Here is a 57,671-nt window from a genome sequence, read left to right as displayed (position 1 = left end):
CGACGGCGAACGTGGCGAAGGAGGCGACGGTGCCGGCGGCGGTGCCGAGGGCGGGGAAGAAGACCTTCGGGAAGACCAGTGCTGCCGCGGTGCCGTAGATGAAGAAGTCGTAGAACTCGATGGTGGTGCCGGTGCAACTGGCAATGGCGACGCGGCGCATCGGGGTGGTCGGTGGGCTCGTTACCGGGTCGACGGTTCGGGACATCTGAGATCTCCTGCTCGGTGGGCCCATCCGCCCGCTGGCGGAGGAGCTGAGGTACGACGAGCAGTGTGAGCGCCGTTACATCGGGTCCTACACCCCCCAAAGTGGGTTGCCCTCCCGGGCAGCTACTTTCGTGGGTACACGACGGACGTGCAGGGGCCGCGCTTCGTGCCTGTGGCGCGCCGGCGTCAGCGGAGGAGTCCGCGCTCGCGGGCGGCGAGGATTGCTTGGACGCGGTTGGTCGCGTGCAGTTTGCGCATGGCGCTCTTGAGGTAGGACTTGACGGTGTTGGGCAGCAGACCGAGGGCCTCGGCGACCTCACGGTTGCTCAGCCCGCGTGCGACGTGTTCGAGCACGTCGACCTCGCGGGGCCGCAGCAGCGTGGGGGGTTCCTGCGATCTGGCAGACCCCAGCACGGGCGCAAACCGGTTCCCCACGGCCTCCACTTTGGCGCGTAGGGTCTCGTCCTCGATCTGGTCGGCCAGGTTCGTCAGTTCCTGAGCGATGTCGTACAGGTCGGCGCGACTGAGCGTCGCCCGGTCGGCCTCGGCGGTGGTGCGCATGAGGCTCAGCCGTCGCCGCACTTCGTCCTCGACCGCGATGTCGCGTTCGAGCCGCCGGACCAGCGGGGTGAAGCTGTCGAACCAGCGGTCGCCCAGGCGCACATGGGTGCGGGCCGCCAGGTAGATCAGGATCCGGGGCGTGCGGTCGACGATGATCGGAAGCGCGGCCAGGGTCTCGATCGCTTCCGGTCGCACGGCGTGGTCGTAGACGTGGGTGATGCCTTGCGACGAGATGTAGTCGGCCACCGACACCGGGCGGGCGAGCATCAGCGCCTTGCCGCCGAGTCCCTCACCGTTGCGGACGACCAGGTTCACCGCCGAGCGGGTGCGGACCCCGGTCAGGTCGGTGATCTCCATCGCCGCTGCCCCGTGATGCACCGGCCCACCGAACACCATGTCCATTCCGGCGTGCTTTCGGAGAGTCTCCAGCGAGCGCGCGAGGATGCGCCGTTCGATCGGCGTATCGGTTTCGAATGACATGGTCACGTCGGCCTCCAACTAAACATCTGATCCCGAGGCTAGTGAGTGCCGTCACACCGTGGCAACGTCGTACCCACGAAGGTGGGTACGACATCCCCGACCTACCTTCGGGGGTCCCGCTCCGTTCGTTTCACGGGTCACATACCTCCCAGAACGGAGGAACACACATGGACATCAGGCTGAGTCATACCGTCGGTCCGACCGAGCGGCCGCTGCTCGAGATGACGATCGGCGACAACTTCGACCGGACCGCCTCGAGATTTCCCGAGCGCGAGGCTTTGGTCGACGTTCCCACGGGCCGGCGGTGGACGTACGCCGGTCTCCGCGCCGACGTCGATGCGCTGGCTTCTGCCCTGCTCGAGGAGGGGATCGTCCCCGGGGACAGGGTTGCGATCTGGGCCCCGAACTGCCCTGAATGGGTGCTGGTGCAGTTCGCGGCGGCGAAGGTGGGTGCCATCCTGGTGAACCTCAATCCCGCATACCGCTCCCACGAACTCGAATACGTCCTCACCCAGGCGGGGATCCGGCTGATGTTCGCGGTCCAGTCGTTCAAGACCTCCGACTACGAGGCGATGGTCGCAGAGGTTTCGCCCCGGTGCCCGGGGCTCGATCGGGTGGTAATTTTCGGCAGCGACGAGTGGGCGTCACTGTTGATCCGCGGAGATCAGGCCTCGTCCGAACGGCTCACCGAGGTGCAGGCCGTCCTGTCACCGGACGATCCGATCAACATCCAGTACACGTCGGGAACCACCGGGTCGCCGAAGGGTGTCACCCTCTCGCACCGCAACATCCTCAACAACGGGTTCTTCGTCGGCGAGCTGCTCGGCTACACCGAACTCGACCGGATCTGCGTGCCGGTGCCGTTCTACCACTGCTTCGGCATGGTCATGGGCAACCTCGGGGCCAGCACGCACGGCGCGTGTGTCGTCATTCCGTCACCGTCGTTCGATCCCGTCGCCACGCTGACGGCGTGTGCGCAGGAGCAATGCACCTCGGTATACGGAGTGCCGACGATGTTCATCAGCATGCTCGACGTCCCCGACTTCAGCTCATACGACCTCTCGTCGATACGCACCGGAGCCATGGCAGGCTCACCGTGCCCGGTGGAGATCATGAAGCAGGTCACGGCGTGGGCACCGGAAGTGGCGATCGCGTATGGAATGACCGAGACATCCCCGGCCTCCACCCAGACCTGGGTGGACGACTCCCTGGACCGGCGGGTGTCCACCGTCGGCCGCGCCCACCCGCACGTAGAGGTCAAGGTCGTCGATCCTGAGACCGGCGAGGCCGTGCCACGAGGACGGTCCGGTGAATTGTGTGTCCGCGGTTACTCGGTGATGCTCGGCTACTGGAACGAACCCGACAAGACCGCCAAGGCCATCGACACCGACGGCTGGATCCACAGCGGCGACCTCGCGGTCATGGACGAGGACGGGTTCGTCGCCATCACCGGACGGATCAAGGACATGGTGATCCGCGGCGGGGAGAACATCTACCCGCGGGAGATCGAGGAGTTCCTCTACACCCATCCCGACATCCTCGACGCCCAGGTGATCGGAGTTCCCGACGACAAGTTCGGGGAAGAGCTGATGGTCTGGCTGCGGCTACGCGAGGGCGCCGAGAAGATCGACGCCGACAACCTCCGGGAGTTCTGCACGGGCCGACTCACGCACTACAAGATCCCGCGCTACGTGCACTGCGTCGACGAGTTCCCCATGACCGTCAGTGGGAAGGTCCGCAAGGTCGAACTGCGCGAACAAGCTCTCCAGATCCTCGGGTTGTAGACCCGAACACGCCCATACTCGAACAACATTCACGACAAGCCAAACGGAGGACATGATGAGCTGGACAATCGAACGACGCGGTCGCGTCGCCGTCGTCACGATGAACACCAACCCGGTCAACGCGCAGAACCGCGCCTTCTTCGCCGACCTGCACGACGCCTTCGATCGACTCGAACGCGACCACCCACAGTCGCCGGTGGTGCTGACCGGCACCGGCACCCGATTCTCCGCCGGCCTGGACCTGGCCGAGCACTTCCGGCTCTTCGCCGGCGACGAGGCAGCAGTCGCATCCTGGTTCCAGGACTATCGGGCAACCAATATCCGGTTGTTCACCTACCCGAGACCGACGGTGGCCGCGGTGAACGGGCACGCCTTCGCCGGAGGTCTCATCACCGCCGCCGTGTGCGATCGCACGGTCGCCGCCGCCGGCGAGGCCCGGTTCGGAATCAACGAGGTCAACATCGGGATCCCGATGCCGGCGGTATATCTGCGGATGCTGGCGTACGCCTGGGGGCAGCCGGTGGCATCGCGGACCTGCCTGCAGGGGGAGATCTTCTCCGTGCACGAGGCACACGAAATGGGGATTCTGCACGAGGTGGTGCCAGCCGAGGAACTACTTGACCGGGCCGTCGCCCTCGCCGAGTTGACCCCCGAGGACTGCATCGACAACTACGCCTATACCAAGCAAGCCTTGCAGGCCCCGACCCTGCGTGACATCGCGGACTTGTCCGACCCACTGGACCGGAAGGAACTGGCCGCCGGCATGACGAGCGAGCCGTCCCGGCGTGCCCACCGCCGGTACTGGGAACAGCTCAAGGGCCGCCCCGCCGACTGGTGACCGGAGTGGACACCAATGGCGCAGAACGGTTGCCCGACTGGGTGATCTGGCAGCAGCGGCCTTTCCCTGATGCCAACCTACTGCTGATCGACGGGCGGGAAGCGGCGCTCGTCGACAGCGGCTTCGTCGGACACGCGCAGCAGACAGCCGACTGGGTGCGGGCACACAGCGACAACCTCACCCGAGTCGTGAACACGCACTGGCACGCCGACCATGTCGGAGGCAATGCGCTGCTCCAGGCGAGGGGCGCCGGCATTGCGGCCAGCGCCCCGGACGCCGACGCCGTCGCGCGTCGCGACCCGGGCTGCTGTCTCGCGGAGTACCTCGACCAGCCGGTCGCTCCCTACACCGTCGACGAGCCGGTCGACGACGGGCACGTGCTCCGGCTCGGTGACGCCGACTGGGAGGTGGTCCGCACCCCCGGCCACACCCCGGGCCACTTGGCGTTGTGGCAGCCTGAGGAACGGCTACTGGTTGTGGGAGATGCGTTGTCGGACTACGACGTCGGCTGGGTCAACAGTGCCCTCGACGGCCCCGACGCGGCACACGCGGCCCTGCAGTCGCTCCACCGGCTGACCGACCTGCAGCCGCGGGTGCTGCTGCCCGGGCACGGACCGATTCCCGCCGACCCCGGCGCGGCGTTGGCCAGTGCACGGCGCCGGGCGCGACGCCTCGTCGACGACCCGGACGGCGCAGTATGGTACGGAATTCGGCGAATCTTCGCCTTCGCATTGATGATTCGTGACGGAATCTCCGCCGACGAGGTCGAGCCCTACCTGCATGCCCGTGCTTGGCTCGTCGACGCAGCCCGGCTGCTGCGCCTCACCCCCGAGGCGCTTGCCGCCGAACTGGTCGAGACGATGGTGCGCGGTGGTGCCGTGGTTGTTCGGAACACGCGACTGCATGCGGCGGCCGAGCACACCCCGGTCACGCCGGAAACGCTGCCGGTGTCCTTCCCCCGGGAATGGCAGTCCCCGGCACCCACAGGTCCAGCGCGGCCGTGAAGAACGAGCCCTATCCGACCACCCGCTCGACCAGCAGCACGGCCCCGATTCCGATCATCGCAGCCCCGGACACCCAGGTCACCACCCGCGCTGCGGCGGGGCGGGTGCGCAGCACCACCCGCGCACCTGCCCCCACCCCGGTGTAGATCACGGCGCAGCTGGCCGTGTGTACCAAACCGAGCAGCACAATCTGCAGCGCGAGCGGCCACCGCGCGCCCGCGTCGGTGAACTGCGGCAGCAGAGCCAGGAACAGCAGGAACACCTTCGGGTTCAGCCCGCTGATCCCCAGGCCCTTGACGGCCTGCCGTACCCACGATTCGGGTGCCTGCTCGGGACCGGCCTGCGGCGGCGCCGAAGGTTTTGCGAGCGTCGTGATCCCCAGCCACACCAAGTACGCCGCCCCGACCCCGGTCAACGCGGTCAGCACCAAGGGCGAGCGGGAAACCAGCGCGGCGACGCCGGCCGCCACCACCGCGGTCATCACCAGGTGCCCCGACAACAGACCGCCGATCGCCGGCACCACGGTGCGATGCCGCAACCCCGCCGCGATCGCGTACGCCCAATCCGCGCCAGGCGTCAGCACGAACAGAAAAGAAACCGCCCAGAACGCGGCAACGGTACCGATCGCCATAATCTCCCTAGTCCTTCACTCTCGCGGAACACCAGAACGCCCAGCGGTTCCGATAAGAAAGACTAGAAATAATGGAGGAGAAAGTGTTGCCAAAGATTCCCTGAACACCCCACATTTGGGGAAGAATCTTCCGGATGGACAGCGTTGACAGGAAAATCCTTGCTGAACTCCAGCAAGATGGTCGACTCACCCTCACCGAACTCGCCGACCGGGTCCGCCTCAGCATCTCGCCCTGCCACCGGAGGCTGCGCGCACTGGAGAGCTCCGGCGCGATCACTGGTTACCGCGCGCAGCTCGACGCCCACGCGCTGGGACTCACATTCGAGGCGCTCGTCTTCGTCACCATGCGCGCTGCCGACCGCGACACCATCGAGGCATTCGAACAGGCCGTAGCTGCCATTCCCCATGTCCTGCAGGCTCAACGGCTGTTCGGCGACCCCGACTACCTTCTGCGGGTCATCACCCGCGACCTCCCAGGCTTCCAGGCGCTCTACGACGAAAGCCTCGCCACCCTCCCCGGCGTCCAGCGCCTCAGCTCCACCCTCGTCATGAAGAGCGTGGCCGACAACCGGCCCCTGCCCCTGTGAGGGCCGGGAGAGTTCAGTGGGGCGCGGGGGCTGGACTGCTCACGGCCGGCAGGCGAAATCTGACGCTCGGCACGACCTCCTCGAGCGTAAGTGGTGTAGCGCTACACCGTCCCCGCCGACGCGCCTCGCGAGAACCCGCGCGGCGGTGTTCGGCGAACGCGGAATCGGCCGACCGATAAGCATTGTCATGCGCCGGCGAAAGATAAATCGTCTGCCGAATCGGCCACTGATCGTGCCATCCTCGAAGCAACTCAAGTCTAAGGAAAGTAGGACGCGTCGTGAAGGTTGCAATTATCGGGTGTGGGGAAGTTGGGCGTGCGTATGCCCTGGCCGGTGCGGCCGCCGGCTACGAACTCGTGCTCGTGGACCCTCGTCCGTCGGCTGCGACTACCGCAGTCGCCGATCAGACTCGGGCGGCGCTCCATCTCTCGCCGGACGAGGCCGTCGGCGACGTGGACCGGGTATGGATCTGTGTGTCCGGAGACCTGGTGAAGACGATTACTACATCTCTGATCGGAAATCTGCCCCGTCACGCCGTGGTAGTCGATTTGACGACTGCGTCGCCGGACGACAAGCGCGAGTGCTCGGCGACCCTTGCAGCGCACGGCATCGAGTATGTCGATGCCGTGATCATGGGGTCGGTGACGCTGACCGGATCGCGCACCGCGTTGCTGGCTGCGGGCCAGAAGGCCGGAGAAGTACTCGCCGAGTTCGCAGAGTTCGGGGCGCCGGTGCAGACGATGGCCGGCGGCCGGGCGGGTGACGCCGCCGCAATCAAGCTTCTGCGTACGATCCTGACCAAGGGTCTCGAATCACTTGTCGTCGAGTGTTTCATGGCCGCCGAGCAGCAGGGCCTCCGCAGCAATCTCTACGACGTATTGACCGATGTCGACACCATTGGGTTCGTTCCCTTCTTGGAGATGCTGATCACCAGCCATGTTCAGCACGCCGAGCGTCGGATGCACGAGGTGGAGCGGGCCCGCGCCCAACTTGCGGAGATGGGTTGCCCGTCGGTGGTTCTGGCCGGCACCGAGGCGCGCTTCGCTCTGACCTCAGCGGCATTGAAGGACAAGGGCCCTGGACAGCTCGCCGCAGGTGATGTGGCTTCGACCATCGCATGGCTGTTGAACTCGGCTCGGGCATCCGAGACTGTCTGACACGCTCAACCAGTCCGTTAAGCGGACTTCTCTGCGGGCGGTACCCGAGACGCATAGTGCGACAGAGTATGTCGTGGGAAACTTCGTGCGTGAGAGTAACCGTCATTGGTGTCGGCCGGATCGGCGAGGCACTCGTAGCAGGACTGTGTCGAGCGGGGACGTCCGCTGAATCGATCACCGTCATCGGTCGCACTATGGAACGGACATTCGAGGTCGCGCATCGGCACGGGGTACGAGTTGCCGATATGCGAAATCTTCCCAAGGAGTGTGACGTTCTGGTGGTGGCGGTGAAGCCGCAGCAGATCGAGGACGTGTTGCCCGACCTCGGAGTGGCGCTGCACGGATCGACTCGCCGTCCGGTCGTGCTGTCGGTGGTGGCAGGGGTGGCCACCAAGAGAATCGAGCAATTTCTTCCCTCTGTGGTGCCGGTGGTACGCGCGATGCCGAATACCCCGATGACGGTGGGCGCGGCGGTCACTGCGATCGCGCGTGGCGGCGCGGCAACCGAGCGCGATCTGCGGCTGGTCGAGTCCGTGTTGGAGTCTGTCGGTGAGGTACTGCGTGTCCCCGAGGATCAACTCGACGCCGTCACTGCAGTTTCCGGTTCTGGCCCTGCGTACGTGTTCCTCGTGGCGGAGATGATGATCGACGCGGCGATGAAGCTGGGACTGGACCGGGCAACGGCGGACAGGTTGGTGACCGGAACCTTGGCCGGCTCGTCGGCGATGCTCGGTGACGCCGACCCGGTCCAACTGCGGGCGGCTGTGACATCGCCGGCGGGGACAACGGCAGCGGCGTTGGAGGTCTTCGAACAATCCGACATTCGGCAAACGTTCCGAGGAGCATTGACCGCGGCACGTGACCGATCGCTGGAACTGTCCGGCATCGTGCGCCCACCCCTGGCTCCGGCGTCCGCTGACCAGCACTGAGCGGGGTGCCGCCTGCCCGGGGCGGCACCGCCGCTACGAGCGCGTGCGGACCTCGGGATCCGGCACGCTGCGGGCCGAGTCGCCGTGGGGGATCACTTCGGGCTCCTCCCCGCCGACCGGACGTTTCACCCTCCGCGGCGGCATCGCAACCACCCGAATCGCGAGGGTGACCACGACGACACCGACGACCTGGGTGGGGGAGAGGCGCTCGCCGAGGACCACGACGCCCAAGACGACGGCGAGAACCGGTTGGAGCATCAGGAGGCTGGCTCCCACCCCAGGGGTGAGGCGCGGCAGAGACACGCCGACAAGGATCCAGCCGGCGACCTGCCCGACGATCGCGAGTGCGGCGAGCCAGCCCACTGCGGCCCACCCGGGGGACAGGTCGACCGGATCCCAGATGAGGGCGAGCACCGTGCCGGTCGCCCACGCGACGACGGACGAGCAAAATACTTGCGAGGAAGCGCGATTCGGTGGGCACCAGGCACCGATCGCGAAGACGTAGGCTCCGTAACAGATCCCAGCGACCAGGGCCAGCACGGATCCGTACGCGATCGTGTGGAGGTCGGCCGTGGGCTGCGCGATACCAGTGGTGAGGGCCACTCCGGACAGCAGGAACGGGACCGCGACGATGTAGGCCTTCGACGGCCGTTTGCCCGTGATGCACAGCCCCAGCAGGGGAGCGACGACCACCTGGATGTTGACCAGGACGCTGGAGACGCCGGCTCCGACGAGGGCGACCGATTGCGCCCACATCGCCATGTCTACACCCAACAGAACCCCGGCGACCACTTGCACGGTCAGCACCCGTCGAGGCAGCGGGCCGTGCTTGCGGTAGTCGTGCCAGGCGAGAGCCGCGAGAATCGGGACCGCGATGAGGTATCGGACCAGAATCGTCGTGGCGGTCGACACGGAAGCGAGGGCGATGAAGATCCCCGAGCCGGCGAGAGCTGCCGCGCCGAGGCCGAGTTGGAGGGTGGGAGGGAGATGCCGGGTTTGGTCTCGGCGGTTAGCGAGCAGCACGGACTTGCAGGGTGACTCCCGCGCCTGCGGTGTCGGTATCGAAGTAGGTGAAGCCGGCGCCGGTGGGCAACCGGCCCCGCAACTTCGGGGACGGGCCGGCGGCGGTGACTCGGGCTTCGGCCGCGTCGACGTCGGGGACGGAGAATCCGAGGTGGAACACCCCTTCGCCGTGTTCGTCGAGGAACCGGCGTTGCAGCGTGTTGCCCTCGGGCGGGCAGCACAGCTGCAGTTGTACATTTCCGAGTTCGGCGTACCGGTACTCGAGCTTCATGAAGTCGTCGACATCGGGGGCCTGCAGGTCGGGGCGGAACGCCTCGAGCGACGGAAACGGGTGCCAGGGGCCGATCCCGAGGGACTCGTAACAGGCCACGGCCCGGTCCATGTCTGCCACGACGACGCAGACGTGATGCAGGTGCTGGAATTCACTGGTCATGGGGCGATTACCTTTCTGTCGCCATGCGCTGGTCGTACTCGTGTGCGGCCTGCTCGAATGTCTGGCCGGCGCGTGGGTTCCACTGGATGCCGGAGCGGGCCTTGATGCCGGGCTTGAGACGTTGGGTTTCGTCGTAGTCCTCCCAGGGGTGGAAGAACAACGGTTCGGCCTCCTCGATGGCCGTCAGGTGTCGCGCAAATCCGTCCAGGTAGCCCTGCCGCTCGTCGGCGCTGACCCGGCCGGGCATCCAGGCCGCGAACGGCGGCAGTACGGTGAAGCCGGTGTAGGCGAGGATCCCGTTGTGGATGGGCCACAGCACGTGGAGCAGGTCGCCGTCGATGCCGTTCGGCTCGTACAGCGTCGAATCGGTCCCGGTTGTCAGGCAGATCATCGCCTTCTTTCCGAAAAAGTGACCCTTGCCGTACTTGCGGCCGGCCGAGTAGGCGAAGCCTCGGGCGAACACCCGGTCCACCCACCCCTTCAGAATGGCCGGCATCGAGAACCACCACACCGGGAAGTGGAAGAGGATCAGGTCGGCCTGGGCCACCTTGCGCTGTTCCTGCTCGATGTCGAACGCCTGCGTCCGTGTGGCGAAAGCGTGCTCCTGTTCGCGGGAAAGATCCAGGTAGTCGGCGTCGACTCGCTCACCGGTGAAGTCCTGGCTGTCCAGTTCGGCGATCCACTTCATGGCGTAGAGGTCGGAAACGGTCACCTCGTGTCCGAGGTCGGTCAGGGTCCGGACCGCGGTGTCCTTGAGGGCACCGCAGAACGAGCGGCGCTCGGGGTGCGCGAAGACCACGAGAATGTTCATCGGTTGTCTCTCTCGATAGGAAAAGGTGGTCGATGGTCTGACCAACGGTCTCATGTTGGTCGTGGTGAGGTCAAGCGAACCGGCCCGGCGCTTGGGGCGGCCGGGCCGGTTCGTCAGGAGTTCGGACTCTGCCGGATCTCGAGGGTCACTCCGGCCGACGGCGGTGTCTGCAGGTAGGTGAATCCGGTCGAGTCGGGGCGGCGCCCGTACATCCACGGTTCGAGTCCGACGGCGCGAGCGGCCTGGGCTCCTGCGTCGACGTCGTCGACGACGAAGCCGATGTGGAAGACTCCGCCGCCGGTGCGGTCGAGGAATTGTCGCTGCGGGGAGTTGCCGGGTCCGGGTTCACACAGTTGCAGCTGGAGTCCCGGGGCGTCGGTGTACTTGTAGGTCAGGTCCAGGAAGGCATCCAGGTCCGGCACGTCGAGGTCGGTGAATGCGCTGAGCGGCGGGAAATCCTGCCATCCGCCGATGCCGACCTTCTCGTAGAACGCGATCGCAGCGTCGATGTCGGGCACGACGATGCAGACGTGGTGCACCGCGTCGAACGGTGGAGTCATGATGGCGTCCCTTTCAGGTGAGCGGTGCTCAGGGGTGGATGAATCCGTACAGCCGGTGGGCGTTGGTGGTGAGGATCGCCTCGCGGGTCGCGGGGTCCGGTGCCCAGTCAGGGAGCAGATCCAGAAGGGTGCCGACGTTGGGCATCTGTCCCCAGAACCCGACGTGCGGCCAGTCCGAACCCCACACACAGCGGTCGGGTGCGGCCTCGATCAGGCTCTGCGCGAACGGAATCGTGTCGGAATAGTCCGCCGTTCGCGCCATCCGGAAGGCCCCGGACAGCTTGGCCCACGCGCCGTCTGCCATCAGTTTCAGAAACTGTGTCCATTCGGGTGCGTCGACACCGGCGGCGACGTCGAAGTCGCCCATGTGATCGACCACGTAGGGCACGGTCAGCGTGCGCAGGTTTGCAGCTGCGGCGGCGAGATGCCTTGTGTTGGTGAGGAACTGCAGGTGCCAGCCCATCTCCGCGCAAATGGCGTCGTACCGGGCGAGCTGGTCGAGGCCGATGCCGCCGCCCGACAGGGTGTTGAGCCGCAACCCCACGACACCCGAGTCCTGCAAATGGGCGAGCGTGCGATCGTCGACGTCGGGCGCGACCACGGCGACCGCACGCAGCCGGTTACGGGCCCCCTCGACGGCTTCGAGCATTACCGTGTTGTCTGTGCCGTGCACGCTGATCTGCACCAGCACCCCGTAGGTAGTTCCCACGGCGTCGAGCATCGACAGGTACTGCCCGGCGGATGCCGGTGGCGGGGTGTAGCTGCGCTCGGGGACGAAGGAGTGCCCCACGACGTGCGCGTGGGTATCCACCGCGCCTGCGGGCAGGGCGAACCGTCGCGGCGCGTGCGGGGCTGGGTCCGGCGCCGGGCACACCTGGTCGACTTTGTCCGTTCCGAAATCCATGGGTGTCTATCCTCGCTCTCGGCGTTCGGTCAGCGGGCCGACTTGATCAGGGTCTTGGCGATGGTGTTCTTCAGGACCTCGGACGATCCTCCGGCCACCTCGTAGGCCTTGGCGTCGCGGAAGTAGCGTCCGAACGGTGAGGTTTCCTGGGTACCGGTCGCCCCGCAGACCTGCACGGCCATACTCGCGACCTTCGTGGCCAGTTCGGCGGCAAGCAATTTCGCCGCGGACGAGGACCGCTGGTAGTCCCCGCCGGAGTCGAGGTCGCGGGCGGCCTGGTAGGTGACGAGTCGAGCGGCATCGATCTCCGCGGCGGCCTGAGCGAAATACCATTGGATGCCCTGGAAGTCGATCACGTTGCCGTCGAACGCGGGCCGGGTGCGCACGTACGCGAACGCGTCGTCGAACGCAGCGCGGGCGATGCCCAGTGAAATGCCCGCAGCGAGGGTGCGGCTGTTCGACAAGGTGACCAGGGCCTGCCGCAGCCCATTGCCTTCCACACCGATCAGGGCGTCCCCGGGGATCTCGACGTCGTCGAGGACGAGGTTGACGTGCGGGCCGTTGCGCAGCCCGAAGGTCTGCGCTTCCCGGGTCTGCCGGGTACTGACACCGGGGGCGTCGCGATCGACCGCGAACGTGGAGACCCCGACCGGGGTCTCGGCCAGCACGACGAAGAACTCGGCACGCGACCCGGACGTGATGAATGCCTTCTCCCCGGTCAGCACCCACCCGTCGCGTTCGTTGCCGCGGGCTTTGGTGTCGAGGGTGCGGATGTCGCTGCCGTGCCCGCGCTCGGTCAGCGCGTAGGAGGCGCGCAGGCCGTGCGCATACCGCGGCAGGACCCGTTCCTTGAGGCTGTCGCGGCCGTAGAGTTCGATGATCTTGCTGCTCTGCAGGATCGTGATCAGCGAGACTCCCAGGCTCGCCGACCCGGCTCCGAGTTCCTCGAAGACCCCGAGGGCGTTCTCCATCGACTCGCCCTGGCCGCCGTACTGGGTCGGCAGGGTCATCGCGTTCCAGCCCAGCTTCGCTGTCTGCTCGACCAGGTCCACCGGATACACATCCTGGTGGTCGATCTCGTCGGCGACGGGTTTGACCACGTCGTCGCTGAATTGGCGTGCGGGGGCGGCGATCTTCTCGTCGACCAGGTATCTCCAGAAACTCATGGTTCGGCCTTTGCTCGTGATCTCGGTATCGGTGATGAGTCAGGGTTGATGTCGGATGGGTGGCCGGGACGGTTCATCGGGATGACTCCCGCACCCCGAACCCTCAGGCAGGCTGGAGGGCGTGTAGTTCGTCGAGAATCCGCGCGTTGTAGCCATCCATGTCGACGAGTTCCTGCTCGGGTGTGGCGAGGTCGTAGGTGCGCACACCCGACCGGTGGGCCACCTCGAGCGCCGAGCGGATCCTGGTTGCCCGGCCCAGGAGCCGCAGGTCGGGGCACCAGTCGAGCAGTGCTGCCAGCGCGAGCCAGGCGCCCGTCGGGTTGGAGCGGCGGGTGCCGGTCCGGTGTGGTGAGGATCCGTGTGCCGGTTCGAACAGTGCGGTGATGCCCGACCCGAAGTTCCGGTCGGGGTTGATCGTGGCGGATCCGCACAGAGCGGGGGAGCCGGCCCGGGCGCAGACGATATCGGAGAGAATGTCGCCGAAAATGCCCTCCGTGGCGATCACAGCGGGCAGCTGCGGATAACTGACCAGTTCGTAGGCTGCGCGATCGACGTTGACGTGATCGAACGCAACCCCGGTCCGGTCGGCGACCTGTTCGGCAGTGGCACGCCACAGCCGTGAGGTCGCGAAGACGCTGGCCTTGTCGACACTGATGTACCGGCGTCCGGGAGCATCTACGGTGAACCCGGCCGCCATCTCCAATACCTCGCTCACACGAGCGGGCAGGAGCCGGAGCTGGTCGACTGCGGCGCTGACACCGTCGCTCTCCTCGCGCTGGCTGGGATCGGCGTACGCGCCGCCGGTGATGTTGCGGACGATGGTGACATCCTCGCTCAGCTGTGGAACCCACACCGTGCGGACACTGACCCGCAGGTCGAACAGGTTGCGGAGGGAAATCAGCGCCGCCTCCGGATTGGGGCACTCCTCGGCGGTGACCCCGGGATGCGTTCCGACCGCCCCGCTGAGCACGACATCGGCACTGCGGCACGCCTCGATGGTCTCCTCGGGAAGGATCGAACCGGTCGCGTGCCAACCGGCGGTGCCGTAGGGCAACGGCCCGGTCAGCGTGAGCGGAGCTCCGGCGGCGGCGAGCCGGCGGAGAAACTCGAGCGGCCCGTCGAGGATCTCACTGCCGATCCCGTCGCCGGGCAGAACTGCGATGACAGTCATGGGGTGCGTCCTTTCGCGGAGGGGAGGATCGTGGGCCGTCAGGACATCGCGGTCCAGGACAGGACCTGCTGCTCGTGCAGAAGCCGACGCTGAACCTTGCCGGCGGCGGCGTCGCGGGGAATCGTCGCCACACGCGCAATGTGCGCGGGACGCATGAACACCGGCAAATCGGCGACGGCGTCGCGGATGGACTCGAGCGGCACGCTGTCGGCGACCACGTAGAGGACGACGTCGTCGTCGACCAGCTCACCGGGCTTCTTCCACAATGCGAGGTCGGTGAGAGCGTCGATCGTGCCGAGTCGTTCCTCGACGTACGGGATGGGCACGAACTCGCCCTTGACACGGATGCTTTCGGCCGCCCGCTCGAGGAACACCAGGCCACCCTGGTCGTCGCGTCGGCCGAGGTCGCCGGTGGCGAACCAGCCGTCCTCGTCGCGGCTCGGGTCGACGGCGCCGTCCCGGAAGTACCCGGCGAACAGGGTGTTCGGCGCGCTCTCGCGTACGTAGATCTGACCGTCGTCGTCGAGATGGTCCTCGACGTCGGCTCGGGTCTGTCCGCCGAATCGACTGGCGTTGGAGGGGATCTCGGATTCATCGGTGAGTGACCAGCGGTGCAGGTGGCTCACTCCGGCTGCCTCGGTGGAGCCGTATCCAGATACGGCGACGGGAATGCCGAAGCGGGACATGAATTCCCGGTCGGCGTAGAACATGGTGCGGACCCTGTGTTCACCGGAGTCGGCGGTCGTCGTGGCGCGCTTGAGGATTTCCACGGGCGGTGCGTGCAGCGCCAGCGCGGTCACCCCGTGCTCGCGGACAGCCGGCCAGAAGCCGCTGGCCGAGAACTTCCGGACTGTCAGGGCGTCGGCGCCGGCGCACAGGGCGCCGATGATGCCGTATCCCATCGGATTGATGTGGAACAGTGGCAGCGGAGCGAGCATCCGGTCGCCTGCCTGCAGGTCGAGGGCTTCGGCCATCGCCGAACCCAACCTCAGGAAGTACTCGTGGGTCTGGGCGCAGAACTTCGGCAGCCCGGTGGTTCCGGAGGTGTGCATGAAGGAGGCGAGGTCCGACGGTGCAGCGTCGAGGCCGGGGCTGGACTGCGGGTCGACCGGTGCCCACTCCCGAGCCGTCGACAGTGGGAAGGTGCGCATCGTCGCGGGGAGAGTGTCGAGGTCGGTGAACACGGCGGCCGGATCCAGGCGCTCGAGCATCTGCGCGAGCAGTTCCGGCGGATACGTGGGGTTCACCAGGGCCACCGGGGTGCCCGAGAGCAGACACGCCATCCACACCAGCATGTACTCGGTGGAGTTGTTCGCGACGATGGCCAATCGCTGATCACGCCGAATGCCCAGTTCCTGCAGTTCCTGCGCACCTGCGGCGGCGATGCGGACCGCGTCGGACAGGAGGATCTGGTCGTCGACGGTGCCCACCCGGAGATCGGGTCGATCCGATGACCGTTGCAGAAAGAGTTGGGCGAGGTTCGTGGTGCTCATGTCGTCTCTTCCGGGCTGGAGGGCAGGGCGTCGTCACACCGCGAACGGGCTGGCCGCGGGCGGTGGAAGGTCGCTCCCTGGAGCTGGTTGCACAGTCGATGGTCGCCGACGGATTCAGATAAGAGAACGGCCCTCAGCTAGCGTCAGCGGTAAGCGAAACTTATGTCTCGTGTCGGTCGACATGCCCCGTTGGGGCTGATGACCTCGGGCGCCGCTGTGATACACATACGCCATGTCCACAGCCTCTCCCTTCGGCGCCGACTTCGAGTCGCTGCTCTCACCCGCGGTCCGCACGACGTCAGTGGACGACGTGGTCGCCAAGCTTCGCGAGATTCTGCTGACCGGCGGGGTGGCCCCGGGGGAGAAGCTTCCGAGCGAACGGGAGTTGGCCCGGTTGCTGCAGGTCAGCCGGACCACGGTCCGTGAGTCTCTGCGCACACTCGAGGCGCATGGGCTGATCACCATACGTCTCGGTGGCAGCGGTGGCGCATTCTTCAACCCCCCGGACCCGGGCCTGATGGGCTCGGCGTTGGCGATGCTCCTCGCGTTCGAGTCCGTGTCCGAGGAGGACCTCACCGACTACCGCATCGACTTCGAGCAGGAAAACGCCGAGCTGGCGGCCCGGCGGGCCACGGACGACGAGATGGCGGGACTGCAGAAGATCCTCGACGAGGTGCGCGAACTGGGCTCCTCCGGCTCGACCGACTGGGACCGGGTGCGCGCCCTGGATCTGACCGTCCACGAACTGCTGCCGAGACTTTCCCACAATGCCGTCCGCGTGGCGATCTCGGCGGGCATCCACGACGCGCTCGCCCGTAGCTTCGCTCAGGTCGAGCCGAGCGCGTCGAGCCCGGAGCTGCTGCGGGACGAAGTGATCGAGCTGCTCACCAAGGTCATTGCGCGTGACGGGGACGGCGCCCGCGTGGCGATGGCAGGGCATCTGCGGCGCTGGCGTTCGTAACGCCGTTAACAAACTTGGTGGCCGCCGTAACAAACCGTTAACTGCTGTGCATTGACTCACTCGTACCACTATGGGACCGTTGGTCAGACCATCGACCACCCCCTCTGGAGACGATTGATGAATATTTCCGCCGGCCGTACCGGCCTCTTTCCCATCGGCCCCACCGATCCCTACGCCTTCGCTACCGGCTCGACCGAGCGCGCGGAGATCGCCGCCGCGCTCGACGAGATCCGCAACACCGACTTCCAGGTCGCGAGCAACATCGCCGGCAAGGAGGTCCGCACCGGCCGCACCATGGCCATCCAGGCGCCGCACAACCACTCGCAGAAGCTCGGTGAGCTCGACCTGGCCGGCCCGTCCGAGACCCAGGCCGCGATCGACGCCTCGCTCGATGCGGCCCGGTGGTGGGGCACCCTGCCCTGGGAGGAGCGGGTCGCTCCCTTCCTCAAGGCAGCCGACATGCTCGAGCACGGCCCGTGGCGGGCCAAGCTCAACGCCGCGACGATGCTCGAACTGTCCAAGACCACCTACCAGGCCGACATCGACGCCGCCTGCGAGACAGTCGATTTCATCCGCGCGAATGTCAAGAACATGCTCGACATGTACGAGACGCAGCCCGGCTCGCAGGCAGGTGCGTGGAACCGAATCGAGTACCGGCCGCTGGAGGGCTTCGTCTTCGCGGTCACCCCGTTCAACTTCACGTGCATGAACAACCTCGCGTTCGGGCCCGCAGTGCTGGGCAACACCGTGGTGTGGAAGCCGGCCGAGAGCGCCTCGCTCGTCGCCCACCTGTCTCTGCAGTTGCTGCGTGAAGCCGGTCTGCCGGACGGTGTCATCAATGTCGTCTACGGCACCGGCGGCGACGTGGGCCCCACCGCCCTCGGCAACGAACACCTCGCCGCCGTCCACTTCACCGGTTCCACCGGGACCTTCCAGCACATGTGGCAGGAGGTCGGCAAGAACGTCGGAACGTACCGCAACTACCCGCGCGTCGTCGGCGAGACCGGTGGTAAGGACTTCATCCTGGCCCACCCGAGCGCAGATCTCGAGGCGTTGGCTGTCGCCTGTATCCGCGGCGCCTACGAGTTCCAGGGCCAGAAGTGCTCGGCTGCCTCCCGGCTCTACGTGCCGCGCAGTCTGTGGCCGCGCCTGAAGGATCGGCTCGTCGCGCTGACCGAACAGATCAAGGTCGGCGACCCCACCGACCCCGAGGTCTACGTCGGCGCCGTCATCAACAGCCGCCAGCACGCCAAGCACACCGAGATCCTCGCGCGGGCTCGTGCCGAGAAGGCCGTGGTCGTCGGCGGCAACACCGACGACAGCATCGGCTGGTTCGTCGACCCGACAATTCTCGAGGTCACCGATCCGCACTCACCGCTGATCACGGAGGAGATCTTCGCCCCGGTTCTGACGACCTACGTGTACGAGGACTCCGACTGGAACGACGTGCTGCGTCTGGTCGACACCTCGACGCCGTACGGCCTCACCGGCGCCGTGTTCGCCGAGGATCGTCGCGCGGTCGAAGAAGCCGACGCCGCCCTGCGATACACGGCAGGCAACTTCTACATCAACGACAAGCCCACCGGCTCGGTCGTCGGCCAGCAGCCGTTCGGCGGTGCGCGCGCGTCGGGCACCAACGACAAGGCCGGCACGGTGTGGAACCTGATTCGTTTCGCCAGCCCGCGGACCACGAAGGAAAACCACCTGAGGGTGACGGACTACCGCTACCCCCACCTCGAGAAGTAACGTCCGATCCACGACAGGAAACGTCATGACCAATCCAACCGTGTACGACGTCGTGGTCGTCGGAGCCGGCATCATCGGTGCCAGCTGTGCACACCACCTGGCCCAGCAGGGGCATAAGGTCGCCGTTCTCGAGGCGAAGGCCGGTGCCGCCGAGGGCAGCACCGGGCTGTCGTTCGCCTCGGTCCGTGCGCAGTGGGCCGACGGCCTCAACACCGAGCTGTCCTGGCGCAGCATCCGCTTCTATCGCGACTTCCAGGACCGGCACGGCATCGACATCGGGTACCAGCCCAACGGGTACCTGTTCCTTGTGCCGGAAGCGAACTGGGAACGTCAGCTCCACGCTGTCGAGCTCCAACGCGCCCACGGTGTCCCGGTCGAGGTCCTCGACGTCGACCGGGCCCAGAAGATCACCCCCTTCGACCCGGCCGGAATCGGCGGGGCCACCTGGGGGACGGCCGATGGGCAGATCGACCCACACAGTGCGACGAACGCCTTCCTCGCGCTCGCTCGCGGCAAGGGCGCCGACGTCTTCTTCAAGGCACCGGTGGACGCGATCGACAAGGCCGGCGAGCTGTGGACCGTCTCGGCGGGCGACCGCGCGGTTACGGCCCGCCATGTGATCAACGCAGCGGGCGGTTGGGCGGGCGAAGTCGCGGGTCTCGCAGGGCTCGACGTGCCCGTGGTGCATTCCCGCCGCAACGTCTACGCCACCGCCGAGGGCGCCCTCGATTCGTACGTGCCGATGACGGTGGACCTGGCGACGGGTGTGTACATGCGCAGCGAAGGTAGGCGACTGCTCTTCGCCGGCGCCAAGCCCACCGAGGTCGACGGATACAACACCGCGATCGACTGGCCCTGGATGGAGGAGTTGCTGGCGCTGGCCGCCGACCGCTTCCCCTGGCTGGTGGAGCTGCCACTCGATCGCCGTGCCTGCTGGGCGGGCACCTACGAGAACACCCCCGATCACGACGGCATCGTCGGCGCCGACCCACGAGAACCACAGTGGATCAACGCATGTGGCTTCTCCGGGCACGGCCTGATCCAGGCGCCGGAGATCGGTCGACTCGTCACCGAGCAGGTCACCACCGGGGCCATTACCAGCATCGACCTGTCCGAGCTGTCCCTGACCCGATTCCAGACCGGTGCCATCGAGAATTCGGTGTCGCTGGTCTTCTGACCGGCGTAGGGGTACGGCTCCCGCCCGAACCCTCCAGGTCACCGGCCAGGCCTCAGTCCTGCCGACGGCCGCATCGAGAATCGGACACGGCGAATGGTGCGGGCAACAATGCACCACGCCATCGCCGCGCCCAACCCCGAAAAGCCAGGGGGAGGCGGCAAGTTCAATGACGCACTCGCTGCCTTCCTCTGGCCGGGGAGTAATCTCCCCGCTCCAGGTTGCCCGTCCTCGACGTGGCAAGACTCCCAGATCCCCTTCTGTCCGCGCCCTTTCGGCCCGGCAGAGTTGCAGGGCGAGAACACTTCCGACTCCGGAGGTAAGCGAATGCACTCGCTGCCATCACTCAGGATGAACGCTCTCAGGTGACTGTGTTCTCCGTCACCAACGCCCTGTAATCTTCGATCTGTCCTCCTCCGGCGCCTTGGATTTCGAATCCGAACCGGATGCAGGGCACCCCCGCCCTCCCTCCCCTCAGCGCTCATGTGCCGAAGAAACTGCCGGCGCCGCTGATCACGAAACAGGAAACTCATGGCACTTTCATCCGCACCATCGGGTGGCATCGCCGCCCCGGGAGCGTCGTCGGAGAAATTGACGCGCTCGATGTCCCTGACCAACCTGATCTTCCTCGGTGTGAGTGCGCAGATCGGCTCCGGGTGGTTGTTCGCCGTTCTGTCCGCCGCAGGGGCCGCAGGACCGGCCGCAGTCTTGTCCTGGGTACTCGCAGCTCTACTTTTCGGTGTCATCGCGATGCCCTGGATGGAACTGGGCGCCATGCTCCCCCGCTCGGGCGGACCGGTCCGGTACCCGAGTCTGTCGCACGGCATGATGACCGGCTGGCTGGTCGGCGGCGCGTACTGGATCGCCACCGTCGCGGTCACGACCCTCGAGGCCCAGGCAGTGCTGACCTATGTCAGCAGCAACTGGCCTGAACTCGGGTTAATGCACGAGGTCGACGGGCTCGAGATCCTGACCTGGCCGAGGGGCATCCTCGCCGGTGTCGCCATCCTCGCCGTCTTCACCGTCCTCAACATCTTCGGCATCAAAATGCTCAGTGAAGCGAACCGTTGGATCACGCTGTGGAAGATCGCGATCCCGACGCTGACCTTCATCCTGCTGTTCACCGCGTTCCGCAGCTCCAACTTCACCGAGACCGGATTCTTCGCCATGGGCTTCGACGGCGTCCTCCACGCCATCCCCGCCACCGGTATCGCCTTCGCCTACCTCGGCTTCCGCCAGGTCCTCGACTTCGGCGGCGAATGCAAGAACCCGCAACGCAACATCCCCATCGCCATCGCCGCATCCATCCTCATCCCGATGGTCGTCTACGTGCTGCTCCAGGTTGCGTTCATCGGAGCACTGGACTGGGCCGCCGCCGGCCTGGCACCGGGCCAATGGGGATCGCTGCTGTCGAGTGACTGGGCATCGGCACCACTGTTCCAGGCCCTGATCGCCGCCGGGTTCGGCGGATTCGGCACACTGCTCCTGATCGACGCGATCGTCTCCCCTGCCGCAACCGGGTGGGTGTTCCTCGGTAGTGCCACCCGGTCGACCTACGCACTGTCCGAGCACGACATGGCACCGTCGCTGCTGCAGCGACTGAACCGATTCGCCGTGCCGTGGATGTCGCTGCTCGTCTCCTTCGCCGTGTCCTGCCTGTTCCTGCTCCCGCTGCCGAGCTGGTACCGCCTCGTCTCCATCGTGTCGGTGGCACTGCTGCTGAGCTACCTCGTCGGCAGCTCCAGCATGATGGTTCTCCGCCGCACCGCCCCGGACCTGCCGCGTCCCTTCCGCCTCCGAAATGCCGGATTCTGGGCGCCCGCCAGCTTCGTGGCAACCCTGATCCTGGTGTACGTCGCCGGCTTCTCGACCGTCCTCAACCTGGCCATCGTGGTCTTCGCGGGTACCCCGGCATACGTCGCATACATCGCCGTACGACAGGGTTGGATCACCCGCGCTCGCGCGTACAGCTGGTCCGCAGTATTCCTCGCGGCGTGGGGCTTCGTGAGCTGGCAGGGTGGATGGTTCATGACGGTCAGCGGCGGCCAGCGAGAAGGCGCCTGGGATACCCCCGCCTATCTGGTGGCCTGCACGGCAGTGCTCGCCGTCGGCGGGATCGTCCTCTACCTGATGAGTAACACCGTTGGCCGCGTGCATGTTTCCCGGTCGACCTGGTTCGTCACGTTGCTGGTGGCCGTGCTCTTCCTGTCCTTCTACGGAAGCTACGGGCCGCTCGACCACCCCGCCTTCGGTGAAGGCTGGGACCTGATCCCGGTGACGGTCGCAGGCCTCGCAGGCTACTACTGGTCGGTTGCCTCCGGCTTCCAGACCGACGAAGTGCGGGAAAATCACCTCGAAGACGACGTCGTCCCGGTGTGATTCCTCGAAGGGGGCGGCGCCGACCGGTGCCGCCCCCTTCGACGTTGATACAGGCCCCGCCGACCGCCGCGTCGCGCTGGCCGCCGGACTTCCGGAGAAGACGCCGGCGTATACCGTCAACCGGTTGTGCGGGTCCGGTCTGCAGGCGGTGTGGTCGGCGGCGCAGCAGATGCGGTGGGGTGGGGTGAACTTCGCCCTCGCCGGCGGCGACGAGAGCATGTCGCGGATGCCGTTCTACGACTTCTCGGCGCGCTCCGGGTACAAGCTCGGCGACCGGACACTGGTGGACGGCACGGTCGCGATTCTGACCGACCCGTTCGGTGGGGTGCATATGGGCCGCACTGCCGAGGCCGTGGCCCGCACGTACGACGTCAGCCGGGAGCAGCAGGACGAGTTCGCCGTCGAATCCCAGCGCCGCGCCGCCACCGACGCCGCGCGGGCGGCGTTCGCGGAGGAGATCACCCCGGTGCAGATCGGGGGCCGGCGTCCCCAGACGGTCGAGGTCGACGAGCATCCCAAGCCCGACACCACCCTCGAAACCCTGGCGAAGTTGCGGCCGGCGTTCGAGGAGGGCGGGTCGGTGACCGCGGGGAATGCGTCGGGGATCAACGACGGCGCCGCGGCGCTGGTGCTGGCCACCGAGTCCGCCGCGCGGGAGAGGGGCCTGACCGGGCTGGTGACGTTGGAGGCGGTCGCGACGGCGGCGATGGACCCGGCGTTGATGGGGTACGCCCCGGTGCTGGCGTTGCAGAATTTGTTCGAGCAGACCGGGACCACCCCCGGTGATATCGATGTGATCGAGTTGAACGAGGCGTTCGCGTCGCAGGCGGTCGCGGTGATCCGGGACGCGAAGCTGAACCCGGAGAAGACCAACCCGTACGGTGGGGCGATCGCGTTGGGTCACCCGGTCGGGGCGACCGGGGCGATCCTGAGCCTGCGCCTGGCGAAGGATCTGGTGCGCCGCGACCTCGAACTCGGCATCGTCACCATGTGCATCGGCGGCGGCCAGGCCCTCGCCGCACTCTTCCGAAGGATCTGACATGAGAAATGTTCAACGACCGGCAACGACTCGACGGCCGATCAACCATCTCGGCCGTCGTCGAGGTATCGCTACCGTCTGCCGCGAGGAGAGCGCCCTCGTCGAGTTCGCTTTGACGTGGCTACCTTTCGGCACTATCGCGAACGAACACCTTTGGGTCGAGTTCGGGATGACCCCCAGTCGGTATGTGGATCGTCTCGCCGAGGCGCTCGAGGGGCCGGTCCGGCGCACGCTCCATCCGGAAACCCTCCAGGAGCTCAAACGCTTCGTCTCGCATCAGATGATCGAGCGCCGCCGGAGGAACCATCAGGACTGACAGGCAGATTCGAACTCGACGGGTTTCGCCGGCGGGAGTCGAGCACGGAAGCACGTGCGGGCAGCGACGTGGTCGCTGCCCGCACCCGCTTGTCAGCTGAGCGCGCGGGCGATGATCGCCGTGGCCATGTCCAATGACGTGGGCTCGTGATATGTGCTCTGGTCCTCGATTTGGGAGAGCTGGTCACGGACCGCTTCCGCCGTCAGCTCCTCCAGAATTGCCCCCGAGGTTTCTCCGACGAAGATCTTTGCAACCCGGCCGCCGGCGACCGAGTACACGGCCCCGGAGACGGGGCAGTCCTCGTGTGCGAGGAACGCAACCACCGGGCTGACGCCTTCCGGCGTCACGTGTGCTGTCAGATCGCCCAGCAGCCCCGCTGTCATGCGGGTCGCGGCAATCGGCGCGATTGCGTTCGCGACGATTCCGTAGGCCGCCCCTTCCAGCGCGAGAACGCGGGTAAGGCCTGCGATCCCCGCCTTCGCGGCGCCGTAGTTCGCCTGCCCGAAATTGCCGAACAGGCCGGAGGCCGAGCTGGTGTTGACGATGCGGCCGTAGCCCGCCTCCCGCATGGCACGGAAGGCGGGTTGAGTGACAAACAGTGTTCCCTTGAGGTGAACGTCGATGACGGCGTCGATCATCGCGCCATCCATCTTGTGAAAGGCCTTGTCCCGCAGAATACCTGCATTGTTGACCAGAACGTCCAGTCGGCCGAACTCATCGAGTGCCGTCTGGACGATCGCGCGACCGCCCTCTTCCGTGGCGACGCTGTCACGGTTGGCGACAGCCGTACCGCCGAACGCGGTGATCTCGTCGACGACGGCCTGCGCCGCGTCCGTCGACTGTCCGTCACCATGTAGCGAGCCACCCAGGTCATTGACCACCACCCGCGCGCCCCGGCGCGCGAGTTCGAGGGCGTGCGATCGGCCCAGACCGTTGCCGGCTCCGGTCACGATGGCTACGCGTTCGTCGAAATGTAGCGAGGACAACTGAACTCCTTCGGTAGTTTCCGTACAATCTGTGGGGCTCACCAACACGGGCTGAGGCCGGCGTCGTCATCTACCGCCATGTCCTCGGGGACGGGCCCATCGAGAAATCGCAACACCCGCATGGCGACTGGGTTCGCGACATCCGGGCGTTGCAGGTCGTGTCCCGCCGGAACGACGGATATCACCGCGTTCGGTATCCGCGTGGCAAGCAGGTGACTGTTCGTCGGCGGCACGATCCGGTCGTACTCACCGCCCACCACCAGCGTCGGCGCCGAGATCGATCCGAGCAGGGGGATACTGGACCAGTTCGCTACTGCCGCGACCTGCCAGAGCGCACCGACCGTACGTGCCAGCCCCCAGTGACGAGGATTGCGCTGATCGATAGTAGTGGCCCACAGCTTTTTTCCGGAACCTGGTGTTGCCCCACGACCGCAGGAGGTGGACAGCAAGGCCAGTCTGCGGACTCGTTCGGGTGAGCTGAAGGCGAACTGCTGGGCGATCGCGCCGCCGTGCGAGAAGCCGACGACATCGGCCCGTGCGACGCCCACCGCGTCGAGCACGTCGGCGACGACGTCCGACAGTGCCTGCATCGACAACGGCAGCTTCGGAGTTTTCGACGCGCCGACGCCGGGGGCGTCGAACGATACGATCATCCGCTCGCCCAGCACAGGGGTGAAGGCCGACCAGCTCGCCATCGGTCGCGCAAGACCGTTGAGCAGGACCACCGGGTTTCCGGATCCGCTCACGTGCACCGCAACCTGCTGGCCGTGCCGAGTCGCCACCTCGAATGTGGCGGAGGTCGGCTCCGTGTTCGCCACTGTCACGCCTCCTCCTGCACGTAGACGCCGGGCGCGTCGTCGAGCGGCGGATACGTCGCGTTGCCGAGCGCCGGTGGCGCCGGCTGTTTCGCGCCGGCTCGGTCGGCGAGCCACGTCGCCCAGTCCAGCCACCACGTGCCGTCCCGCAGCTCGGCGGCGGCCTTCCACTCGTGGGGATCGCCGCTGTGTGCCTCATTGACCCAGTGCTTGGCCTTCGGGCTCGGTGGGTTGACGATTCCGGCGATGTGCCCGGACGTGCTCAGAACGAACCGGCTGTCCCCGCCGAGCAGGTGGGTGGTCTTGTAGCTCGACGTCCACGGCACGACATGGTCGTCGACCGCCGCCACGATGTAGCTGTCGATGTCCACTCGCGAGGGATCGAGGAGCTCCCCGTTGATCTCGAACTCGCCCCGCGAGAACTCGTTACGCAGGTAGCACGAGCGCAGGTACTCCCCGTGCATGCGTGCGGGCATGCGGGTGGAATCGGCATTCCAGGCGAGTAGGTCGAACGCGGGAGGCTTGTTGCCGAGCAACCAGTTGTTGATCACGTACTGGAAGATCAGGTCGTTGGCGCGCAGGGTGCTGAAGGTGCGTGCCATTTGCGACGAATCGAGATACCCCTTCCGGGCCATCTGCGTCTCCAACGCCGCGATCGTGTTCTCATCGGTGAACGCGCCGAGCACTCCCGGCTCGGTGAAGTCGGTGTGAGTATTGATGAAGGTCGCGGATCCGATGGACGGATCGTCCTGAGCTGCGTTGTATGCCAGACCCAGCGCGGTGAGGGTGCCACCCAGGCAGATGGATACGGTGTTGACCGTCTCCGAGCCGGTGATCTCGCGGACGACTCGGACCGCGTCGAGCGGGCCGTCGAAGAGATAGTCGCGGAACCCGAGGCCACTCATCGATGCATCCGGGTTGCGGTAGCTGATGGCGAAACAGGTGTGGCCGTGCTGAACCGCCCATTCGATCAGGCGCTTTCCCGGTGCCAGGTCCATGATGTAGAACTTGTTGATCCACGGCGGGCAGAACAGCAGTGGGGTCGCGTACACATCGGGGGTTTGCGGCGTGTACTGGATGAGCTCGATCAGATCGCTGCGGTAAACAACGGATCCGGGTGTGGCGCCGAGATCGACGCCCACCGCGAATTGTGACCGATCGACCTGCGACGGCCACCCTCCGTTGTGTCGGAGATCGTGCAGAAAGTTCCGAAGACCACGCACGAGACTGAGCCCACCGGTGTCGAAAGCCTTGCGGATCGCTGCCGGGTTGCCGGGGAGGGTGTTGGTGGGGCTGAGGGCGTCCAGAATGAACCGGGCGGCAAACCGTGCTTTGACCGCGGTGTCCTCATTCAGTTCGGCGCCGTCGATGAGCTCGTTGACCAGGTGTTCGAGAAGCAGGTACTGCTGTGCCAGGTAAAAGTACGCGGCGTTCTCCCGATACGCATTGTCGGAGAACCGCTTGTCACCGGGCTTGGGCACTATCGGTCCCGGATTGTCTCGGCCGATCGCCCGTCCGGCGGCAGTGCGCAGCGCACTGCCGGAGCCGAGTAGGAGCCGACAATGCGCGGCAGCGGTTCCACTGGGGTGCTTCAGCGCGCCGATGCCTGCTGCTCCGAGTGAGCGCAGGAACGCTGCAGGGTCGACATCGGAGGTGGTGATTCTCAGCGCCCCGAGATCACGCGGCGGTGTCCACGATGGGATGGCTTTCAGGATCGACACGGACGTATTCCCCCACTGATGAAGTTACTCGTATGCGCGGTAGATCAGCTCGACGACAGCTGCGGGTTTGGTGCCGCGGTCGCATTCGAGCCTGCTGAGGATGACGAGCTCATAGCAGTCGTCGCCGATCCGAGTCACCTCGGTGACGGTCGCGGCCAGGCGGATGCGCGCACCGGCCGGGACCGCCGACGGGAACCGCACCCGGTTGAGCCCGTAATTGACGACCATCCTCACGTTGGTGAAGTCGAGGAGTTCGGCGAGCAGTGGAAAAACAAGGGACAGAGTCAGATACCCGTGTGCGATGGTGGTTCCGAACGGGCCCTCCCTAGCACGTGAAGCGTCGGTGTGAATCCACTGTTCGTCACCGGTCAGCGCGGCAAACCCTGCGATGTCGGATTTGGACACGCGCCGGGGCGTGCGTTGGCGGCGCCGCGGTGCACCGATGCCGCTAGGCGAGGTTCTCCGCGAACGAACGCAGGGCGTTGGTCGCAACGAGCAGAACCGCCAACTCGGGTTCGCGTGCCGGATCGAGGGCAGAGTCCAGCACGTTGTCGAGCCATTCGGAGGGAAGGTCCCCGACCTGACCGGGCTGCGACTGCCGCGGGTCGGAGTCATTGATCAGGCGCCGCGTCGCGTCGCTGACCGCGAAGTAGAGATCATCGCGCAGCGCGGCCCGGGACATCGCGTCCCAGTTGTCGACTCGACGAAGGGCCGCCACCCGGCGCAGAAGCCGATCGAGGCGGAACCTCTCGGCGACCTGGAAGTAGGTGCGCGCCGCTCCTTCCGGATCCGTGCCGGTGCGCAGTGCGGTTTCGCTGATCGGGAACAGCGAGAACTCCTGGAACAGGCTCGCCGATCTGCGGGCGAGGGGTCCGGGGACGTTCCGGTCGTCGAGGTACCGCTGATGCTTGGCATCGACTGCGGCCCGGTCGGCGCCGACGAGGAAATCCGCCAGGGAGCAGCGCAGCGACTCGACGAGGGGAGTGAGGCGGGCAGTTTCACCGGTCACATCGATGGTCTGCCGCCGGCTCGCCAGGAGCCAGCGCACCGAGCGCTCGACAAGTCGTCGATGACTCAGCTGCATCCGGACGCGGGTGTCCGCCGTGACCGACGGGTCCAGCTCGGCAATGCTGGACAGATAGTCACGCTGACCGATAGCGCGGCGGACGACCTCCCACGCCCGGATGATCGCACTTACCGACGCCCCGGTTTCCTCCTGCATCCGGAAGACGAAGGTGATGCCGTTGTCGTCGACAAGGCGATTGGTGATCGCGGTAGCGGTGATCTCCTTTGCCAACGGGTGCGCCCCGAGACGATCACCGCACACGGCGACAACATCGGCGGGGAAGTACTCGGTGCGGAAATGCTCGGCCCACGACTCCGAGGTGATCCCGGACGCCAGGACCGCAGATTTCATCTCCAACTTCACGTAGGCCAGCAGGGTGCCGAGTTCGGGAGAGGTCAACACCCCGCCCTGGGTGATGCGCTGTTCGAGCTCGGCGTCACTCGGAAGAGACTCCACCTCCCGGGACAGCAAACCCTTCCGTTCGAGTCCCGTCAGCATCCGGCGATGCACCGGCGCCATCTCCGCGGCCTCGGCACGGGCCACCGACAGCATGGTGTTCTGTGCGCGATTGTGGTCGAGAACGCGGTCGGCGATGTCGTCGGTCAGCGACTGCAGTAGAACGTTGCGTTTGTCCTGGCCCAGGACGCCGGCGGCGACGGCATCGTCGAGCGCGATCTTGATGTTGACCTCGTGATCGGAGGTATCCACACCGGCGACGTTGTCGATCGCATCGGTGTTCAACCGAACCCCGTGCAGCGCCGCCTCCCGCCGCCCGAGCGGGGTGAGCCCGAGGTTTCCGCCTTCACCGATCACCCGGGCACGTACCTCACACCCGGTGATGCGGACGGCGTCGTTTGCGCTGTCGCCGACCTCGGAGTCGGTTTCCGAACTCGCGCGCACGTAGGTACCGATCCCGCCGTTGAACAGCAGATCGACCGGTGCCGCCAGGATCGCCTGCACCAGCTCATTCGGTGTGTACTGTGCCCGTTCCTCGTCCAGTCCCAGTGCGACTCGGGCCTGCGGGGCGAGCGTGACACGCTTCGCCGAGCGAGCGAAGACGCCGCCGCCGGAGCTGATGAGGTCGGGACGGTAGTCGGCCCAGGAGGAGCCGGGTTGGTCGTAGAGTCGTTGCCGTTCCTCGAACGCCGCGCCAGCCTCGGGCTGGGGATCGAGGAAGATGTGCCGGTGGTCGAAGGCGGCGACCAACCGCACCGAACGAGACCGCAGCAGTCCGTTCCCGAAGACATCCCCGCTCATGTCCCCGATCCCGACCGCGGTAACCGGATCGGTGTCGGAGTCGATGCCGACCTCGAACAGGTGCTGGCGCACAGATTCCCAGGCGCCGCGCGCGGTGATACCCATCTGCTTGTGGTCGTATCCGTTGGATCCACCCGAGGCGAAGGCGTCCCCGAGCCAGTACCCGCGGCCGGTGGCGATTGCGTTGGCGACGTCGGAGAACTGTGCGGTGCCCTTGTCGGCGGCGAGGACCAGGTAGGTGTCGTCACCGTCGTGCCGCACCGTCTGCGGTGCCGGGTCGAGGCGGTAGGTGCCGGACTCGTCCTTGGTGAAGTTGTCGATCAGATCGAGCAGTCCCTCGACGAACGTGCTGTACGCGGTGCGTGCGATCTCGAGCTGCCGGGCTCGGTCGGCCCCGGTGTGCAGCAGCCGCGGAAGGAACGCGCCCTTGGCTCCGGTGGGGACGATGACCGCGTTCTTCACCATCTGCGCACGCACCAGACCGAGAACCTCGGTGCGGAAATCCTCGACCCGGTCGGTCCACCGGATGCCGCCGCGCGCAATGTGCCCGAATCGCAGATGGGTGCCCATGACATTGCGGGCGAACACCCACGTCTCCAGTTGTGGTACTGGAGTGGGAAGGCCACGAATCGTGCGGGGATCGAGCTTGAAACTCAAGATCGTGTCGACCGGTCCGTCGGTGTGTGCGAACAGTCGCCGGAACGCGTTCGTTCGCACGGTGGCGAGCACGGTGTCGAGCAAGGTTCGAAGGATCAGGTCGGGTTCGATTCCCTGAACCTCGTCGATTGCGCCTTCGATCTCCGCGACCAGTTCGATGTGGTCGCGTTCGCCGTCAGCAAGCGCCGGATCGAACCGCGCGCGAAACAGCGTCCACAGGGCAGCGGCGATCTTCGGGTGACCTGCGATCACGGAATTGACGAACTCCGAGGAAAAGGTCCAACCGCTCTGCCGCAGATACCCGGCATAGGCGCGCAGAACCAGGACCTGCCGCCACTCCATGTCAGCGGTGGTGACCAGCGCCTGCAGTGCATCCGGATCGGTGTGCCCGCTGTAGCTCGCCTCGAACGCCTCGGCGGTCCGCGCCGCTGTGGGCGCGTCCAGGCGGTGCTGGCGATAGCGCGAGCGGAGGATGAACTCGTATACGTAGGCGAGTCGCCCGTCGGTACTGGTCAGCGTGTGTGGATGTTCCGCTGCGAGTTCGTATCCCAGATGCCCGAAGATCGGCAGTGCCGAAGCGAGGACCATCGGCTCGGTGGTGACCGCGATGGCCGAGATCAGGTCCGAGGTTGCGTTCTCGGGTGGGGTGATCGTCAGCTGCAGCCGCCGGTGCGGATCCTGCGTCAGTTCGGAGAGCGCCGACAAGTGGGCGACTGCTTCGGCGGGAGAGAACCGCTCCTGATAACTCAGGGGCACTGCCACGGGGATGAAGTCGTCGTGAACCGATGTCGACGCCTCGGAGAGGAGATCGTCGAGCTTCTCGGTCCACGACCGGGCGGCTTCCACCACCACGCGCGACAACTCCGCGACATCGATGCGCTCGTCCCCGGTGTTCGGCCAGGCGGTGACGTGAACACGCACCAGCGCGGTTTCCCCGATTCGGGTGTTGTGATCGACCGCGGCGCCGCCCAGGAACTGCGAGACCGCCGCCACCACTGCCCGTCGAACGGCAGGTGAGAACCGGTCCTGGGGGACATACAGCAGAATCGAGATGGCCCGGCCGTAGGTGTCCTGGCGGATGAACGCTCGCACGCGAGGATGCCGTTGCAGATGCAGCACCGCGAGAACCGTCGGAGCAAGCTCTTCGGCGGTGCTCTGCAGAATCTCCCGCCGCGGGTAGTCCTGGAGAATGTCGAGCAGCTCGAGGCCTTCTCGGGAGCGCGGATCGCGCTCGAGCATCGACAGAGTACGTCCGGCAGTTCGGTTGACGACCGGGATCGTCCGCATATCCGACGTGTCGAGGGTGTTTTCGAACAGACCGAGGAAGCGGTGCTCGCCGACCGTGATCCCGTCGGAATCGACGATCTTGATTCCCACGTAGTCCAACGGGGCGTCGCGCCGCACCGTGCTGCGGGTGCCGGCCGCCGACACCATCAACACATCCGGGCCGAACGCGCGAGTCGTGGTCAGCGGATCGAGGGTGTGGTGGCGGTGCTCGTGGTGATGGGGCCGAAGGATTCCCAGTCCGGTCTCCGGAAGTGGTTCGAGGGTAGCCGTTCCCGACTCCGTCGCCTTCACCAGGCGGTAGGAGCAGTAGCCGAGGAACGTGAAGTTCTCGGCGCACATCCAGTGCAGCAGCTCGCTTGCCTCGTAGGCGCTGTCGAGTTGGTTCTCGGTCGCATCGGACTTCAAGGACAGTGCTGCCTGGCGGGCGACACCTTCCATGTCGGTCTGATCGGTCACCGCGACCGCGACGTCGGCGAGGGTGCTGCGAATCGCGTTCTCGATCATCGCAGTGAACTCCGCGGAGTGGGGTTCGGTTCCCGCGGCAGGCAGCAAAGTGATCTCCATCCAGGATTCGACCAGCGGGTCGTTGTCGTACTGATCGTCCTGGCGTGGGCGGGTAATGCCGTCGGGGATGAGCACTCCCTCGGTATCGCGTCGTACTGCCAGCGTGACGTGACGGAGCGCGGAGACCGTGCCGTGCCGTCGAACGGTCATTGCCACCGAGTCGACGAGGAAGGGAAGGTCGGTGTTGACCATCAGGATGTGCGCGTGGCTTGTTCCCGCCTCGACTTCGCACTGCACCAGTGCGACCCCCTCGGCCCGGAGCCGAGCAAAGCGGAGATACTCATAAGCGCGGCCGGCGAGTGCAGTGTCGGTCCATTCGGCGAGATCGTCGCGGGGCTCGTGACGGAAGAGCGCATCGACGTAATCCTGGTAACCGCTCGGTGCGGACGCCAGGGCACCGAGTTCAGCACTGACCTCGAGCTGACGGTCGTGTTCGAGTCCTTCGAGATTCACCTGACATCTCCTGTGGCACTTGATGGTGGGTCCGCCCGGCACTGATTCGTCCTGGCTTCGTATGCACAATGATCCGGTCAACAACCCGTCAACGGAACGACGTTCTCGATTGCAGAGCATTAACTCTGCTTAATGCTTCGAAGTGCATTGCTCCGCAACCCGCCATGTGGGTGCCGGAGCGGCTGGGAGAATCCGTGCGCAGTCGACACCGGCCTCTCGAAGAGGCCGGCGCGTATGGTCGCGGACCGGAATGGTCACCAGCTGTGTAGGAGCTGCATGCCCTGATGCATGAGGTCACCGGTGACGATCAAGACCACCAGCAGCCCCATGGCGAGGGTGGCCCGCCGCATCCTCCACGAGATTCGGTGCATTCGGGATCCTCTGCGAACGAGTCGGTCTCGGCTACACCGACACCGACGAGCGATGGACATCGGCGGCGCGATCGCGGTGGACGAGCTCGGCGGCCGACAACCGGATGCAGGTGCACAGGCCATTGATCGCCAACTGCAACTCGGCCTCGGACGGCAAACTCGGTGCCAACCGGATGTGGCTGTCCCGAGGATCATTGCCGGACGGGAATGCCGAACCGGCCGGTGTCAGAGCGATACCGGCATCCTTCGCCAGCGCCACCACCCGCTTGGCCGTGCCGGGCAGCACCTCGAGGTTGACGAAGTAGCCTCCGCGCGGATCCGTCCACGATGCGATGCCGGAATCGCCGACCTCGCGGCGAAGGATGGTGGTGACGAGTTCGAACTTCGGGGCGAGAATCTGTTGGTGCTTGCGCATGTGCGTACGAACACCGTTCACGTCGACGAAGAACCGGACGTGCCGAAGTTGGTTGACCTTGTCCTGTCCGACCCGCTTCTGCGAGAGGTGGCCCAGATACCACGCAACGTTCTCGCCGGAACCGGCGAAGAAACTCACACCGCCACCGGCGATTGTCATCTTCGACGTCGACGCGAAGACGAACGGCCGCTCCGGATTGCCCATCTGTGCGGCGATGGCCAGTACATCGAGAACCTCCGGGGCGTCGCCGACCAGGGCGTGCACCGCATAGGCGTTGTCCCAGAAGATGCGGAAGTCCGGTGCGGCGGTCTGCATGCTCAGCAGGTCGCGAGTGACCTGTTCGGAATAGGTCACCCCACTGGGATTGGAAAACATTGGGACACACCATATACCCTTGATCTGCGGGTCCCCGGCAACCAACTCCCGGATCGCGTCGACATCAGGACCGTCGGAGACCAGGGGGACCGCAATCAGCTCGATACCGAACGACTCGGTGATGGCTAAATGCCGATCGTAACCGGGTACGGGGCACAGAAACTTCACCGGAGCGGAAGACCACGGAGCGCCGGCGTCACATGTCCCGTGGATCCACGCAAACGAGAGTACGTCGTACATCGTCTCCAGACTCGACGTGCCACCGGCAATCAAACTTTCCGGGGCGATATTGAGGACCTCACCGAACAGTGCTCGCAGCGACGGGAGTCCGGGCAGTTCACCGTAGTTGCGGCAGTCGATTCCATCGATCACGTAGTCGTTGTCGCCGGGGAGGGAAAGCATCGCGGCTGATAGGTCGAGCTGTTCCGGCGCGGGCTTGCCCCGGGTGATGTCGAGGGCCAGCCCGCGCGCCTTCAATGTGTCGTACTCGGCGCGGCTCCGGGTGAGCTCGGCGTCGAGCTCGTGGTCGGTGAGACTGTGCAGAGACGTGGACATCTCGGTTCCTTCAGATGTTGGCTGTTACTTGAAATAGCAGACTGGGGGCGGTTGAGGCGGAACGCAGAAGCTTTTCATGCAGGTGAAGGGTCGACGGCGACCAGACCGCCGTCGACGTCGAGCCGCCCGTGATCCGCGGTGTGGAACCAGCCGTTCTGGTCGAGTGTCGAGGTCACGCCGGGAAAGGTGAAGTATCCGGTGAACAACGTGCCACGGGCGGATTCGCGGATCAGGATCTCACCCGAGTCCGTCAACTTCCATTCGATGTCCTCTCGCCCAGGCCCGCCGTGGCGATGGGCGTCGGTGGGGATGTAGTCGTCGATGGACCACGTGCGCAGGTGACTCGCTCCGGCGGCCTCGGGCGAACCATATCCGGAAACCGCCCGGACCACCCCGAACTGCTGCATCAACGCACGATCGGCCGGGAACATGGTTCGCACGCGGTGGCCGGCCGAGTCCTTCTCGGTGGCGGTGCGCGCGAGATTGTGCGCCAGTGGTGCGTCCAGTGTCAGCGCGGTGATCCCGTGGTCGATGGCCTCGGACCAGAATGTGCCGGCCGCAAAGGTGCGGGCGAGCAAGGCGTCCGCGCCCGCGGTCAGTGCGCCGACGAGCCCGTACCCGAGGGAGTTGATTCGTGAGAGGGGCAGCGGAGTGAGTGATCGATCGCGGTCGGTGAGTGTCATCGCCTCCGCGACCGCCCGTCCCAGTCGGAGAAAGTACTCGTGCGATAGGGCGCAGAACTTCGGGATACGCGGCGTGGGCCGGGCCGGGTGCATGAGCGATGCCGTCGAGTACCGACCGGAGTTGGTGCCGGGGGCGTGGCTGGGATCGAGCCGAGGGGCATTACGGAAGGCGCTGATGGTGATCGCGTTGCGAGTTCCAGCGAACGATGGGGCCGCGGGGCGGTCAGTGATCACCACCGTGGGGTCGAGGACGTCGAGCATGCACGCCAAGGGCTCCCGAGGGTAGGTCGGATCCACCAGCGCGACAGGCACGCCTGCCAACAAGCAACTCAGCCAGGCCAGAACGTAATCCGTCGAGTTTTCCGCCACGATTGCGACGCGGTCGTCTGGGGACAGGTTCCGGGCACACAAGTCGGCTGCCCCACCGGCGGCAAGTTCGAGAGCGACTCGCAACGAGATCTGATCGTCGAGCACACCGACCATCAGGTCGGGGCGGATGGATGCGCGATCGAGGAAAAGGTGTGGGAGATTGTCGATCATCACGGTCCTTCCTGTGTCTTTGGGCCCGTCAGCGGGGGCGCGACAGCGACCACATCTGCCGGGCGCGTTCGACCTCGATTGCCGCCTGCCATGCGCACGGTGGTGTGGTCGTCAACCGCAGGCTGTTCGCCAAGGCCCGAGCGAGTTCAGGATCGCGGGCGACCGGTTCGGCGAGGCGCTGGGCCGCCTCTTCGAGATCGGCCACCGGAACCGCGTCCCACACCAGTCCGGTGTCAGCGGCACTCGCCCCGGTCAAGCGGTGCCCGAACACGCCTAGCGCGGCGGCGGCCTGGCGACCGGCTGCCCGCTCGAGAAGGTGGAAATGCCCACCGCCAGGATGAATTCCGTTCTCCGCGAAGCCCGGCACCAGCAGCGCGTCCTCGGCCGCAAGACGCACATCCGCCGACAGCGCCAAATTGAGTCCGGCTCCCACCGCGGCACCATTGATCGCGGCAATCGACGGAACAGTCACCTCACCGAATCGGCGGAACGCACGGTAGAGGGAGTCGAGCGCCTCGTACGCCTCGTGCGGCTGTGCACTTGCAAGATTCCCGAGTGCGGCTCGGTCGGCTCCCGAGCAGAAGGCGCTTCCGGCTCCGGTGATCACCACAGCACCCACCGATGGGTCAACGTCGACGGCATCGCAAGCGTCGACCAGGGCTTGCGCGCTGTTCCGATCGAGGGAGTTGCGGGTGTCCACGCCATCGAGGGTGATCCAGGCGACGTTGCTACGGACGTCGAATCGAACGGAGGTCGTCACTGGAGGACACCTGACTTCCAGGCGCGGGAGTCGGCGGCGCGAGTTGCGCGAGGTGAACTGGCCATCAGGGCATACTCCTTCTGCGGGTTTCGATACCGTCCATCGTCTCGCCGAAATTGAATAAGCAGAATGGCGATCTAGCTGCTGCAGCGCTAAGGTTTGCTTAATGAACCTCACCTCGTCGCAGTTGGCCCTCCTGCTGGCCGTCAAGCAGGGGGGCAGCCTCGCACGCGCAGCAGAAACACTCGGAATCACTTCCCCCGCAGTGTCACAGCAGCTCGCCAAGCTTGAACGCGACCTCGGCGCACTGCTGGTCGAACGGGGCGCGCGAGGTGCCAAGCTGACCCCTCTCGGAAGCCTGCTGGCCGAGCACAGCGAACGCGTCTCTGCCGAACTGTCCCGAGCGGAGGAAACCGTCGCGGACTACCTCGGCGCTCACGCCAACAGACTCCGTCTCGGCGCGTTTCCCTCGGCGGCGGTTGCGTTGCTTCCGGACGGACTGACCGCGCTGCGATACCGACACCCCGAAGCACAGTTGTCGGTCGTCGACGTGCCCACCGACGGAGGCATCGAACTGATCACCAGCGGTGAGCTGGATATGGCGATCACCGCCTCGTACAGCGGCACCCCGAGTGCAGTCGAAGGAGTTCGATTCGAGCACCTTCTCACCGATCCGCTTCGGGTCGTCCTCCCCGACGATCACCCTCAGGCGCAAGATCCGGCCTCTCAGGCTGTGGAGTTGAAGGCCTTCGAGAAGGACGCCTGGGCGTGCAGCATCACCGGCAGACCCGCACGTACACAATTGAACTCGGCAGCCGCAGACTCCGGGTTCGTGCCTTGGGTGCCGTTCCAGACCGAGTCCTACGATGTCGCACAGGCTCTCGCCGCCTCCGGTGTCGCCGTCGCATTCGTTCCCGAGCTCGCCCTGGTTCCCGGCCGCGGAACTCGCGCCCGCCGGTTGAAGCCGGCGCTTGCGCGGGAGATCTTCGTGGCCCTGCCTGCCAGCGCCGGCCATGTCGCTCTGGCGGGTGAGCTCCTCACCATCCTGAAGAAGACGGGAAAGGCGCTGCATCGGCGGCAACAATCGGCCGCCACGCTGGGTTGACATTCTCCATTTCCCTCCGCCGACGTGGCGAAGTCGCGGGCCGAAGCATCTTGGACGTGCGGGTCGGAGGGTAGCGTTCCCCGCTGTCTATCCTGGCAGGGTGGCCGAAGACAAGAAGCCGTCACCGACGTTAGGTGAGTTGATCAGGCAGCAGCGGGAACTTGCCGAGCTTCCGATGCGGCAGTTCGCCGCGATGGTGGGGATCTCGAACCCCTACCTTTCGCAGATCGAACGCAAACTCCGGGAGCCGAGTGAGCGAGTTCTCGACGCCATCGCGGAGCACCTGCAGACCTCGGCTGATGTTTTGCTCGGGCAGGTCCGAGCGCGTCCGGAGGAGTCTTCGAGCGTAGTTCGGGCGATAGGGCAGGACGGCGACCTCACCAATGCCCGGCGCACGGCCTTCGTGGAGATGTACGAGACGTTCCGCAAGGTGACGAGGGCCGAGCGTAAGCGCGGATAAGCGCAGACGTCTGTGTCGCCTTTGGGCGGGAGACGGAATGAATTTCCCGCGGAGGGCTCTCGCTCGGGAGGCGGCGGTCAGGACCCACGGTGACCGTACTACCGTGCTACCGCGGGCCCTGGCAGCTACTTCAGCAATTCTCGAGCCGCTGCGGTTGTCGCCGCGCTGATCTCGCGGGCCAGCTTCGCGTGCGCATCCGCAATCGTCGAAACCCACTCGACGTTGGTGACCGCCGCGATTGCCGAGTGGTATTCGAGGCTACTGTCGAGAGCCTTTTCGTAGACGTCGAGCGACCGGTTCCCTGCCTTCTTGGTCGTGTCGACGACCTTCGACCCGATGCTTGCGAACGCGTTCTGATCCTTGCCCTTCCCGGAATCTGTTGCGCGGGAGGGATTTCCACCGGAGACCTTCGTGTCGGTCGCTTTTGTGCCGGACGTTGGAGTGGTCATGAGGAGCTCCTTCTCTTACGGGATGTTAGCAAGTTAGCATGCTCACTGCTAATTGTCTGTACGGCCCTGATGGGTGAACATCCCTCGCACCGGTCGAGGAGAACGAGTTTGCCCAGGACGTTGCGTGCCAACACTTGTTGATCGGTGACCGTCAGCTGTCCCCGCCACGAGCCGAGGAAGGTCCACGTCCACGACATGAGCGTGGACAGGCGGCTTCGGAACCCGACGACGTAGACGACGTGGACGGCCAGCCACAGGATCCAGGCGAGGAGTCCCGCGAGTTCGACGCCCCCGACCTTCACGACGGCGTTGAATCTCGAGATCGTCGCCATCGACCCCTTGTCCCTGTACCGGAACGGAAGCCGGTCGGGTGCGGACGCGCGCGGGCGGGCATCTGCTGCGATCTGCTGCGCCGCGTACCGGCCACCCTGGATCGCGACCTGCGCCACCCCGGGGAGGCGGTCGCGGGCCATCATGTCGCCGATCACGAACACCTCCCGGTGCCCCGGCACCGTCAGGTCCTCGCGGACGGCGATCCGCCCGGCGCGGTCGAGTTCGGCCCCCGACTGCTCGGCAAGCTGCCGGGCCAGCGGGCTGGCTTCCACGCCCGCCGACCACACCTTGCACGCGGATTCGATGCGGACGGTCTCGCCTCGCCCGTCCTTGATCGTCACCCCGTCCGCGTCGACGTCGGTGACGGCCGCCCCGAGCCGCACCTCGACGCCGATCTTCTCGAGACCCTCGGCGGCGGTCGATCCGAGTCGGTCGCCGAACGGCGGCAACACCGTGGACGCGGCGTCGAGCAGGACGATCCGGGCGTCGCGGGTGTCGATGTTCCGGTATGCGCCGACAAGGGTCCGGTGGGCCAGTTCGGCTATCTGCCCGGCCATTTCCACTCCGGTGGGCCCGGCGCCGACCACCACGAACGTCAGGAGGCGGGCGCGTTCCTCCGCGGCGGTGGACAGTTCGGCACGTTCGAACGCGCCCAGGATCCGGCCGCGGAGTTCGAGTGCGTCGTCGATGGTCTTCATGCCGGGGGCGTGCTCGGCGAAGTGGTCGTTGCCGAAGTACGACTGCCGGGCCCCGGCCGAGACGATCAGACTGTCGTACTCGGTGGTGGTCGTCCTGCCCTGATGGGTCAAGGTGATGCTGCGCCCCGCCAGGTCGATGTCGGTGACGTCCCCCAGCATCACCGAGGCGTTCGACTGCTTCTTCAACACCATCCGCGTCGCCGGCGCGATCTCGCCCTCGGACAGGATCCCGGTCGCCACCTGGTACAGCAGCGGCTGGAACAGGTGGTGGCTGGTGCGGTCGACGACGAGGACGTCGACGTCGGCCCGGCGCAACGCCTTCGCGGCGAACAGGCCGCCGAATCCGGAGCCGACGATCACCACCCGATGACGTGCCTCGGTGCGGGCAGGAGTATTCATGACAAGCTCTTCCCGGATCGCGGCTATCGCCATCCGCACTGCTGGTAGGGGTGAAACGTGCCGCCCGGCACACGGGGTGTCGGGCGGCACGCTGTGGACACGACGCGCCGGAGACTCGAATGTCGGTTCAGGATCCAGCGTGTCGTGGGATCACCTGCGGGGCCGGTGACGCCGTTGTCAGCCGGTCTGGATGCGGGTGATCAGATCGGTGAGATAGGTGTAGCTCTTCTTCGCGGCGTCGAGGCCACCGCATTCGACGGACAGGACGATGTCGTGGTCCGCCTCGTGGAGGGTTTTCACGATCCGTTCCCAGTCGATGACGCCGTCGCCGCAGGCGCAGCCGAGCATGCCGCGGATTTTGCCGCGCAGCCGTTTCGCGTCGTCGACGCCGATGTCCTTGGCGTGCAGGTGGGTGACGTCCCCGATGATCTGTTCGAGCCACTCGTGCGGGTCGTTCTCGCTGAGGTAGCTGTTGCCGGTGTCGAGGTTGATCGTCAGCGCGGGGCTGTCGATCAGGTTCATGATCTTCTCGAGCCGCTCCGGGGTGGCGGTGTACTCGCCGTGCGTCTCGATCGCGATCTTGATGCCGCGCCGTTCGGCCACCTTCGCCGCCTCCTGCAGCGTGTACCGCATCAGCGTGTAGTTCTCCGCCTCGGTGGTCCACGTCGGCAGCGGCCCGTCGTCGACCATGATCATCGGCGACCCGACCTCGGCGGCGTAGCGGATCGACTGCTTGAGGTAGTCGACCGACACGTCCGGCTTGGCCAGCGGGGCGTGGCTGGACAGCGACGAGATGCTCAGCCCGCGGGATTCGGCGGCGTCCCGCATGATCAGTGGGTCGTCGAGCATCGACCGGGTGTGGAAGTACCCGGCGGTGCTCAGCAACTCGCGGCCCCAGTAGACCATCGGCTCCACGTACTTGTAGCCGATCTCCGCGGCCTGGTCCATGGCCCAGTCGAACGACCCGTTCTCGAAGCGGGCGAACTCCAGGTTCAGGCCGAGTTTGATTTCTCCCATGCCGGTCCCCGATCAGAATCCGCGCTGAGCGACGTAGTCGTCGCGGACCTCGCCGTGGTAGGCGGGGACGGTGATGTCCCACCAGCCGGTCGGGTGCATCTCGGTCCACGGCAGTTCGTGCGCGCTCATCGCCTCGATGATCACCGGGCCCGGCGTCGCGAACGCGCGCTCGATGGCGTCGGCCAGCTTCTCCGGGTCCTCGACGCGCTCGGCGCTGCAGCCGAGTGACTGGGCGAACCGGGTGATGTCGGCGAAATACGGTGTCCCGTCGAGGTTCTTCCACCCGGAGATGATTTCGCGTTCTTCACCGAACAGGCTGATCTGGAGGTCCTTGATCGCTTCCCAGCCGCCATTGTTGAGCACGACGATCACCAGCGGCACTCCGAGCATCGCGGCGGTCGCGATCTCGGTGCCGGTCTGGAGGAAGCTGCCGTCGCCGACCATCGCCAGGACCGGGGTGTCCGGGGCGCCGATCTGCGCGCCGATCGCGGCGGGCACACCGAATCCGATGCCGGAGAAGCCGCCGGCCACGATGTTGGTCTTCGGGCCGTAGATCGGGAACTCGTTGAACGCCTGGTTCGCGGGGTTGGACGAGTCGGTGACGAGGATGCCCTCGCGCGGAAGGGCCTTGCGGATCTCGACCATCGCCCGCGAGTTGGTCATCGGCAGGTAGTCGGTGGTCCGCATCGGCCGCAGGTGCTCGTCCCACTGGGCCTTGAGGTCCTGCAGTTCCGCGAAGTAGTCGGTGCTGCGGTAGTCGCGGCCGGGCCCGAGGTCGGTGAGGGCGTTCTGCAGGGACTGCAGGGAGGTTTTCGCGTCGCCGACGACACCCACCTCGACCGGGTAGTTGCGGCCGATCTCGAATCCGTCGATGTCGATCTGCACCAGTTTGGTGTTCGGGATGTCGAACGTGACGCCGGGGCGGTACGAGGAGGTGATGCGGTCGCTGAACCGGCAGCCGACGGCGAGGATCACGTCAGCGGTGCGGGTGACGCCGTTGCCCGGGATCGAACCCATGTCGCCGCACGGCCAGGCGTAGAGGTCGTGGTCGGCGGGGAAGGCGCCCTTGCCCTGGAACGAGTGCGTGACCGGTGCCCCGAGGTGCTCGGCGACGGCCATCAACTCCGCGGCGGCCTCGGCGTGGATGACGCCGCCGCCGGCGACGATGACGGGACGTTTCGCGCCGGCGAGCAGGCGGGCGGCCTCGGCGATCACGGCCGGGTCGCCGGTTGCGCGGGTGGCGGGCCTGCGGGTGCCGGTGTCGGGGGTGTAGTCGCCGTATTCGGCCTGCAGGTCCTGCGGGATGTCGACGAGCACGGGCCCGCGCCGGCCCTCGTGCATGGTGTTGAACGCCTGCGCGAGCGCCACCGTAAGCTGTTCGAGGCGGCTGGGCTGCCACCAGCGCTTGACCACCGGTTCGACCATGCGGGGAAAGTTGTTGCCGTGCGGGCGGTCGATCTCCTGCAGTACACCCCGGTTTTCCATGTAGGTGTGCACGGCGCCGGTGATCAGGAGCATCGGCATCGAGTCGGCGAACGCGGTCGCCAACCCGGTGAGGGTGTTGGTCGCGCCCGGACCGATGGAGGTACAGATCGCGGCGATCTTGCCGGAGGCCCGGTAGTAGCCGTCGGCCATGTGGGCGGCGCCCTGTTCGTGCATGGCCGGCACGAGTTCGATCTCGTCGGCGCGGTCGACGAACGCGTCGAGGAGTGCGGTGTTGCCGTGGCCGGGGATCGCGAAGACCTTCTCGACTCCCTCGCGGATGAGGAAGTCGACGACCATCTGTCCGCCGGTGAGTTGCTGTGTTGTCATATCGGTGGTTCCTAGCTGTCGGTGACGGTGTCAGACGGACGTGGGCTCGGCCGGGGAAGTCCGGCCTGCGGTCGTGCGGTGCTGTGCGGTGATCGCCTCGGCGACGCGGAAGGCGTTGGCCGCGATGGACAGGGCGGGGTTCATCACGGGCAGGGACGGGAAGAAGGACGAGTCGACGACGTAGAGGTTGTGCACGTCGTGGGCGCGGCAGTCGGCGTCGAGTACGGAGGTCGCGGGGTCGGTTCCGGCGCGGACGGTGCCGGCCTGGTGGGAGTTGACCTCGATGCCGGTGCCCTCGCTGAAGACGAACGGGTACCCGATCTTGCGGAGGATCTTGCGCATCTCGCGGACCAGCACCTCGTGGGCGCGCGTGTTGTTGGGGGTCCACGCGATCTGGATGTTGCCGTCGGCGGTGAGGGTGACGCGGTTGTCCGGATCGGGCAGGTCCTCGGTGAACAGCCACCAGTCGATGCTGCGGGCCGTCGCCTGGCTCAGCGCCCACTTGGGGATCAGCGGACGTTGGCCCTTGATCATCTCGCCCTGCAGTTTCCCGATCAGCTGCACGTGCCCGAGCGGATAGGGGTGCTCGGCGGTGCCGCGGGTGTAGAAGTCGTTGAGGTACAGCGTCTTCTGGAACTCGGCGGTGTTCTTCTTCAGCGGGTTGATGCCGACCATGATGGAGTTGTTGTGCACCATGTAGTTTCGTCCGACCATGCCGGAGGAGTTGGCGAGACCGCCCGGGTGCGCGGGGTTCGCCGACCGCAGCAGCAGCGCCGCGGAGTTGACGGCGCCGCAGGAGACCACCACGGTGGCTGCCTCGACGACGAGTTCGGTCCCGCGGTGCCGCAGCCGAACTCCGGTGGCCTGCATGCCGGTGTCGTCGGTCAGGACCTGTTCGGCGTAGGCGTTGGTCAGCAGTTCCACCGTGCCGGAGGCCACGGCGGGACGCACGCAGCGCACGTCCGCATCGGACTTGGCAAGCACGCGACAGGGGAACCCGTCGCAGGTCCGACATCGAATGCAGCCGCCGCCCTCGCGCAGGTCGATGCCCAGCGGAATGTTCGACGGGGTGTATCCGAGGCGGCGCAGGGCGTCGGCCGCCTCCTGCACCGGCGGTTCGTGTCCGATCGCCGGGTAGGGGAACGGTTCGTCGCGGGGCAGGGTCGGGTCGTCGGTGTGGTCACCGTGGACCCGGTACACCTGTTCTGCGCGTGCGTAATACGGCGCGAAGTCGTCGTACGAGAAGGGCCACTCGGGTGATTCGCCGGCCTCGTGCTGCGTCGACTGGAAGTCTTCCCGGCGGAACCGCACCAGCGAGGAGCCGTAGAGTTTGGTGTTCCCGCCGACGTAGTAGTATGTGCCGGGGCTGAACGGTCTGCCCTCGGTGTCGTACCACTGCTCGGCGTTCGCGTACCGGTGTCCTTCGAAGACCTCCTGCGGGCTCCAGTTCTGCTTTTCCTGCGGCAGGAAGTCGCCGCGCTCGATCAGAAGCACATCGACTCCCGAGTCCGCGAGCGCGTAGGCGAGCGTTCCACCGCCCATTCCGCTGCCGACGATGACGACGTCGTAGCTGTGTTTGCTCGGGCCTGTGGGCTCCCCCACGGATGCGTCTCTCATGGGTCCTGCTCCTCGGTCGTAGAGAGTGGTGTGACGAAGTTGGTTATACGTATAACTAAAGGTTAGCGACGACGTCGTGGATGTCAACCCCACACGAGCAGCTCATCCCGGCAGGGGACGAGCTGCTCGCGGTCGTCAGGGCACGAGCGGTCGAGTGAGATTCTCCGGCCGCAGCACGTCGTCGAGCTGTTCCCGGCTGAGCAGACCCCGCTCGAGCACGAGCGCGGCCACGGTGCGACCGGTCGCCAGTGCATCGGCGGCGATCGCGGTGGCCGCGGTGTACCCGATGTGCGGGTTGAGGGCCGTGACCACGCCGATGGACGCGTCGACGCTGTTCTTCAAGTGCTCGATGTTCGCGCCGATCCCCACGACACACCGCTCGCGGAGTACCGCGCATCCGCGGGTGAGCAGTTCGATCGTCTCGAACAGGCTGTGCGCGATGATCGGCTCGAACGCGTTGAGCTGTAGCTGCCCGCCCTCGGCGGCCATCGTGACGGTCAGGTCGTTCCCGATCACCCGGAAGGCGATCTGGTTCACGACCTCCGGGATCACCGGATTCACCTTGCCCGGCATGATCGACGAGCCGGCCTGGACGGGCGGCAACGTGATCTCACCAAAGCCGGCGCGCGGCCCCGACGACAGCAGCCGAAGGTCGTTGCAGATCTTGGACAGCTTCACCGCGGTGCGCTTGAGCACCCCGGACAGCTGGACGAACGCGCCGACGTCCTGGGTGGCTTCGATCAGGTCGGACGCCGTCGTCACCTCGATCCCGGTGATCGCGGCGAGATGCTCGCGGACCCGCCACGCGTACTCGTGGTGCGCGTTGAGACCGGTCCCGATCGCCGTTCCGCCGAGGTTGATCTCGGAGATGAGCGTCGCCGCCTCCCCGAGCCGCTGCGAATCCTCGTCGATCATCAGCGCGAACGTCGCGATCTCCTGCCCCAGGGTCATCGGGACCGCATCCTGCAATTGGGTGCGCCCGACCTTGAGGACGTCGGCGAACTCGGTCGACTTCACCGCGAATGCCGCCGCCAACTCGTGCATCGACGCCCGCAGCCTGGTCAGGGCGGTTTGCAGACCGGCCTTGATCGCGGTGGGGTAGACGTCGTTGGTGCTCTGGCTCATGTTCACGTGCTCGAGCGGATGCAGATGCTCGTAGCTGCCGCGGGCGTGGCCGAGCAGTTCCAGCGCCCGGTTGGCCACCACTTCGTTGGCGTTCATGTTGCTGGAGGTGCCGGCACCGCCCTGAATGACGTCCACGACGAACTGGTCCCGGAGGGCGCCGGCCCGAATCTCTTCACAGGCCCGGGCGATGGCGTCCGCTTCGCGCCGCGGTAGCAGGCCGAGTCCGGCGTTGGTCTGCGCCGCGGCCTGCTTGACGGCTGCCAGCGCCGACACGAGGTCGGGATGGCTGGACAGGGGAATGCCGGTGATCGGAAAGTTCTCGGTCGCCCGCAGGGTGTGGATGCCGTAGTAGGCGTCGGAGGGAACTTCCCGGTCGCCGAGGAGATCGTGCTCGAGACGGGTCATCGGTCCGAGGTCACTCGCGTCGGGATGTCGCCCCATGCCAACGGGGCGTTACCGAACTTGGCTGCCCGGAGGTCGCCGGACCGGGCGTGGCCCTCGAACTTCTCGAGTCGCGAGACCCGTCCGCAGATCTCACCCAGCTGGGCGCTGGTGTCGAGATTGCGGACCTCCTGGTAGGTGAGCGTCTTGAGGAACTTGCCCACCCACAGACCGCCGGTGTAGTTCGCGGCGCCGAGGGTCGGGAGGACGTGGTTGGTGCCGATCAGCTTGTCGCCGTAAGGAACACACGTGCCTTCGCCCAGGAACAGGGCGCCGTAGTTGCGCATGGCCGTCAGGGCCTGGCGCGGGTCCTCAGTGAGGATCTGGACGTGCTCGGACGCGAACTCGTCGGCGAGGGCGTAGGCCTCGGCGAGGGTGTCGACGATGTGGACCTGGCCGTGATCGCGCCACGCGGGACCGGCGATGGCGTTGGTCACCAGGCCCGGGAGCAGCGCCTCGATGTGGTCGAGGGTGGCCCGGCCGACCGCCTCGGACGTGGTGATCAGCACGCACGGGGAGTCGGGGCCGTGCTCGGCCTGCGACAGCAGGTCGACGGCGATGGTGAACGGGTCGGCGTGGTCGTCGGCGACGATGAGCGTCTCGGTCGGTCCGGCGAACAGGTCGATCCCGACCTCACCGAACAGTTGCCGCTTGGCCTCGGCCACAAAGGCGTTGCCGGGGCCGGTCAGGATCGAGACCGGGTCGACGGTGTTGGTGCCCAGTGCCAGGGCGGCGATCGCCTGGACGCCGCCGAGGACGAAGATCTCGTCGGCGCCGGCCAGATGCATGGCGGCGACGCTGATCGGCGGTGCCTCGCCCGCGTTCGGCGGGGTCGTCGCGGCGACGCGTTCGACGCCGGCGACCTTCGCGGTGAGCACGGTCATGTGCGCGGACGCGGTCAGCGGGTAGCGGCCGCCGGGCACGTACGCGGCCGCGGCGTCGATCGGGACGTTGCGGTGGCCGAGGAAGACGCCCGGCAGCGTCTCGACCTCGATGTCCTGGATCGAGTCCCGCTGCGCCTGAGCGAAGTTGCGGATCTGGCGCTGCGCGAACCGCAGGTCGTCGAGGACGGTCTCCGGCACGGACTTCACGATCTCCGCCACCTGGTCCTCGCTCAACCGGAACGACTCGGGGGACCAGCCGTCGAACTTCTCGGAGTACTTCCGGACGGCGTCGTCGCCGTTCGCGCGGACGTCGGCGATGACGGCGGCGACGGTGTCGACCACGGCGGGGTTGCTCGCCCGCTGCGCTGGTTCGCCGACGGCGGCCTTGAGAACGAATGACATGGGTGCTTCCTTCGGATGAGCGAGGGGCTGGATCTGTTGTCATTCAGCATTGCGGTGCCACACCGTTTCCGACAGTTGCATTGTGGGAACTATTTGCGTCGGTTCATGCACGTTCTGTGTACCATTGTTCATGGTCTTCACCGTCGCCGATGCCCTCGAAATCGATCTCCTCAAGGACGCGGGAGCCCGTGTCCTGACCGGATCGGGCAGCCTCGACCGTGAGGTCCGCTGGGTGCATTCATCCGAGATCTCGGATATCGCCCGCTTCCTCCGGGGCGGAGAATTACTCCTGACCGCCGGGCTCGGAATGGGCAACACGGGCGCCCTGCAGCAGGTGTTCGTGCGCGCAGCCGCTCATGCCGGGGCCGCCGCTCTCGTCATCGAGGAGTCGGGACGGATGTTCGACCGCGTACCGGATGCCGTAGTCGCCGAAGGGCAGGCCTGCGACCTGCCGATCATCGCCCTCGCCCGCGAGGTGTCGTTCGCCGGTGTCTCGGCGCAGGTGCACGAGATCCTGACCGACAAGCGCCTGCAGGCGCTCACCTACGAGCGGGAAGTCGAGTCCACGTTCTCGAACCTGCTGCTCGACGGCGCCGACTACCTGTCGATCGTGCAGACGCTGGCCGAACTCACCGACGGCACGGTGGTGCTCGAGAACATCGCGCACCGCGTGATGGCGTACGTCGGCGAGTTCGACGAGGAGGCCGGCATCGAGGACTGGGACAAGCACGCGCGCGGCCTCCACAGCGACGACGACGGATGCGTTCGCAGGCCGGTTCTGATGCGCGGCCAGCCCTGGGGCTGGATCCACGTCTTCACCGACCGGCCCGCGACCGCACGCTCCACCGCCACGTTCGCAGCGGAGCGCGCCGCCGCGTCCGTCGCGATCTCCTTGCTGACCGACCGGAGCCGGGAAGCACGGGACGACCAGCGGAGCACGGCACTGATCACGCGACTGCTGATCGGCGACCTCTCCGGAGCCGAATTCGTCGACCAGGCAGGAAGACTCGGATATCAGCTGGGGTCGGGACACATCGTCGTCGTCATCGCGAACAAGGACGGCCGCGACGAGTCGTCCGCTCCGCGCGGGGGCCGCCAGCCCGACACCGGGGCGATCAACGCCGACATGGGCGACTACGTCGTGGCGGTGGCGGCGGAATCCGGGCGAACACGCGCCGACCTCGCGGGCCTGCTCGGGAAGATGGAGCACGGGGGCGGCATGAGCCGCGCGGTGCCCGCCTCGATGCTGCAGGTCGCGGTCACGCAGGCAAAAAGTGCGGCCGCGGTGTCGCGCTCCCTGCCCGCCTCACCGATGCTGCATTTCGACGACCTCGGTGTCGAACGTCTGCTCGTGACGTTGGCGCAGGGTCCCGAACTCGCCAGCTTCGTCGAGGACGAACTCGGCCCACTTCTCACGAAGGATGCGCAGTCCACGACCCCGCTGCTCCCCACGTTGCGGGCCTTCCTCGCCGTCGACGGCCGCAAGACCGAAGCGGCGGACAAACTCTTCATCCAGCGCCGGACGCTGTACAACCGGCTCGACCGCATTGCCGCGATCCTGGGTAAATCCCTGGACGACGCCGCCACCCGGCAGAGCCTGCTGCTCGCGGTGAAGGGGCTGGATCTGCTCGAGGGGTCGTCGGTCGCGGCGCGCAGGAGCGGGCGACCATGAGTGAGGAGCGGGCGACCATGAGTGCGGAGCAGGCGACCATGACATCGCCGGCGCTGCCTTCTCACTCTGTGCAGTCTGCGCGCGGGAGGTACACGGTCTGTACCTGTTGTGCGGCGCGTCACCTTCGTAGTGTTTTCACCAAGATTCCGGCCATCCAGTCGGTGTTGATCGAAAGTTCACGCGCTCGCTACTCGCTGAACGGATGCCTACCCCCGTAGGCGCCCGCGGCGGTCCGAGACCTACGGCAAGGACGAAATCATGGCAACACATGGAGCAGGCACCGCTCCCGTGCTCGACCATACACGCGTGCGAAAGGCGCGAATCGCAACATTTTTCGGCTTCTTCCAGTTGGGCGCCGTGATGTTGATGTGGTCGACGAGCACCACTTCGTTGCGTAGTCACCTCGGATGGGAGGGCGACGGCGGCGACTCGCAGTTCGGCCTCCTCGCGCTGTCGATCGGCATCGGCGCAGCCGTCGGGTGCTTCGCCATCGGCCCGTTCATCGATCGGTACGGCCCGCGAAACACGGCCATGCCCACGATGGTGATCTACCCGCTCTGTTACATCCCCCTCGCGTTCCTCGACGGACTGGTCGGAGCGATGGCGATCGGCGTGCTCATCGGACTGCTCCGCGGCGCATTCGACACGGCGTTCAACACCCACGGCGTGCAGGTCGAGCGGTACTACGGGCGACCCATCATGTCCGCGTTCCACGCCGCCTACCCGGCGGGTGGCTTCGTTCTCGGTCTCGTCGGCAGCGCGCTGGCCCGGCACTTCACCGACAGCCCGGCCGTCGCCTACATCTCGATCGGCGTGGTGTTGTCGGTCCTCGGTTTCGTCTTCGGCAAGTGGCTCCTCTCCCTCGACGAGTTGCTGCCCCCGGAGCAGGACGAGATTCCGGGCGCAGCCGACCCCGCCCACCCGGGGAAGCGGTCGGCCACCACGGCGACGCTGCTCGTGATGATCGGATTCGGTGTGCTCCTGCTCGGGTCGATGTTGAGCGAGGGCGCGGTCCTGGACTGGGGCCAGGAATTCGTTCGCCGTGCGGTCGGCACCACGGCAGGGCTGGCGGCGACGGCAGTGACGCTCTACTCGGGTGCGCAGTTCGTCGGCCGGTTGTTCGGCGACAGGCTGGCCGAGTACTTCGGTGCCCGCCTCATCGTCGGCGCGAGCGGAGTCATCGGCGCCGCCGGTGCTCTCCTCGCGATGCTGGGCGGCTCGGCCCCGCTCGCACTCACCGGCTTCGTGCTGCTCGGTCTCGGCCTGGCCTGCATGGCACCGCTCATGCTGTCGGCGGCCGGGCGACGCGATCCGGAGAATGCGGGACGGAACATCGGTCTCGTCAACGCGATCGGCTACGTGGGCATGCTGGTCGGGCCGGCCGCGATCACCGTCGTCGTCGACAACCTCGGTATCGAATGGATGCCACTGCTGCCGGCCATCCTCCTCGCGCTGATCGCGATCGGCGGTCCCGCCCTGATGCGCCTGGTGCCGCGCTACCACAAGCCGGTCAACGAGGCACACAACGAGCAACGACCCATCGCGGCCGGCTGACCCGGCCCGACCGAACCACTGATGCGGTTCAGCACTCGACAGTGTGCTGAACCGCATCAGCGTCGTGAAGAAGAGCAGATGCATCCGAGAACGACATCGCCGCTGCGAGACTCGGTGCGCATGGCGGACATCGCACGAGAAGCCCGAGTATCGATCGCGACCGTGTCGCCGTTGTCGTGCCCCGCATCGACTCAAGCGTCGAGGCCGGCGCCTTTCTCGATACCTTGCCGCTGCGGCGAAAGGTGGATGGGCTCGGGACCGAATCTGTGCGTGCGCTCCTCGGCATCCTGGAGGAGGATCCCCGCAATGACGAGTGACAACGAAGTCACGGTTCTCGATTGGGTCGAGACGACTCCTGACGAACTGCTCGCCCGCCTCTGCGAAACACGACAGATGAACACGAACCGCCCGATCGTCATCGGAATCGATGGCCGGAGTGGGTCGGGAAAGTCCACCGTTGCCGCTCGACTCGCTGCAGCGACCGGTGACAGCGTAATCGTCCATACCGATGACATAGCCTGGCACCACTCCTTTTTCGGTTGGCACCATCTTCTTGCCGACGGCATCCTCTGCCCTCTCCGGCAGTGCGGGGCGCCTGTCTCGTTCCGTCCACCCGGGTGGGTGGCACGCGGACGGCCCGGTTCCATCGACATTCCGGATACCGCGAACGTCGTCTTCGTCGAAGGAGTAGGGGCAACCCACCGCGACCTAGCCGGATGGTTCGACGCCACGATCTGGGTGTCCACCGACCCGGTGGTCGCCTACCGCAGATGTGTCGAGCGCGGGGTCGATCCGCCCGCGTTCATCGAGGAGTGGATGGCGCAGGAGAACCCCTTCCTGGCCGAAGACCGCCCGTGGGCGCGGGCATCGGTCATCATCTCCGGAGAGCGCGTGCCGGCCGGGACGTCAAACGGCCGAATCCCACGTGAGTGGGAAAGCGTGTCCCGGCACACTTTCCCACTCACATGGTCAGTGTCCGGTCGGCCAGTTGTCGGACAGTGTGTAGCCGGTGGGGAAGGGGTCGGCGGGGTCGAGGCCGACCTGGCTGAGTTCGGTGATGTAGGCCTGCCCGGTGACGCGGGGTACGACCGCCTCGTAGTCGCCCACACTGGTGAGCCGGTCGATGCGGCTGGTGAATCGGCTGCCGATCACGGATTCGTGGACGAAGGTCTCACCCACCTCGATCAGGCCTTTCGCTTTCAGGACCGCAAGACGTGCGGACGTGCCGGTGCCGCAGGGCGAGCGATCCAGCCGCCCCGGTGAGACCACGACCGCGTTACGCGCGGTCAGGACGCCCTCGTGGCGGGACAGCGGGCCGACGAATTCGGTCTGGGTGATGCCGGCGAACTCCGGGTTGGTGGGGTGCTGGGCCGGAATTTGCTCCGCTGCTGCGGTTTTCAGCCTCTGTCCGAGTTCGCACAGGTCGCGGGCCTCGTCGGGAACCAACTTCAGGCCGAGGGCCTCGGCGTCGGCGAGCACGTACGCCATGCCGCCCCAGGCGACGTCGACGGTGAGGGTGCCGTATCCGTCGAGTTCGAGCGGTACCTCGACCGCATAGGCGAAGGCGGGCTGGTTTTCGAACTCGACGCCGGTGACCTTGCCGTTCTCGCAGGTGCACCGGATGCGGATGAGCCCGGCGGGCGCCTCGAGGACGATGTCGGTGACGGGTTCGACCATGGGGATCATCCCGGTCTCGAGCAGTGCCGTCGCGACACACATCGTGTTGCTGCCCGACATGGCCGGATACTCGGTCGACTCGGCGATGACGTAGCCGAGCTGGGCCTGCGGATCGGTGGCCGGGACGATGTAGTTGACGCAGTGGGTGACCGCACCGCGGGGTTCGTGCAACAGCAATTGCCGCAGGTCGTCCTGATTGTCCCGGAAGTGCTTCATCTTCTCGAACACGGTGGCGCCGGGAACGTCACCGATCCCGCCGGTCACGACGTTGTTGATTTCTCCACCCACGTGACACTTGACCACGTTGACGACTCGGCTCCACCGCACGACTTCCTCCGATCCGATGCGCTTCGATGGCGTTCATCGAAGCAGTGTCAGTAATTGTTCTGTGCCGCGGCGAGCGGCCTTCCCTTCGAGCGTTGCACAGCCGGGTATGCGGCCGCGGCGTCGTCGGCGAACATCGCCGGCACACCACCGGTGTGCAGGAACACGATGGGCCCGGTCAGGCGGGGGTCGGACAGTGCGGCGACGGCCTTCGCCGTGTACACCGGGTCGGTCACGATGCCCTCGTCACGGGCCAGTTCGGTCATCGCCGCCTGCGACCGGTCCGAGGCAAGTGCGTATCCCGGACCGAGGTACTCGTCGAACACGGTCGGGGTCACTGCGGGCGGGTCGAATCCGAGCTCCGCGGTGGCGGCCACCAGGTCCCGGACCCGTCCGCCGAGGTCGGAGTGGATCTGCGCGACGTCGACGCCGACGATGTTCGCCGGGGCGCCGAGCAGTGCGGCACCGAGTTCGAGCCCGGCCTGGGTGCCGCCGGTCGAGGAGGCGTGGACGATGGTGGCTTCGGTGCGGTCGACGAGATCGAGTTGGTGGTGGATCTCGAGGAAGGCAGCGGCGTAGGCCAGTACTCCCGAGCTGGTGCTGCCGCCGGCGGGAACGAGGTACGGGCGTTTGCTGCGGTTGCCCTGATCCCGCAGCCGGGCACACAGCTGCCGGGCGTGCGCACTCATCGAAGTCCAGTCGAGGTCGTCGACGAAATGGGTTTCGGCGCCGAACAAGTCGTCGAGGAGTAGGTTGCCGCTGGGGCGGTGCGGGGCACGGCCACCCAGGATCAGGTGGGCGTCGATGCCCGCCGCGGTCGCGGCCGCCGCCACGGTGCGGGCATGGTTGGACTGCTGCGCCCCGACGGTGACCAGGCTGGTCGCGCGGGCGTTCATCGCATCGGCGAGAATCAGCTCCAGCTTCCGGGACTTGTTGCCGCCGGCCGCGAACCCGGTCAGATCGTCCCGCTTGATCCAGACCTCACGGCCCAGGCGTTCGGAGAAGTTCGGCAGCAGATGCATCGGTGTCGGGGTGGCGGTGAGCCTGATCCTGCACCGCCACCGCCGCGCGAGGATCTCTCGGGCGCGGGCGTCGGCGATGCAGGGCATCAGGTACGAGACGGGATCGGTGACGGAGACGTTTGCCACCGGCCTCTGCGCGCGTGTCATGGGAAGGGTCGCTCCTTTCGAAACGCGTGCGATTCGGGTCGGCGATGCCGGCCGCGGTGGGCCGACATCGCCGACAGTCGGTGAGGGGCCGGTCTACTTGCCGTAGTTCAGTCCGGTCTCGGCGATCAGCTTGGTGAGCTCTTCCTTCTTCTCCGCGGGCAGTTCGCCGTAGGGTGCGCGCGGCACACCGAGGTCGACACCCACGGCCTGTGCGGCGGCCTTGGTGGCCACGGCGTAGCCTTCCTTGCCCAGGAAGTCGAGGACGTTCCACAGACGCTTGAAGATCTCGAGGGCCTCGGTGTACTTGCCGGCCTTGGCCAGCTCGTAGATCGCCACGGTCTCCTTGGGCGCGAAGTTCGGTGCACCCCAGATGGATCCGGCGGCACCAGCGGAGAAGGCGGGCAGCACGATGGTGTCCCAACCGACGAACGTGTCGATGGCGTCACCGAGGTTGAAGATGAGGTCGAAGGCCTGCTCGATCGAGCCGGAGGTGTCCTTGATGTACTTCACGGCGTCGGTGCGCTCGAGCAGCTCGCGGTAGAACGGGCGGTCGAGGTTCATTCCGGTGACACCGGGCAGGTTGTACGCGATGACCGGGATGTTCGCGGCCTCGCCGACGGTGGCGAAGTACTCGATCACCTCGTGGCGGGTGGGCGCCTCGTAGAACGGCTGGACCAGCAGGACCGCGTCCGCTCCGGCGTCGGCGGCGTGCTTGGACAGTTCGATCGCGTCCGCGGTGCGGGTCGAGCCGGTCTGCGGGGCGACGGGCACCCGGCCTGCGGCCTGGTCGATGACGACTTTGTTGACGAGCTTGCGCTCGTCGAGGGACAGTGCCGCGAACTCGCCGGTGCTGCCACCGGGAACGAGACCGTGCAGACCGTTGTCGATCAGAAAGTCGACGTGGTTGCGCAGTGCGCCTTCGTCGACGGAGCCGTCGGCGGCGAAGGGAGTGGAAACGGCAGCGAGGATGCCACCCAGCTTCTTGGTCATGTTCGTGTCCTTGTGTCGTGGTTGGTCGGCTACTTGAGGGCCGTGGATTCTCCGAGTCGATGGCCCGGATCCCGCTCGTCTCCTCGACCGTCGTAGATTGACGATTGTCGACAAGTGAACGATAGAAATTTAACTGTGGCGCGCGGTGCTTGTCAAGGGTTCGGGTGGCGGGGTTCTCATTCGCCGACCCGGACCGGGTCGTACTGAGCCGGACGGGCGGCGATGACGGCGTCGGTCTTGCGTCCGGCGGTTTCGTGGAGGGTGGCGGCGGCGACGATCGCGGTGACCCCGGTGACGATCAGGATCACCGAGGGGGACACCGGGCTTCCGGTGGCGGAGATCAGCCAGGTCGCAAAGTACGGTGCGGTGCCACCGAAGAGTGCGACGGAGATGTTGAAGCCGATGGAGAAGCCGGCGTAGCGCACTCTCGAGGGGAAGATCTCCACCATCGCGGCGCCGGAGGCCGACATGAACATGGCCAGGCACACGCCCATGGCGGCGTGGGCGACCATGATGGCGGCGATGTTGCCGGTGGAGAACGCCACGAAGGCGGGGAAGACGATCAGTGTGCTCGACACCGCGCCGAGGATGATGACCGGCTTGCGGCCGAAGTGGTCCGAGAAGCGGGCGAAGACGAAGATCGACACCGCGGCCGACACCAGGCAGGTGACCGTCGACGCGGACGCCATGCCGAACGAGAATCCGACCTCGGCCTGCAGGTAGGTCTCCATGTAGACGAAGATGAAATAGAAGGCGGCGGCCTGGAAGGCGATGCAGCCGACGACTTGCACGATCTGGCGCCGGCTGGTGGCGAGGGCGTCCTTGATGGGTGACTCACTCACCTCGCCGGAAGCCTGCAAGCGCTCGAATTCCGCTGTGTCGCTGAGCTTGAGCCGGATGTAGAGGCCCACCAGTCCGAGCGGACCGGCGATCAGGAACGGTATCCGCCAGCCCCAGGCGAACATGGCGTCGTCGCTCAGGGCCGCGTTCAAGCTCAGGACGAGGATCGAGGCGGCGGCGTTGGCGAGGTAGCTCGAGCAGTGCCAGAAGCTCACCGTGCGTGCCCGTCGTCCCCGCGCGGCGGACTCGACCAGGAACGTGGCGGCACCGCCGGGTTCGCCACCGGCGGCGAAGCCCTGCAGGATGCGCAGAGCCACCAGTAGGACGGGCGCGGCGATGCCGATGGAGGCGTAGCCGGGCAGCAGGCCGACCGCGAAGGTCGACATCGACATCAAAATGATGACGGTGGCCAGGATCTTCTTGCGGCCCACCTTGTCGCCGAGACGGCCGAAGACGAATCCGCCGATCGGATTCATCAGGAAGGCGACCCCGAATGCGGCGAAGGTCGCCAGCAGACTGGTGGCGGGGTTTTCGGAGGGGAAGAAGATCTGCCCCAGGAGTACGGCGAGGAACCCGTACGCCGCGAAGTCGAACCAGGTGATGAAGTTTCCGATGGCCGCCGCGGTGATGGCTCGACGCATCTCCGAGCCGTGCAGATGGCCCTGGTGTTCTGTCATGGATGCTTCCGATCGATTCGTGGGCACCCGCACAAGTTGTAGTGCGGTCTATTGTCGACAAGTGACGTTCCTGATTGTTGTCCGGGTCACACACAATGTCAACGTCGAGTAAAGCCACTTCGCGCGCGCTCAGTCACCTGCTTACGGGGTGAAGGTGAGGACTGCCGGGCTCCCGGGACGTGCGAAAGCCGCCCTGCCGAATCAGACACCGCGGGAGGATGACTGGTTCGGCAGGGCGGGCAGGAAGCGATCGCGGATGCGGGCGGGTGTCAGGAGCAGCGGGCGGGGATGAACTGCCCGACCCCGTTGAGCGTGGGCGCGGTCTGGGTTGCGTTCGCCAGACCGACCGTCACCGGTCCTCGGGACGGGTCGACGTCGCGCATGATCGACCACGGCACCCGGAACACGCGGCCGGGGGAGGCCGCCCAGGGCAGTGTCTTGGTGGTCACGACGCGGCCGTTCTGGGAAATGGTGACCTTGGGGAACCGGACGAGCGCGTCCGTCCACAACAGCAGGCGCTGTCGCGGAGGCGCCGGGTCGCCCGGGCGCAGCAGGCCGGGAGATACCCACCGGAACGGCTCTTCGGCGAGAATGCGCAGAGCCTCTCCGGTGGGAGCGGGCGCATGCGAGTCGAGGTAGCCGGCCACCTGATCGGCGACGAAGGTGCCGTCGAGTGCTGCGATGTCGGCGGTGTCGACCGGGTGCAGGACGTTGCCGGCGGCGAAGACGCCGCGAGCGCTGGTGCGCAGGGCGGTATCGACCAGCGGTCCCTTGGTGCCGGGATCCAGTTCGATGCCTGCGCTGCGGGCCAGTTCGTGGTCGGGGATCCAATCGCCGGTGAAGATGACGGTGTCGCAGTCGATCTTCGTCCGGACGCCGGTGTCGAGGTGTTCGATCTCGATCGCTTCGACGTTCTTGCGCCCGATGATGCCGACGACACGGGTGCGGGTGGCGATCGCGAACCGGAACAGCGCCTTGCCGGGGATGTTGAAGGCGGCGTACGACTCAGGTGAGGGGTATTGCGTGGTCATCAGCACGGTGTCGCAGCTGGCGTGCCGCAGTGTCATTGCCGCGGACCAGCTCACGAGTTCGCCGCCGACGATCACGGCCCGTGTGCCGACGCGACCGTGGTGCAGATGCACGAGATTCTGCAACTGCCCGGTGGTGTAGACGCCGGCGGGTCGATCACCCGGGATCAGGCGGGCCGGGCGGGCCCGCTCACGGGCACCGGTCGCGAGGACGAGTGCCTTCGCCTCCACCCGCAGCAGCCCGGCCGGGCTGGTGACATCGAGCGCGCCGTCGGGGTGGACGGCGGTGACCGTCGCGTTGGTCCGGATCTCTGCCCCGGCGTCGGTCGCCGACCGGACCAGGCGCTCGGCGTACGCGGGACCTCCGATGAAGGTGTGGAGGTCGCGGATGCCGTACCCGGGATGGTCGCAGTGCCTGGGGATTCCGCCGGCACGGCTCTCCCGGTCGAGGACGAGGGCGCGGTGGCCGTGGACCTTGCCGAGCCGGGTGGCGGCGGACAGGCCCGCCGGGCCGCCACCGACGATCGCGATGTCGGTCTCGACCACGGTGCGTGGTGAGGTAGGGACGCTCATCGGTTTTCCTTCGGTGTCGTGGCGGCGGAGCGGCCGGCGCATCGGTAGCCCTCGGCCAGGGCGCCCACCTCTGCTCCGCAGAAGAAGCCCTGGCATCGGCCGTTCATGGCGCGGGTGCGTCGGCGCAGACCCTCGAGCCCGGCCGGGGGAATGAGGGAGGCGTAGGCATCACGGATCTCACCGGCCGTGACCCGCTCGCAGAAGCAGACGACCTTGCCGTATTCGGCGTCCGCGGCGATGCGCGCACCGTCCTGGTACGGGCGGGTGAACGCCTCACCGATGTTCGGCATCGCCGGCGGGTCCGGCAGCTCGGCGCGGGGTTCGCCGAGAGCATCGGCCTTGGTGAGAAGTTCGCCGACGTACTCGGCGACAGCCATTCCGGACGTCAGGCCGGTCGACCGGATCCCGCCGACCAGGACGTACCGCTGATCGGTGTCGACCTCGATGAGGTAGTCACCGTAGTCGGCGGCGGCCCGGAGCCCGGCATAGGTGGCGGTGACCTCTTCGTCGAGCAGCCGGGGCAGGAGCTTGGCGCCCTTGCCGAGCAGGAATTCGAACCCTTTCGCCGA

At 66.5% G+C, this 57,671-nt stretch carries 46 protein-coding genes and 2 pseudogenes (2 of these 48 cut by a window edge); 16 read left to right on the top strand and 32 right to left on the bottom strand.

Going from position 1 to position 57,671, the window contains the following annotated elements:
- Positions 1-205: the 5' portion of an MFS transporter gene (locus tag BLV94_RS22775; RefSeq protein WP_072939324.1), read on the bottom strand. 1,154 nt of this gene lie to the left of the window's left edge; only the first 205 of its 1,359 coding nucleotides appear in the window; the start codon lies at positions 203-205; the stop codon falls past the left edge of the window.
- 185 nt (positions 206-390) lie between these two features.
- Positions 391-1,245 carry a helix-turn-helix transcriptional regulator gene (locus BLV94_RS22770; protein ID WP_072939569.1) on the bottom strand — a complete coding sequence of 285 codons (855 nt, stop codon included), beginning with the start codon at positions 1,243-1,245 and terminating at the stop codon, positions 391-393.
- Between the two features lie 167 nt (positions 1,246-1,412).
- On the opposite strand from BLV94_RS22770, the gene BLV94_RS22765 reads away from it, so the two are divergent.
- The 3 genes from BLV94_RS22765 to BLV94_RS22755 are packed head-to-tail and all read left to right on the top strand — an operon-like array spanning position 1,413 to position 4,871.
- Positions 1,413-3,029: an AMP-binding protein gene (locus BLV94_RS22765; RefSeq protein ID WP_072939321.1), complete on the top strand. Its 1,617-nt coding sequence runs from the start codon at positions 1,413-1,415 to the stop codon at positions 3,027-3,029.
- A gap of 55 nt (positions 3,030-3,084) precedes the next feature.
- Positions 3,085-3,867 carry an enoyl-CoA hydratase/isomerase family protein gene (locus tag BLV94_RS22760; RefSeq protein WP_072939567.1) on the top strand — a complete coding sequence of 261 codons (783 nt, stop codon included), beginning with the start codon at positions 3,085-3,087 and terminating at the stop codon, positions 3,865-3,867.
- A gap of 5 nt (positions 3,868-3,872) precedes the next feature.
- A complete protein-coding gene (locus BLV94_RS22755; RefSeq protein WP_072939565.1) occupies positions 3,873-4,871 on the top strand; it encodes an MBL fold metallo-hydrolase in 999 nt (332 codons plus the stop codon).
- Between the two features lie 10 nt (positions 4,872-4,881).
- Here BLV94_RS22755 and BLV94_RS22750 read toward each other — a convergent pair whose 3' ends face one another.
- The gene (locus tag BLV94_RS22750; RefSeq protein WP_072939319.1) at positions 4,882-5,502 is read right to left on the bottom strand and encodes a LysE family translocator; all 621 of its coding nucleotides are present in this window, start codon (positions 5,500-5,502) and stop codon (positions 4,882-4,884) included.
- Positions 5,503-5,636: 134 nt separating this feature from the next.
- Here BLV94_RS22750 and BLV94_RS22745 point away from each other — a divergent pair, with 134 nt between their 5' ends.
- The 3 genes from BLV94_RS22745 (at position 5,637) to proC (ending at position 8,175) form a co-directional block, all read left to right on the top strand.
- Positions 5,637-6,089 carry an Lrp/AsnC family transcriptional regulator gene (locus BLV94_RS22745; protein WP_072939316.1) on the top strand — a complete coding sequence of 151 codons (453 nt, stop codon included), beginning with the start codon at positions 5,637-5,639 and terminating at the stop codon, positions 6,087-6,089.
- Positions 6,090-6,367: 278 nt separating this feature from the next.
- A complete protein-coding gene (locus BLV94_RS22740) occupies positions 6,368-7,246 on the top strand; it encodes an NAD(P)-dependent oxidoreductase (protein ID WP_072939313.1) in 879 nt (292 codons plus the stop codon).
- On the top strand, positions 7,207-8,175 hold the full coding sequence (proC, locus tag BLV94_RS22735) for a pyrroline-5-carboxylate reductase (protein ID WP_255314962.1): 969 nt from the start codon (positions 7,207-7,209) through the stop codon (positions 8,173-8,175). Before BLV94_RS22740 ends, proC begins: the two co-directional genes overlap by 40 nt.
- A gap of 33 nt (positions 8,176-8,208) precedes the next feature.
- Here the strand turns inward: proC and BLV94_RS22730 are convergent, their stop codons facing one another.
- The 8 genes from BLV94_RS22730 to BLV94_RS22695 all read right to left on the bottom strand — a co-directional run bounded on the left by BLV94_RS22730 (position 8,209) and on the right by BLV94_RS22695 (position 15,736).
- The gene (locus BLV94_RS22730; RefSeq protein WP_072939307.1) at positions 8,209-9,198 is read right to left on the bottom strand and encodes a DMT family transporter; all 990 of its coding nucleotides are present in this window, start codon (positions 9,196-9,198) and stop codon (positions 8,209-8,211) included.
- Positions 9,185-9,631, bottom strand: coding sequence for a VOC family protein (locus BLV94_RS22725; RefSeq protein ID WP_072939305.1), 447 nt, complete (start codon positions 9,629-9,631; stop codon positions 9,185-9,187). Before BLV94_RS22725 ends, BLV94_RS22730 begins: the two co-directional genes overlap by 14 nt.
- A 7-nt stretch (positions 9,632-9,638) precedes the next feature.
- Positions 9,639-10,442, bottom strand: a complete 804-nt coding sequence (locus BLV94_RS22720) for an NAD(P)H-dependent oxidoreductase (protein ID WP_072939302.1) — start codon at positions 10,440-10,442, stop codon at positions 9,639-9,641.
- Positions 10,443-10,555: 113 nt separating this feature from the next.
- Positions 10,556-11,002, bottom strand: coding sequence for a VOC family protein (locus BLV94_RS22715; RefSeq protein WP_072939300.1), 447 nt, complete (start codon positions 11,000-11,002; stop codon positions 10,556-10,558).
- Positions 11,003-11,030: 28 nt separating this feature from the next.
- Positions 11,031-11,906, bottom strand: coding sequence for an amidohydrolase family protein (locus tag BLV94_RS22710; RefSeq protein ID WP_072939298.1), 876 nt, complete (start codon positions 11,904-11,906; stop codon positions 11,031-11,033).
- 29 nt (positions 11,907-11,935) lie between these two features.
- The gene (locus tag BLV94_RS22705; protein WP_072939295.1) at positions 11,936-13,072 is read right to left on the bottom strand and encodes an acyl-CoA dehydrogenase family protein; all 1,137 of its coding nucleotides are present in this window, start codon (positions 13,070-13,072) and stop codon (positions 11,936-11,938) included.
- A 103-nt stretch (positions 13,073-13,175) separates the two neighbouring features.
- A complete protein-coding gene (locus tag BLV94_RS22700; protein ID WP_072939292.1) occupies positions 13,176-14,243 on the bottom strand; it encodes an isocitrate/isopropylmalate family dehydrogenase in 1,068 nt (355 codons plus the stop codon).
- A 38-nt stretch (positions 14,244-14,281) separates the two neighbouring features.
- A complete protein-coding gene (locus BLV94_RS22695) occupies positions 14,282-15,736 on the bottom strand; it encodes an AMP-binding protein (protein WP_072939289.1) in 1,455 nt (484 codons plus the stop codon).
- A gap of 232 nt (positions 15,737-15,968) precedes the next feature.
- Between BLV94_RS22695 and BLV94_RS22690 the strand changes: the two genes are divergently transcribed.
- The 6 genes and pseudogenes from BLV94_RS22690 (at position 15,969) to BLV94_RS49650 (ending at position 23,351) form a co-directional block, all read left to right on the top strand.
- Complete coding sequence (locus BLV94_RS22690; RefSeq protein ID WP_072939286.1) at positions 15,969-16,697, top strand: FadR/GntR family transcriptional regulator; 729 nt, start codon at positions 15,969-15,971, stop codon at positions 16,695-16,697.
- Between the two features lie 117 nt (positions 16,698-16,814).
- On the top strand, positions 16,815-18,443 hold the full coding sequence (gene pruA, locus BLV94_RS22685) for an L-glutamate gamma-semialdehyde dehydrogenase (protein WP_072939284.1): 1,629 nt from the start codon (positions 16,815-16,817) through the stop codon (positions 18,441-18,443).
- Positions 18,444-18,468: 25 nt separating this feature from the next.
- Entirely contained in the window at positions 18,469-19,620 is a 1,152-nt protein-coding gene (locus BLV94_RS22680) for an NAD(P)/FAD-dependent oxidoreductase (RefSeq protein WP_072939281.1), read from the top strand.
- Between the two features lie 528 nt (positions 19,621-20,148).
- Positions 20,149-21,996 (top strand): APC family permease, encoded by a 1,848-nt coding sequence (locus BLV94_RS22675; RefSeq protein WP_072939278.1) that lies wholly within the window; start codon positions 20,149-20,151, stop codon positions 21,994-21,996.
- Positions 21,997-22,060: 64 nt separating this feature from the next.
- A pseudogene (locus tag BLV94_RS22670) lies at positions 22,061-23,035 on the top strand (thiolase family protein); the annotation flags it as partial.
- Between the two features lie 169 nt (positions 23,036-23,204).
- A complete protein-coding gene (locus BLV94_RS49650; RefSeq protein WP_167372182.1) occupies positions 23,205-23,351 on the top strand; it encodes a hypothetical protein in 147 nt (48 codons plus the stop codon).
- A gap of 92 nt (positions 23,352-23,443) precedes the next feature.
- On the opposite strand, the gene BLV94_RS22660 is transcribed toward BLV94_RS49650, so the two are convergent.
- The 8 genes from BLV94_RS22660 to BLV94_RS22625 all read right to left on the bottom strand — a co-directional run bounded on the left by BLV94_RS22660 (position 23,444) and on the right by BLV94_RS22625 (position 35,856).
- Complete coding sequence (locus BLV94_RS22660; protein ID WP_072939277.1) at positions 23,444-24,337, bottom strand: SDR family NAD(P)-dependent oxidoreductase; 894 nt, start codon at positions 24,335-24,337, stop codon at positions 23,444-23,446.
- A 38-nt stretch (positions 24,338-24,375) separates the two neighbouring features.
- A complete protein-coding gene (locus BLV94_RS22655) occupies positions 24,376-25,161 on the bottom strand; it encodes an alpha/beta fold hydrolase (protein ID WP_143051414.1) in 786 nt (261 codons plus the stop codon).
- A complete protein-coding gene (locus BLV94_RS22650; protein ID WP_083395646.1) occupies positions 25,158-26,873 on the bottom strand; it encodes a PHA/PHB synthase family protein in 1,716 nt (571 codons plus the stop codon). The genes BLV94_RS22655 and BLV94_RS22650 overlap by 4 nt, the downstream gene beginning before the upstream one ends.
- Before the next feature lie 24 nt (positions 26,874-26,897).
- Positions 26,898-27,365: a MaoC family dehydratase gene (locus BLV94_RS49645; RefSeq protein WP_255314961.1), complete on the bottom strand. Its 468-nt coding sequence runs from the start codon at positions 27,363-27,365 to the stop codon at positions 26,898-26,900.
- Complete coding sequence (locus BLV94_RS22640) at positions 27,322-32,157, bottom strand: NAD-glutamate dehydrogenase (RefSeq protein WP_072939268.1); 4,836 nt, start codon at positions 32,155-32,157, stop codon at positions 27,322-27,324. The genes BLV94_RS49645 and BLV94_RS22640 overlap by 44 nt, the downstream gene beginning before the upstream one ends.
- 402 nt (positions 32,158-32,559) lie before the next feature.
- The gene (locus BLV94_RS22635) at positions 32,560-33,873 is read right to left on the bottom strand and encodes an aspartate aminotransferase type Ic (protein ID WP_072939265.1); all 1,314 of its coding nucleotides are present in this window, start codon (positions 33,871-33,873) and stop codon (positions 32,560-32,562) included.
- A 74-nt stretch (positions 33,874-33,947) separates the two neighbouring features.
- Positions 33,948-35,096: an AMP-binding protein gene (locus BLV94_RS22630; RefSeq protein ID WP_072939263.1), complete on the bottom strand. Its 1,149-nt coding sequence runs from the start codon at positions 35,094-35,096 to the stop codon at positions 33,948-33,950.
- A 28-nt stretch (positions 35,097-35,124) separates the two neighbouring features.
- Positions 35,125-35,856, bottom strand: coding sequence for an enoyl-CoA hydratase-related protein (locus BLV94_RS22625; RefSeq protein WP_072939260.1), 732 nt, complete (start codon positions 35,854-35,856; stop codon positions 35,125-35,127).
- Between the two features lie 166 nt (positions 35,857-36,022).
- Here BLV94_RS22625 and BLV94_RS22620 point away from each other — a divergent pair, with 166 nt between their 5' ends.
- Both BLV94_RS22620 and BLV94_RS22615 read left to right on the top strand, forming a co-directional pair.
- Positions 36,023-36,961, top strand: coding sequence for a LysR family transcriptional regulator (locus BLV94_RS22620; RefSeq protein ID WP_072939258.1), 939 nt, complete (start codon positions 36,023-36,025; stop codon positions 36,959-36,961).
- Between the two features lie 100 nt (positions 36,962-37,061).
- Complete coding sequence (locus BLV94_RS22615) at positions 37,062-37,421, top strand: helix-turn-helix domain-containing protein (RefSeq protein WP_072939255.1); 360 nt, start codon at positions 37,062-37,064, stop codon at positions 37,419-37,421.
- Positions 37,422-37,546: 125 nt separating this feature from the next.
- Here the strand turns inward: BLV94_RS22615 and BLV94_RS22610 are convergent, their stop codons facing one another.
- From BLV94_RS22610 to hisD, 7 genes are all read right to left on the bottom strand, one after another.
- A complete protein-coding gene (locus BLV94_RS22610; protein ID WP_072939252.1) occupies positions 37,547-37,870 on the bottom strand; it encodes a hypothetical protein in 324 nt (107 codons plus the stop codon).
- Positions 37,867-39,300 carry an NAD(P)/FAD-dependent oxidoreductase gene (locus BLV94_RS22605; protein ID WP_241031457.1) on the bottom strand — a complete coding sequence of 478 codons (1,434 nt, stop codon included), beginning with the start codon at positions 39,298-39,300 and terminating at the stop codon, positions 37,867-37,869. The genes BLV94_RS22610 and BLV94_RS22605 overlap by 4 nt, the downstream gene beginning before the upstream one ends.
- Before the next feature lie 177 nt (positions 39,301-39,477).
- Complete coding sequence (locus BLV94_RS22600; RefSeq protein ID WP_072939249.1) at positions 39,478-40,317, bottom strand: sugar phosphate isomerase/epimerase family protein; 840 nt, start codon at positions 40,315-40,317, stop codon at positions 39,478-39,480.
- Positions 40,318-40,329: 12 nt separating this feature from the next.
- Entirely contained in the window at positions 40,330-42,129 is a 1,800-nt protein-coding gene (locus BLV94_RS22595) for a thiamine pyrophosphate-binding protein (protein ID WP_072939246.1), read from the bottom strand.
- Positions 42,130-42,159: 30 nt separating this feature from the next.
- Entirely contained in the window at positions 42,160-43,746 is a 1,587-nt protein-coding gene (locus BLV94_RS22590) for a GMC family oxidoreductase (RefSeq protein ID WP_072939244.1), read from the bottom strand.
- A gap of 135 nt (positions 43,747-43,881) precedes the next feature.
- On the bottom strand, positions 43,882-45,276 hold the full coding sequence (locus tag BLV94_RS22585) for an aspartate ammonia-lyase (RefSeq protein ID WP_083395643.1): 1,395 nt from the start codon (positions 45,274-45,276) through the stop codon (positions 43,882-43,884).
- Positions 45,273-46,598 (bottom strand): histidinol dehydrogenase, encoded by a 1,326-nt coding sequence (gene hisD, locus BLV94_RS22580; protein WP_072939559.1) that lies wholly within the window; start codon positions 46,596-46,598, stop codon positions 45,273-45,275. Before hisD ends, BLV94_RS22585 begins: the two co-directional genes overlap by 4 nt.
- A gap of 130 nt (positions 46,599-46,728) precedes the next feature.
- Here hisD and BLV94_RS22575 point away from each other — a divergent pair, with 130 nt between their 5' ends.
- Together BLV94_RS22575 and BLV94_RS22570 are read left to right on the top strand one after the other, a co-directional pair.
- Entirely contained in the window at positions 46,729-48,270 is a 1,542-nt protein-coding gene (locus BLV94_RS22575; protein ID WP_072939238.1) for a PucR family transcriptional regulator, read from the top strand.
- 222 nt (positions 48,271-48,492) lie between these two features.
- A pseudogene (locus BLV94_RS22570) lies at positions 48,493-49,824 on the top strand (MFS transporter); the annotation flags it as partial.
- Between the two features lie 969 nt (positions 49,825-50,793).
- Here BLV94_RS22570 and BLV94_RS22560 read toward each other — a convergent pair.
- From BLV94_RS22560 to BLV94_RS22535, 6 genes are all read right to left on the bottom strand, one after another.
- Positions 50,794-51,828, bottom strand: a complete 1,035-nt coding sequence (locus BLV94_RS22560) for a proline racemase family protein (RefSeq protein ID WP_072939232.1) — start codon at positions 51,826-51,828, stop codon at positions 50,794-50,796.
- A 47-nt stretch (positions 51,829-51,875) separates the two neighbouring features.
- On the bottom strand, positions 51,876-52,994 hold the full coding sequence (locus tag BLV94_RS22555; protein WP_072939229.1) for a 1-aminocyclopropane-1-carboxylate deaminase/D-cysteine desulfhydrase: 1,119 nt from the start codon (positions 52,992-52,994) through the stop codon (positions 51,876-51,878).
- Positions 52,995-53,087: 93 nt separating this feature from the next.
- Positions 53,088-53,984: a dihydrodipicolinate synthase family protein gene (locus BLV94_RS22550; protein WP_072939226.1), complete on the bottom strand. Its 897-nt coding sequence runs from the start codon at positions 53,982-53,984 to the stop codon at positions 53,088-53,090.
- Positions 53,985-54,160: 176 nt separating this feature from the next.
- A complete protein-coding gene (locus BLV94_RS22545) occupies positions 54,161-55,501 on the bottom strand; it encodes an MFS transporter (RefSeq protein ID WP_072939224.1) in 1,341 nt (446 codons plus the stop codon).
- A gap of 269 nt (positions 55,502-55,770) precedes the next feature.
- A complete protein-coding gene (locus BLV94_RS22540; protein WP_072939557.1) occupies positions 55,771-57,102 on the bottom strand; it encodes an NAD(P)/FAD-dependent oxidoreductase in 1,332 nt (443 codons plus the stop codon).
- A protein-coding gene (locus BLV94_RS22535; RefSeq protein ID WP_072939223.1) for an NAD(P)/FAD-dependent oxidoreductase crosses the window boundary here: on the bottom strand, positions 57,099-57,671 show its final stretch. Its footprint extends 858 nt past the window's final position; only the last 573 of its 1,431 coding nucleotides appear in the window; its start codon lies beyond the right edge, outside the window — the gene reads right to left on this strand; it ends in the stop codon at positions 57,099-57,101. The genes BLV94_RS22540 and BLV94_RS22535 overlap by 4 nt, the downstream gene beginning before the upstream one ends.

The sequence above is a fragment of the Rhodococcus koreensis genome, assembly GCF_900105905.1.
GTDB lineage: Bacteria > Actinomycetota > Actinomycetes > Mycobacteriales > Mycobacteriaceae > Rhodococcus_F > Rhodococcus_F koreensis.
Note: the sequence above shows the minus strand (reverse complement) of the source record. Positions and strands in the feature narration are given on the sequence as shown.

Bases quoted from the DNA above. Each gene is read 5' to 3' on its own strand.
- BLV94_RS22770 (WP_072939569.1), bottom strand. From the start codon at position 1,245: ATGTCATTCGAAACCGATACGCCGATCGAACGGCGCATCCTCGCGCGC.
- BLV94_RS22765 (WP_072939321.1), top strand. From the start codon at position 1,413: ATGGACATCAGGCTGAGTCATACCGTCGGTCCGACCGAGCGGCCGCTG.
- BLV94_RS22760 (WP_072939567.1), top strand. From the start codon at position 3,085: ATGAGCTGGACAATCGAACGACGCGGTCGCGTCGCCGTCGTCACGATG.
- BLV94_RS22750 (WP_072939319.1), bottom strand. From the start codon at position 5,502: ATGGCGATCGGTACCGTTGCCGCGTTCTGGGCGGTTTCTTTTCTGTTC.
- BLV94_RS22745 (WP_072939316.1), top strand. From the start codon at position 5,637: ATGGACAGCGTTGACAGGAAAATCCTTGCTGAACTCCAGCAAGATGGT.
- proC (WP_255314962.1), top strand. From the start codon at position 7,207: ATGGCTGTTGAACTCGGCTCGGGCATCCGAGACTGTCTGACACGCTCA.
- BLV94_RS22725 (WP_072939305.1), bottom strand. From the start codon at position 9,631: ATGACCAGTGAATTCCAGCACCTGCATCACGTCTGCGTCGTCGTGGCA.
- BLV94_RS22720 (WP_072939302.1), bottom strand. From the start codon at position 10,442: ATGAACATTCTCGTGGTCTTCGCGCACCCCGAGCGCCGCTCGTTCTGC.
- BLV94_RS22715 (WP_072939300.1), bottom strand. From the start codon at position 11,002: ATGACTCCACCGTTCGACGCGGTGCACCACGTCTGCATCGTCGTGCCC.
- BLV94_RS22710 (WP_072939298.1), bottom strand. From the start codon at position 11,906: ATGGATTTCGGAACGGACAAAGTCGACCAGGTGTGCCCGGCGCCGGAC.
- BLV94_RS22705 (WP_072939295.1), bottom strand. From the start codon at position 13,072: ATGAGTTTCTGGAGATACCTGGTCGACGAGAAGATCGCCGCCCCCGCA.
- BLV94_RS22700 (WP_072939292.1), bottom strand. From the start codon at position 14,243: ATGACTGTCATCGCAGTTCTGCCCGGCGACGGGATCGGCAGTGAGATC.
- BLV94_RS22695 (WP_072939289.1), bottom strand. From the start codon at position 15,736: ATGAGCACCACGAACCTCGCCCAACTCTTTCTGCAACGGTCATCGGAT.
- BLV94_RS22690 (WP_072939286.1), top strand. From the start codon at position 15,969: ATGTCCACAGCCTCTCCCTTCGGCGCCGACTTCGAGTCGCTGCTCTCA.
- pruA (WP_072939284.1), top strand. From the start codon at position 16,815: ATGAATATTTCCGCCGGCCGTACCGGCCTCTTTCCCATCGGCCCCACC.
- BLV94_RS22680 (WP_072939281.1), top strand. From the start codon at position 18,469: ATGACCAATCCAACCGTGTACGACGTCGTGGTCGTCGGAGCCGGCATC.
- BLV94_RS22675 (WP_072939278.1), top strand. From the start codon at position 20,149: ATGGCACTTTCATCCGCACCATCGGGTGGCATCGCCGCCCCGGGAGCG.
- BLV94_RS49650 (WP_167372182.1), top strand. From the start codon at position 23,205: ATGACCCCCAGTCGGTATGTGGATCGTCTCGCCGAGGCGCTCGAGGGG.
- BLV94_RS22635 (WP_072939265.1), bottom strand. From the start codon at position 33,873: ATGTCCACGTCTCTGCACAGTCTCACCGACCACGAGCTCGACGCCGAG.
- BLV94_RS22630 (WP_072939263.1), bottom strand. From the start codon at position 35,096: ATGATCGACAATCTCCCACACCTTTTCCTCGATCGCGCATCCATCCGC.
- BLV94_RS22620 (WP_072939258.1), top strand. From the start codon at position 36,023: ATGAACCTCACCTCGTCGCAGTTGGCCCTCCTGCTGGCCGTCAAGCAG.
- BLV94_RS22610 (WP_072939252.1), bottom strand. From the start codon at position 37,870: ATGACCACTCCAACGTCCGGCACAAAAGCGACCGACACGAAGGTCTCC.
- BLV94_RS22605 (WP_241031457.1), bottom strand. From the start codon at position 39,300: ATGAATACTCCTGCCCGCACCGAGGCACGTCATCGGGTGGTGATCGTC.
- BLV94_RS22600 (WP_072939249.1), bottom strand. From the start codon at position 40,317: ATGGGAGAAATCAAACTCGGCCTGAACCTGGAGTTCGCCCGCTTCGAG.
- BLV94_RS22595 (WP_072939246.1), bottom strand. From the start codon at position 42,129: ATGACAACACAGCAACTCACCGGCGGACAGATGGTCGTCGACTTCCTC.
- BLV94_RS22590 (WP_072939244.1), bottom strand. From the start codon at position 43,746: ATGAGAGACGCATCCGTGGGGGAGCCCACAGGCCCGAGCAAACACAGC.
- BLV94_RS22585 (WP_083395643.1), bottom strand. From the start codon at position 45,276: ATGACCCGTCTCGAGCACGATCTCCTCGGCGACCGGGAAGTTCCCTCC.
- hisD (WP_072939559.1), bottom strand. From the start codon at position 46,598: ATGTCATTCGTTCTCAAGGCCGCCGTCGGCGAACCAGCGCAGCGGGCG.
- BLV94_RS22575 (WP_072939238.1), top strand. From the start codon at position 46,729: ATGGTCTTCACCGTCGCCGATGCCCTCGAAATCGATCTCCTCAAGGAC.
- BLV94_RS22555 (WP_072939229.1), bottom strand. From the start codon at position 52,994: ATGACACGCGCGCAGAGGCCGGTGGCAAACGTCTCCGTCACCGATCCC.
- BLV94_RS22550 (WP_072939226.1), bottom strand. From the start codon at position 53,984: ATGACCAAGAAGCTGGGTGGCATCCTCGCTGCCGTTTCCACTCCCTTC.
- BLV94_RS22545 (WP_072939224.1), bottom strand. From the start codon at position 55,501: ATGACAGAACACCAGGGCCATCTGCACGGCTCGGAGATGCGTCGAGCC.
- BLV94_RS22540 (WP_072939557.1), bottom strand. From the start codon at position 57,102: ATGAGCGTCCCTACCTCACCACGCACCGTGGTCGAGACCGACATCGCG.